Origin of the sequence: Streptomyces sp. NPDC056128 (assembly GCF_042263835.1) — a bacterium.
In the GTDB taxonomy this organism is placed as follows: Bacteria; Actinomycetota; Actinomycetes; order Streptomycetales; family Streptomycetaceae; genus Streptomyces.
Genome location: NZ_JBHJVQ010000005.1, coordinates 281,054 through 336,048, shown reverse-complemented (window position 1 = coordinate 336,048; position 54,995 = coordinate 281,054). Strand labels below are relative to the sequence as shown.

At 72.7% G+C, this 54,995-nt stretch carries 53 protein-coding genes (2 of these 53 running past the window's edge); 25 read left to right on the top strand and 28 right to left on the bottom strand.

Annotated elements, in window-relative coordinates; genetic code table 11:
• On the bottom strand, positions 1-988 hold the 5' portion of the coding sequence (locus ACFC1X_RS14595) for a cation diffusion facilitator family transporter (protein WP_376353069.1). Its footprint begins 89 nt before the window's first position; only the first 988 of its 1,077 coding nucleotides appear in the window; it begins with the start codon at positions 986-988; its stop codon lies beyond the left edge, outside the window.
• A 109-nt stretch (positions 989-1,097) separates the two neighbouring features.
• Here ACFC1X_RS14595 and ACFC1X_RS14590 point away from each other — a divergent pair, with 109 nt between their 5' ends.
• Positions 1,098-2,123: a glutathione S-transferase family protein gene (locus ACFC1X_RS14590; protein ID WP_376352958.1), complete on the top strand. Its 1,026-nt coding sequence runs from the start codon at positions 1,098-1,100 to the stop codon at positions 2,121-2,123.
• A 50-nt stretch (positions 2,124-2,173) separates the two neighbouring features.
• Positions 2,174-2,473: a DUF4235 domain-containing protein gene (locus ACFC1X_RS14585; RefSeq protein WP_122615220.1), complete on the top strand. Its 300-nt coding sequence runs from the start codon at positions 2,174-2,176 to the stop codon at positions 2,471-2,473.
• 57 nt (positions 2,474-2,530) lie between these two features.
• On the opposite strand, the gene ACFC1X_RS14580 is transcribed toward ACFC1X_RS14585, so the two are convergent.
• Positions 2,531-2,926 (bottom strand): VOC family protein, encoded by a 396-nt coding sequence (locus ACFC1X_RS14580; protein WP_376352955.1) that lies wholly within the window; start codon positions 2,924-2,926, stop codon positions 2,531-2,533.
• Between the two features lie 315 nt (positions 2,927-3,241).
• On the opposite strand from ACFC1X_RS14580, the gene ACFC1X_RS14575 reads away from it, so the two are divergent.
• Positions 3,242-4,273, top strand: a complete 1,032-nt coding sequence (locus ACFC1X_RS14575) for a 7-epi-alpha-eudesmol synthase (protein WP_376352952.1) — start codon at positions 3,242-3,244, stop codon at positions 4,271-4,273.
• A gap of 62 nt (positions 4,274-4,335) precedes the next feature.
• Here the strand turns inward: ACFC1X_RS14575 and ACFC1X_RS14570 are convergent, their stop codons facing one another.
• From ACFC1X_RS14570 to ACFC1X_RS14550, 5 genes are read right to left on the bottom strand one after another with little or no spacing between them, the layout of a single operon-like run.
• Positions 4,336-5,583, bottom strand: a complete 1,248-nt coding sequence (locus ACFC1X_RS14570; RefSeq protein ID WP_376352950.1) for a cytochrome P450 — start codon at positions 5,581-5,583, stop codon at positions 4,336-4,338.
• Positions 5,580-6,185: an ATP/GTP-binding protein gene (locus ACFC1X_RS14565; RefSeq protein WP_376352948.1), complete on the bottom strand. Its 606-nt coding sequence runs from the start codon at positions 6,183-6,185 to the stop codon at positions 5,580-5,582. The genes ACFC1X_RS14570 and ACFC1X_RS14565 overlap by 4 nt, the downstream gene beginning before the upstream one ends.
• Positions 6,166-6,537, bottom strand: a complete 372-nt coding sequence (locus tag ACFC1X_RS14560; RefSeq protein ID WP_376352945.1) for a DUF742 domain-containing protein — start codon at positions 6,535-6,537, stop codon at positions 6,166-6,168. Before ACFC1X_RS14560 ends, ACFC1X_RS14565 begins: the two co-directional genes overlap by 20 nt.
• Positions 6,534-6,944: a roadblock/LC7 domain-containing protein gene (locus tag ACFC1X_RS14555; protein ID WP_064731137.1), complete on the bottom strand. Its 411-nt coding sequence runs from the start codon at positions 6,942-6,944 to the stop codon at positions 6,534-6,536. The genes ACFC1X_RS14560 and ACFC1X_RS14555 overlap by 4 nt, the downstream gene beginning before the upstream one ends.
• Before the next feature lie 5 nt (positions 6,945-6,949).
• On the bottom strand, positions 6,950-8,671 hold the full coding sequence (locus ACFC1X_RS14550; protein WP_376352942.1) for an ATP-binding protein: 1,722 nt from the start codon (positions 8,669-8,671) through the stop codon (positions 6,950-6,952).
• Positions 8,672-8,956: 285 nt separating this feature from the next.
• Here ACFC1X_RS14550 and ACFC1X_RS14545 point away from each other — a divergent pair, with 285 nt between their 5' ends.
• Positions 8,957-9,898, top strand: a complete 942-nt coding sequence (locus ACFC1X_RS14545) for an NADP-dependent oxidoreductase (RefSeq protein ID WP_376352939.1) — start codon at positions 8,957-8,959, stop codon at positions 9,896-9,898.
• Positions 9,899-10,033: 135 nt separating this feature from the next.
• Positions 10,034-10,420: an anti-sigma factor antagonist gene (locus ACFC1X_RS14540; RefSeq protein ID WP_376352936.1), complete on the top strand. Its 387-nt coding sequence runs from the start codon at positions 10,034-10,036 to the stop codon at positions 10,418-10,420.
• On the opposite strand, the gene ACFC1X_RS14535 is transcribed toward ACFC1X_RS14540, so the two are convergent.
• Complete coding sequence (locus ACFC1X_RS14535) at positions 10,386-11,339, bottom strand: ribose-phosphate diphosphokinase (protein ID WP_376352934.1); 954 nt, start codon at positions 11,337-11,339, stop codon at positions 10,386-10,388. The two genes, ACFC1X_RS14540 and ACFC1X_RS14535, sit on opposite strands and share 35 nt — an antisense overlap.
• A 209-nt stretch (positions 11,340-11,548) precedes the next feature.
• Between ACFC1X_RS14535 and otr(A) the strand changes: the two genes are divergently transcribed.
• The 4 genes from otr(A) to ACFC1X_RS14515 all read left to right on the top strand — a co-directional run bounded on the left by otr(A) (position 11,549) and on the right by ACFC1X_RS14515 (position 16,259).
• Positions 11,549-13,429, top strand: coding sequence for a tetracycline resistance ribosomal protection protein Otr(A) (gene otr(A) / locus ACFC1X_RS14530; protein ID WP_376352931.1), 1,881 nt, complete (start codon positions 11,549-11,551; stop codon positions 13,427-13,429).
• A gap of 109 nt (positions 13,430-13,538) precedes the next feature.
• The gene (locus ACFC1X_RS14525; RefSeq protein WP_376352928.1) at positions 13,539-14,222 is read left to right on the top strand and encodes a DUF4230 domain-containing protein; all 684 of its coding nucleotides are present in this window, start codon (positions 13,539-13,541) and stop codon (positions 14,220-14,222) included.
• Between the two features lie 86 nt (positions 14,223-14,308).
• Positions 14,309-14,869 carry a VanZ family protein gene (locus tag ACFC1X_RS14520; protein ID WP_376352925.1) on the top strand — a complete coding sequence of 187 codons (561 nt, stop codon included), beginning with the start codon at positions 14,309-14,311 and terminating at the stop codon, positions 14,867-14,869.
• 145 nt (positions 14,870-15,014) lie between these two features.
• The gene (locus tag ACFC1X_RS14515; RefSeq protein ID WP_376352922.1) at positions 15,015-16,259 is read left to right on the top strand and encodes a ricin-type beta-trefoil lectin domain protein; all 1,245 of its coding nucleotides are present in this window, start codon (positions 15,015-15,017) and stop codon (positions 16,257-16,259) included.
• Between the two features lie 31 nt (positions 16,260-16,290).
• Here the strand turns inward: ACFC1X_RS14515 and ACFC1X_RS14510 are convergent, their stop codons facing one another.
• The gene (locus tag ACFC1X_RS14510) at positions 16,291-16,527 is read right to left on the bottom strand and encodes a hypothetical protein (protein ID WP_114529664.1); all 237 of its coding nucleotides are present in this window, start codon (positions 16,525-16,527) and stop codon (positions 16,291-16,293) included.
• Between the two features lie 115 nt (positions 16,528-16,642).
• Between ACFC1X_RS14510 and ACFC1X_RS14505 the strand changes: the two genes are divergently transcribed.
• Positions 16,643-17,674 carry a PHP domain-containing protein gene (locus ACFC1X_RS14505; protein ID WP_376352919.1) on the top strand — a complete coding sequence of 344 codons (1,032 nt, stop codon included), beginning with the start codon at positions 16,643-16,645 and terminating at the stop codon, positions 17,672-17,674.
• 61 nt (positions 17,675-17,735) lie between these two features.
• Complete coding sequence (locus ACFC1X_RS14500) at positions 17,736-18,926, top strand: aromatic acid exporter family protein (RefSeq protein ID WP_376352916.1); 1,191 nt, start codon at positions 17,736-17,738, stop codon at positions 18,924-18,926.
• A 270-nt stretch (positions 18,927-19,196) separates the two neighbouring features.
• On the opposite strand, the gene ACFC1X_RS14495 is transcribed toward ACFC1X_RS14500, so the two are convergent.
• Positions 19,197-19,469 (bottom strand): hypothetical protein, encoded by a 273-nt coding sequence (locus ACFC1X_RS14495; RefSeq protein WP_376352913.1) that lies wholly within the window; start codon positions 19,467-19,469, stop codon positions 19,197-19,199.
• 88 nt (positions 19,470-19,557) lie between these two features.
• Entirely contained in the window at positions 19,558-20,847 is a 1,290-nt protein-coding gene (locus tag ACFC1X_RS14490) for an ROK family transcriptional regulator (protein ID WP_361359537.1), read from the bottom strand.
• Positions 20,848-21,045: 198 nt separating this feature from the next.
• Here ACFC1X_RS14490 and ACFC1X_RS14485 point away from each other — a divergent pair, with 198 nt between their 5' ends.
• The 4 genes from ACFC1X_RS14485 (at position 21,046) to ACFC1X_RS14470 (ending at position 25,238) form a co-directional block, all read left to right on the top strand.
• Positions 21,046-21,540 (top strand): FBP domain-containing protein, encoded by a 495-nt coding sequence (locus tag ACFC1X_RS14485; protein WP_376352910.1) that lies wholly within the window; start codon positions 21,046-21,048, stop codon positions 21,538-21,540.
• Between the two features lie 95 nt (positions 21,541-21,635).
• Entirely contained in the window at positions 21,636-22,892 is a 1,257-nt protein-coding gene (locus ACFC1X_RS14480; RefSeq protein ID WP_376352907.1) for an aromatic acid exporter family protein, read from the top strand.
• Positions 22,893-22,924: 32 nt separating this feature from the next.
• Positions 22,925-23,971 (top strand): hypothetical protein, encoded by a 1,047-nt coding sequence (locus tag ACFC1X_RS14475; RefSeq protein ID WP_376352904.1) that lies wholly within the window; start codon positions 22,925-22,927, stop codon positions 23,969-23,971.
• A gap of 52 nt (positions 23,972-24,023) precedes the next feature.
• Positions 24,024-25,238, top strand: coding sequence for a lactonase family protein (locus tag ACFC1X_RS14470; RefSeq protein ID WP_376352901.1), 1,215 nt, complete (start codon positions 24,024-24,026; stop codon positions 25,236-25,238).
• Here the strand turns inward: ACFC1X_RS14470 and ACFC1X_RS14465 are convergent.
• Positions 25,206-25,931 (bottom strand): DUF2470 domain-containing protein, encoded by a 726-nt coding sequence (locus ACFC1X_RS14465; protein ID WP_376352899.1) that lies wholly within the window; start codon positions 25,929-25,931, stop codon positions 25,206-25,208. The two genes, ACFC1X_RS14470 and ACFC1X_RS14465, sit on opposite strands and share 33 nt — an antisense overlap.
• 161 nt (positions 25,932-26,092) lie before the next feature.
• Positions 26,093-26,701, bottom strand: a complete 609-nt coding sequence (locus ACFC1X_RS14460; RefSeq protein WP_122615239.1) for a TetR/AcrR family transcriptional regulator — start codon at positions 26,699-26,701, stop codon at positions 26,093-26,095.
• A gap of 120 nt (positions 26,702-26,821) precedes the next feature.
• Between ACFC1X_RS14460 and ACFC1X_RS14455 the strand changes: the two genes are divergently transcribed.
• A complete protein-coding gene (locus ACFC1X_RS14455) occupies positions 26,822-28,381 on the top strand; it encodes a cytochrome P450 (RefSeq protein ID WP_376352896.1) in 1,560 nt (519 codons plus the stop codon).
• Here the strand turns inward: ACFC1X_RS14455 and ACFC1X_RS14450 are convergent.
• From ACFC1X_RS14450 to ACFC1X_RS14405, 10 genes are all read right to left on the bottom strand, one after another.
• A complete protein-coding gene (locus ACFC1X_RS14450) occupies positions 28,343-29,173 on the bottom strand; it encodes a pentapeptide repeat-containing protein (protein ID WP_376352893.1) in 831 nt (276 codons plus the stop codon). The two genes, ACFC1X_RS14455 and ACFC1X_RS14450, sit on opposite strands and share 39 nt — an antisense overlap.
• 56 nt (positions 29,174-29,229) lie before the next feature.
• Positions 29,230-30,150 carry an RNA polymerase sigma factor SigJ gene (gene sigJ / locus ACFC1X_RS14445; RefSeq protein ID WP_376352890.1) on the bottom strand — a complete coding sequence of 307 codons (921 nt, stop codon included), beginning with the start codon at positions 30,148-30,150 and terminating at the stop codon, positions 29,230-29,232.
• A 4-nt stretch (positions 30,151-30,154) separates the two neighbouring features.
• Complete coding sequence (locus ACFC1X_RS14440) at positions 30,155-30,898, bottom strand: PIG-L deacetylase family protein (RefSeq protein WP_376352887.1); 744 nt, start codon at positions 30,896-30,898, stop codon at positions 30,155-30,157.
• Positions 30,899-30,955: 57 nt separating this feature from the next.
• Complete coding sequence (locus ACFC1X_RS14435; RefSeq protein WP_376352884.1) at positions 30,956-32,257, bottom strand: alpha/beta fold hydrolase; 1,302 nt, start codon at positions 32,255-32,257, stop codon at positions 30,956-30,958.
• A gap of 115 nt (positions 32,258-32,372) precedes the next feature.
• Positions 32,373-33,398, bottom strand: a complete 1,026-nt coding sequence (locus ACFC1X_RS14430; RefSeq protein WP_376352882.1) for a LacI family DNA-binding transcriptional regulator — start codon at positions 33,396-33,398, stop codon at positions 32,373-32,375.
• Between the two features lie 87 nt (positions 33,399-33,485).
• Positions 33,486-33,806, bottom strand: a complete 321-nt coding sequence (locus ACFC1X_RS14425; protein WP_376352879.1) for an L-rhamnose mutarotase — start codon at positions 33,804-33,806, stop codon at positions 33,486-33,488.
• 30 nt (positions 33,807-33,836) lie between these two features.
• Positions 33,837-34,919, bottom strand: a complete 1,083-nt coding sequence (gene rhaS, locus ACFC1X_RS14420) for a rhamnose ABC transporter substrate-binding protein (RefSeq protein ID WP_376352876.1) — start codon at positions 34,917-34,919, stop codon at positions 33,837-33,839.
• Positions 34,920-35,020: 101 nt separating this feature from the next.
• Positions 35,021-36,016 (bottom strand): ABC transporter permease, encoded by a 996-nt coding sequence (locus tag ACFC1X_RS14415; protein ID WP_376352873.1) that lies wholly within the window; start codon positions 36,014-36,016, stop codon positions 35,021-35,023.
• Entirely contained in the window at positions 36,009-37,049 is a 1,041-nt protein-coding gene (locus tag ACFC1X_RS14410) for an ABC transporter permease (protein WP_376352870.1), read from the bottom strand. The genes ACFC1X_RS14415 and ACFC1X_RS14410 overlap by 8 nt, the downstream gene beginning before the upstream one ends.
• On the bottom strand, positions 37,046-38,563 hold the full coding sequence (locus tag ACFC1X_RS14405; protein WP_376352867.1) for a sugar ABC transporter ATP-binding protein: 1,518 nt from the start codon (positions 38,561-38,563) through the stop codon (positions 37,046-37,048). Before ACFC1X_RS14405 ends, ACFC1X_RS14410 begins: the two co-directional genes overlap by 4 nt.
• A 277-nt stretch (positions 38,564-38,840) precedes the next feature.
• Between ACFC1X_RS14405 and rhaI the strand changes: the two genes are divergently transcribed.
• From rhaI to ACFC1X_RS14375, 6 genes are all read left to right on the top strand, one after another.
• Positions 38,841-40,001 carry an L-rhamnose isomerase gene (gene rhaI, locus ACFC1X_RS14400; protein WP_376352864.1) on the top strand — a complete coding sequence of 387 codons (1,161 nt, stop codon included), beginning with the start codon at positions 38,841-38,843 and terminating at the stop codon, positions 39,999-40,001.
• Positions 40,002-40,119: 118 nt separating this feature from the next.
• The gene (locus ACFC1X_RS14395) at positions 40,120-42,159 is read left to right on the top strand and encodes a bifunctional aldolase/short-chain dehydrogenase (protein WP_376352862.1); all 2,040 of its coding nucleotides are present in this window, start codon (positions 40,120-40,122) and stop codon (positions 42,157-42,159) included.
• A complete protein-coding gene (locus ACFC1X_RS14390) occupies positions 42,156-43,622 on the top strand; it encodes a rhamnulokinase family protein (protein ID WP_376352859.1) in 1,467 nt (488 codons plus the stop codon). The genes ACFC1X_RS14395 and ACFC1X_RS14390 overlap by 4 nt, the downstream gene beginning before the upstream one ends.
• Positions 43,623-43,700: 78 nt before the next feature.
• Positions 43,701-44,456, top strand: coding sequence for a (Fe-S)-binding protein (locus ACFC1X_RS14385; RefSeq protein WP_376352856.1), 756 nt, complete (start codon positions 43,701-43,703; stop codon positions 44,454-44,456).
• Positions 44,453-45,946 carry a lactate utilization protein B gene (locus ACFC1X_RS14380; protein ID WP_376352854.1) on the top strand — a complete coding sequence of 498 codons (1,494 nt, stop codon included), beginning with the start codon at positions 44,453-44,455 and terminating at the stop codon, positions 45,944-45,946. Before ACFC1X_RS14385 ends, ACFC1X_RS14380 begins: the two co-directional genes overlap by 4 nt.
• Positions 45,943-46,599 carry a lactate utilization protein C gene (locus ACFC1X_RS14375; RefSeq protein WP_376352851.1) on the top strand — a complete coding sequence of 219 codons (657 nt, stop codon included), beginning with the start codon at positions 45,943-45,945 and terminating at the stop codon, positions 46,597-46,599. The genes ACFC1X_RS14380 and ACFC1X_RS14375 overlap by 4 nt, the downstream gene beginning before the upstream one ends.
• Here the strand turns inward: ACFC1X_RS14375 and ACFC1X_RS14370 are convergent.
• Together ACFC1X_RS14370 and ACFC1X_RS14365 are read right to left on the bottom strand one after the other, a co-directional pair.
• A complete protein-coding gene (locus ACFC1X_RS14370) occupies positions 46,572-49,529 on the bottom strand; it encodes a family 78 glycoside hydrolase catalytic domain (protein ID WP_376352848.1) in 2,958 nt (985 codons plus the stop codon). The two genes, ACFC1X_RS14375 and ACFC1X_RS14370, sit on opposite strands and share 28 nt — an antisense overlap.
• Entirely contained in the window at positions 49,526-49,699 is a 174-nt protein-coding gene (locus ACFC1X_RS14365; protein ID WP_376352845.1) for a hypothetical protein, read from the bottom strand. Before ACFC1X_RS14365 ends, ACFC1X_RS14370 begins: the two co-directional genes overlap by 4 nt.
• A gap of 229 nt (positions 49,700-49,928) precedes the next feature.
• On the opposite strand from ACFC1X_RS14365, the gene ACFC1X_RS14360 reads away from it, so the two are divergent.
• A complete protein-coding gene (locus tag ACFC1X_RS14360) occupies positions 49,929-51,083 on the top strand; it encodes an ABC transporter ATP-binding protein (RefSeq protein ID WP_376352842.1) in 1,155 nt (384 codons plus the stop codon).
• A 20-nt stretch (positions 51,084-51,103) separates the two neighbouring features.
• Here the strand turns inward: ACFC1X_RS14360 and ACFC1X_RS14355 are convergent, their stop codons facing one another.
• From ACFC1X_RS14355 to ACFC1X_RS14345, 3 genes are read right to left on the bottom strand one after another with little or no spacing between them, the layout of a single operon-like run.
• Entirely contained in the window at positions 51,104-52,096 is a 993-nt protein-coding gene (locus tag ACFC1X_RS14355; protein WP_376352839.1) for an ABC transporter substrate-binding protein, read from the bottom strand.
• Positions 52,093-52,764 (bottom strand): ABC transporter permease, encoded by a 672-nt coding sequence (locus tag ACFC1X_RS14350; RefSeq protein ID WP_376352836.1) that lies wholly within the window; start codon positions 52,762-52,764, stop codon positions 52,093-52,095. Before ACFC1X_RS14350 ends, ACFC1X_RS14355 begins: the two co-directional genes overlap by 4 nt.
• On the bottom strand, positions 52,761-53,441 hold the full coding sequence (locus ACFC1X_RS14345; protein ID WP_376352833.1) for an ABC transporter permease: 681 nt from the start codon (positions 53,439-53,441) through the stop codon (positions 52,761-52,763). The genes ACFC1X_RS14350 and ACFC1X_RS14345 overlap by 4 nt, the downstream gene beginning before the upstream one ends.
• A gap of 198 nt (positions 53,442-53,639) precedes the next feature.
• Here ACFC1X_RS14345 and ACFC1X_RS14340 point away from each other — a divergent pair, with 198 nt between their 5' ends.
• Positions 53,640-54,431 carry an ABC transporter ATP-binding protein gene (locus tag ACFC1X_RS14340; RefSeq protein ID WP_376352831.1) on the top strand — a complete coding sequence of 264 codons (792 nt, stop codon included), beginning with the start codon at positions 53,640-53,642 and terminating at the stop codon, positions 54,429-54,431.
• Between the two features lie 3 nt (positions 54,432-54,434).
• A protein-coding gene (locus tag ACFC1X_RS14335; protein WP_376352828.1) for an FtsX-like permease family protein crosses the window boundary here: on the top strand, positions 54,435-54,995 show its start. The gene runs 750 nt beyond the window's last position; the window shows 561 of its 1,311 coding nt (coding positions 1-561); it begins with the start codon at positions 54,435-54,437; the stop codon falls past the right edge of the window.

Here is a 54,995-nt window from a genome sequence, read left to right as displayed (position 1 = left end):
CCTCGGGAACGGTGTGGGCGATCGAGCGCTTGATGCGCACGGCGACCTCCTCCACCCGTTCGCTGTCCATGCCCGGCATCAGGTCGACGCGCGCGGCCACCAGGGTGGAATCGAGGCCGGTCTTCATGGTGAACAGGGCCTCGACGGTGTCGATCTCCGGCTGGGCCTCCAGCAGGGCGCAGATCCGGCCGCTGGCCTCGGGGTCGGCGGCCTCGCCGATCAGCTGGTCGCGGGCCTCGCGGCCCAGCCGGTAGGCCACGTACACGAGCAGCCCGCCGATCGCGAGCGAGGCGCAGGCCTCCCAGACCACCTGTCCGGTGACCATGTGCAGGACCATGCCGGTCATGGCGAGGGTCACGCCGAGCACCGCGGTGCCGTCCTCGGCGACGACCGTGCGCAGGGCCGGGTCGCGCAGCCCGGTGGCGATGCCGCCCTGGCCCCGGACCTGGTGCAGGGCCCGCAGCAGGGAGCCGCCCTCGGCGAGCAGGGCGAGGCCGAGCACGACCAGTCCGGCCACGTAGCCGCCCAGGTCCTCGTCGGCGCCGGTGCGCAGGGCTTCGATGCCCTGGAAGAAGGAGAAGCAGCCGCCCATCACGAAGATGCCGACGGCGGCGAGGAGCGACCAGAAGAAGCGTTCCTTGCCGTAGCCGAAGGGGTGCTTGCGGTCGGCGGGGCGGCGGCTGCGGCGCAGGGCGGCGAGGAGGAAGACCTCGTTCATGCTGTCCGCCACCGAGTGCGCGGCCTCCGACAGCAGCGCGGGCGATCCCGCGAGGAACCCGCCGATGGCCTTGGCGACGGCGATCACCAGGTTGGCCGCGAGGGCGACCAGCACGGTCACCCGTGTTTTGCGGTCGGCCTTGGTCTCGGCGCTCACGTTCCTCCCGTCACGGCTCTCGTCACCGCTTCCGTCACCCTTCTCGCGGTCCGCCCCGTCGTCCGTCCGGCCTGCCTGCTCTTGCGCGGCTGTCCCAGTCACGAAGGGCCGCATGCCCGTGGCGGCAGGACTCACACCCCGCCTTGTGGGTGGCCGACCAGTGCCGACGGCCGAAAACGGGGAACGCGTCCACCAGGGCACCCGAAAGACTGGAGGCAGGCCGATGAGCGGTGACGGCGGGACGCCGGGCAACAGCGGGTACGGCAGGAAGCCGTTCAAGCGGTCCAAGAGCCACTTCGCGGACCGGATCACCGCGGACGGCCGCGACGGCTGGCCGGTGGAGTCCGGCCGGTACCGCCTGGTGGTCAGCCGAGCCTGTCCGTGGGCGAGCCGGGCCCTGGTCTCCCGGCGGCTGCTCGGCCTGGAGGACGCCCTGTCGCTGGCCGTCGCCGATCCGATCCAGGACGACCGCAGCTGGCGGTTCACGCTGGACCCGGACGGCCGTGACCCGGTCCTCGGCATCCGCTACCTGGGCGAGGCCTACGACCGGCGGGAGACCGGCTATCCGGGCGGGGTGAGCGTGCCCGCGATCGTGGACGTGCCCACCGGGGCGCTGGTCACCAACGACTACCAGCGGATCACCCTGGACCTCGCCACCGAGTGGGCCTCGCTGCACCGGCCGGGCGCGCCCGACCTGTATCCCGAGTCACGGCGCGACGAGATCGACGAGGTGATGGCCGGCGTCTACGAGGACGTCAACAACGGCGTGTACCGGGCGGGCTTCGCGACCGGCCAGGAGGAGTACGAGGCCGCGTGCGCGGGCGTGTTCCGGCGGCTGGAGCAGGTGGCGGCCCGACTGGAGCGGCAGCGCTACCTGGTCGGTGACACCCTCACCGAGGCCGACATCCGGCTGTTCACGACGCTGGTCCGGTTCGACGCCGTCTACCACGGCCACTTCAAGTGCAACCGCTGGAAGCTGGCGGAGCACCCGGTGCTCTGGGGCTACGTCCGCGACCTGTTCCAGACGCCCGGGTTCGGGGACACCGTCGACTTCGACCACATCAAGCGCCACTACTACCAGGTGCACACCGGCGTCAATCCGACGGCGATCGTGCCCCTGGGCCCCGACCTCGCCGGCTGGCTCACGCCCCACCACCGGGAGGAGCTGGGCGGGCGGCCGTTCGGTGACGGCACTCCGCCGGGGCCCGTCCGGGCCGACGAGGAGGTGCCGGTACCGGGCCGGCCCTGACCCTTCCGCACACGGCACACACCACGCATCCGACGCAAGGAGAGATACGCATGGCGAAGCCCAAGAAGAAGAAGCTCCCGCTCGCCTACAAGCCCGTCGGGTTCGCGCTCGGCTGGGTGGGCGGCACGCTGGCCGGGATGGCGTTCCAGAAGACCTGGAAGCTGATCCGGCACGAGGACGACGCGCCCGACGCCCTGGACCCGGACCGCGGCTGGGGCGAGATCCTGCTGGCCGCCGCGATCCAGGGCGCCATCTTCGCGGCGGTGCGCAGCGCCGTGGACCGTACGGGCGCCAAGGCCATCGAGCGCTCGACCGGTGTGTGGCCGGTCGACAAGGGCGGACGGGACTGACCGCGTCGCAGTCCCCTCCTCCCCCGCTCCCCCGCGACGGCACCCGGCAGGCTGTGGTCAGCCTTGCTTGGGTGCCGTCGGCGCGGCGGACAGGCGCACGGTGAAGGAGTGCCCCGCCGGGTCGGAGAAGCCGCGCTCCTCGTGCGGACCGGCCGGGTCCTTCGCCTCCAGGGGGCGTCCGCCGAGCCCCACGATCGCGCGTTCGGCCTCGTCCAGTTCCGAGACCACGAAGTCCAGGTGGACCTGGAGGGAGTTCTCGGGACGGGGCCAGCTCGGCGGGGTCGCGTTGACGTCCCGCCGGAAGGCCATGCGGAAGCCGCGCGGGCCCTCGATCTCGACCCGGTTGGCGGTCGCCTCGGTCTCTTCCGCCCCCAGCAGGCCCTTGTAGAACTCGGCGAGCTTCTCGGGCTCGGCGCAGTCGAGTACCACGACGCCCGCGTTGACCGTTGCCATGTCTCCTCCGAAGGATTCCGGGCGCGGGGCTGACATGCTCCGTGCCCTCTACCTAGCTGATATCCCGGCGGGGCCGATTCAGTCGGCGGCGACGGTCTCCTGACGCTCCGTCACGACGAGCCACTCCGCCTTATGACGGGAGTAACGAAGATCACCAGCGGGCGTCGTGTAGATCATTTAGGGTCGGGGCAGCCTCGTAGCGCTTCTCGGTTCAACTATCGCTCCGTGAAGTCGAGTTCGAGTGCGCGGGCGGTCCGGCGACCGTCCGCCCGCAGGGCGGGGGGACTCTGCGTTCCGTCTCCCGAAAGGAAGCACATGCCTCAGGACGTCCGCTTCGACCTCCCCTTCGACACCCCCGTCAGCCCGCATCTGGCCCACGCCCGTGAGCGGCATCTGCGCTGGGTGCGGGAACGGGGACTGGTGCGCAGCCGGGCGGGGTTCGAGGAGTACCGGTCCTGGGATCTCGCCGACGCCGCCGCCCGCACGTACCCGCACGCGTCGGCGGACGACATGGTCGTGCTGATGAACTGGTTCTCCCTGGCCTTCCTCTTCGACGACCAGTTCGACGCCGGGCGGCCGGACCGCGCGGAGCGCATAGCGGAGGTGGCGCGGGAACTCATCGCCACGCCGCTCCGCCCGGCGGGGACGCCACCACGGGTGGAGTGCCCCATCACCCTGGCCTGGGCGGAGGTCTGGGATCGTATTTCGGATGGCATGTCCCTGACGTGGCGGTCGCGGTTCGCCGCCTCCTGGGGCCGGTTCCTGGTGGCGCACTGCGAGGAGGTCGACCTGGCGGCCCACGGCCGGGACGGCACGCTGGCGCTGGACGACTACGCCGCCTTCCGGCGCCGGACCGTCGGCATCCACCACAGCATCGACGCGGGCGAGCGCAGCCGCGGCTTCGAGGTGCCCGCCGCCGCGATGGCCCACCCGCTGATGGAGCGGATGCGGGACCTGGCCGCGGACACCATCGGGTTCATGAACGACATCCACTCCTTCGAGCGCGAACGCCGCCGCGGCGACGGCCACAACCTGATCGCGGTCCTGCGCCGGCAACGGGACTGCTCGTGGCAGGAGGCCGCCGCCGAGGCGTACCGCATGACGACCGCGTGCCTCGACGAGTACGTCGCCCTCCAGGCGCGGGTGCCGGGGATGTGCGACGAACTGGGTCTCGGCCCCGACGAGCGGACCCGGGTGGGCCTGGGGGTGGAGGCCATCCAGCACTGGATCAACGGCAACTACCAGTGGGCGCTGACCACGGGCCGCTACGCGGCGGTCAAGGAGGGGCCGGTGGCCGACGCCGAACTGGCCGGGCGGGGATCGGTGGACGACCTGCTGTCGGTGTGAGACGCGCGCGCCGCCCGGCCGGGACCCCGGGCCGGGCGGCGGTGCGTACGGCGGGCGGGCGGCTACCGGGCGAACTCCACCGGCAGGCCGTCCAGCCGCGACTCCCAGGTGGAGGCCGTGGAGGTGAGGTCGTCCGGCGGCACGGCCAGGCGCAGACCGGGCAGGCGGTGCAGCAGGACGTCGACGGCGGTCTCGATGATGGCCTGGCCGATGTTCTGCCCGGGGCATTCGTGCGGGCCCGCGCTGAAGGCGAGGTGCGAGGCGTTGCCCTGGACCGAGACGCCGGTGTCCGGGCGGATCTCGGGGTCGTGGTTGCCGGCGGCGAGGCCCAGCACGAGCAGGTCGCCCTCCTTGACCGGGCAGCCGCCCAGCTCCAGGTCGGCGGTGGCGAAGCGGCCCGGCAGCACCGCGAGCGGCGGGCTGTTCCACATCACCTCCTCGACCACCGCGGACATGTTCAGCTGCCCGCTGACCAGGCCGGACAGCCAGGCGGTCTCGGTGAGGACGAGCTGGAGCGCGCGGGCCAGCAGGTTGCTGGTGGTGGTGTGCGCCGTGATCAGCACCAGGCGCAGGTGGTTGACGATCTCGTCCTCGTCGAGGCCGGAGTGGTGCCCGATGAGGCCGGAGGTGAAGTCGGACCCGGGCTCTGCCCGCTTGCGGGCGGCGAGTTCGCCGAGGATGCCCATGATGCGCTCGTTGTGGGTGAGGGCGTCCGCGCCGCCCTTGATCACCTGGTTGCAGGACTCGGCGAGGCTGCGCCCCTCGCGTTCGGCCAGTCCGAAGACCCGGGTGAGGACCAGCATCGGCAGGTACTCGGCGAAGTCCGCGACCAGGTCGGCGCGGCCCGCGTCGGCGAAGGCGTCGATCTGCTTGTTGGCGAAGTGCGTGACGTGGCGCCGGATGCCGCGGCCGGCCACGGCGTACAGGTTGTCGGTGACCGCCCCGCGCAGCCTGCGGTGCGGTTCGCCGTCCTGCGAGACGCAGTCGGGACGCCAGCCCACCATCTGCATCAGCGGCGATGTCGCCTCGACGCGGCCGTCGCGGAAGTCCCGCCAGCTCCGCGAGTCGCGGCTGAACTGGAGGGGGTTGTCCAGTACCCGCCGGTTCTCCCGGTACCCGAGCACCAGCCAGGCGGGCACGTCGCCCTCCAGCAGTACCGGTGCCACCGCGCCGTGCTCCCGCCGCAGCCGCGCGTAGATGGCGTGCGGGTCGGTCGCCGCCCCGGGTCCGTAGAGCCGGGTGGCGCCCTCGCCGTGGGCGACGGGGCAGCCGCCGCCCGTGGGGGCGGACGGCGTGTGGTCGTCGGTCATCGGGGCTCCAGGGCGGCGGCCGAGCGGTCCTTCAGGTGCCGGATCAGCGTGACCAGCACGTCGCGGCTGGCGGCGCGGTCCCGGGCGTCGAAGGCGACCACCGGCGTGTGCGGCGGGATGTCGAGGGCGTCCCGGATCTCCTCGACGGGGTGGTCACGGGAGTCGGGGAAGACGTTGAGCGCGATGACGAAGGGGACCCGCTGCCGCTCCATCTCCTCGATCGCCCGGAAGCTGGAGGCCAGGCGCCGGGTGTCCACCAGGACCACCGCGCCGAGCGCGCCCTTGAACAGGCCGTTCCACAGGAACCAGAAGCGCTCCTGGCCCGGCGTGCCGAACAGGTACAGCATCAGCGTGTCGTTGAGGCTGATCTTGCCGAAGTCCAGGCTGACCGTGGTCTGCGTCTTGTCGGCCACGCCGATCAGGTGGTCGACGTCGGCGCTGGCCTGGGTGAGGGTCTCCTCGGTAGTCAGCGGTTTGATGTCGCTGACGGAGCGGACCATGGTGGTCTTGCCGGTGCCGAAGCCCCCGGCGATCATCACCTTCACCGAGCGGGTGTCCCCGGCCGCCGGAGACCCTGGTCGGTCAAAGCCTTTGAAGTCCACTGAGTACCTCCTCAAGGAGCGCGAGGTCGGCCCCGCGGCCGGCGTCGTGGGCCGGGATGGGATCGCGGGCTTCGACGCGCCCTGCCTGGAGCAGGTCGGACAGCAGCACCGCGAGGATGTTGAAGGGCAGGTTCAGGTGGGCGCCGAGTTCGGCCACCGACAGCGGTTCGCGGCAGCGCCGGAGAATCTCCTCGTGCTCGTGCTGCATGCCCGGTAAGGGCACGGCGCGGGAGACGACGAGGGTCGCCACGTCGAGGGTCGACGCCGAACCGCCCGGCCCGCTGCGCCCTCCGGTGAGGACGTAGTAGCGCTCGAGACCGGACGGATCGGTGGGCCGGCGGGGAGCACTCATCCAGAGTGCTCCTCCTGGCGCACAGTGGTGCCGAGGAGTTCACCCATCCGGCGGGCCAGGTCGCGCATCTGATGGCCGAGCAGTCCCTGGTCGAGGCCCTCGCGGGCCAGGACGCCCAGGTACGTCTCCAGGCCCGCGCGGACGACGAACAGGTGCCCGCCGTCCACCTCGATCATCGCCAGCCGCAGCTGCCCCGCGTGCTGCGGGAACTGCTCGGCGACCGGCTGGGCCAGTGCCTGGAGCCCGGCCACCACGGCGGCGAAGCGGTCCACGTCGTCGGGGTCTTCGGCGCCGTAGGAGGTGATGGCCTTGCCGTCGCTGGAGGCCACGAGGGCGAAGCGGATCTCCTGGATGCTCTCCACAAGGTCGCGGAGCGCCCAGCTCACGTCGGTTCCCTGGTGCGTCATACGGACTAGTCGCTCTCTTCAGTACGGTGCGCGGTGGACGTGCCACCGGTGGTCGTGTCGCGGGGGCCGGCGCCGGGGTCGCGCCCGGCGGTGGCGAAGGCGGCGAGGCCGGCGAAGGACTCGTCCGGCGGCACGGCGGAGACCGGGGCCCGTTCGGCGGATCCGGCCCGGTCGGCGTGCGCGGCGGGACCATCTGCGGCCTGCCCGGTCGGCGATTCGGCGCGCCTGCTCCTGCGCCGGGGCAGACCCCCCGGCGTGGTCTCCACGGTGTCGTCCGCCGCGGGGGTGGGGGCGGTCGACGGTCCGGGTGCCCGGTCCGCCGCGGCGACGGGGGGTGGGGTGGCCGCGGGTGAGGGCTCCGGCGGCGCGGCGGGGGTGGTGGCCGCGACCGGCAGCGGGCTGAAGTACTTGTGCGGTACGACGACCACGACCGAGGTGCCCAGCCACGGCGAGTCGGCGAAGGTGACGCGGATGCCGTAGCGGCGGGCGAGGGCGCCGACCACGCGGAGGCCGATGTTGGCGTCCTCCGAGATGCCGCCGAGTCCCGCACCGGGCGAGGTGCCCGCCAGCGCCTGCTCGGCCTCGCGCTTCTTCTCCTCGCTCAGCCCCTTGCCGGAGTCCTGGATCTCGATGCCGACGCCGTTGGGCACCTCCTTGCCGGAGACGATCACCGGCTCGGTGGGCGGCGAGTAGCGCGCGGCGTTGTCCAGCAGGTGGGCGAGGATCAGCGTGAGGTGGTCCACCAGGCCGCCGTCGACGCCCAGTTCGGGCAGGTGGTGCGGTTGGACGCGGTGGAAGTCCTTGATCCGGCCGATGCCGCCGCGCACCACGCTCAGCAGCCGCTGCGGTTCCTGCCACTGCCGGCCGGGGCGGTCGGAGCCGCCGAGGACACCGATGCTGGCGGCGAGGCAGTCGGCGGGGCCGATGGCCTGGTCGAGTTCCATCAGGCCCCGCGCCACGGCGGGCAGCCGTCCGTGCTCGCCCTGCATCTCGTGCAGACGGCCGCGGAGCTTGCTGGTCAGGACGTGGATGCGGTTGCCGACGCCGATGACGGCCTGTTCGGCGGAGGTCGAGCGGTCGAACTCCGCCTCGACCCCGATCAGCGCGGTCCTGAGGACCTTGCGCAGCTCGGCCTGGAGGTCGGCGCCGACCTTCGCGCACTGTTCGACGCTCGGCAGGATGTCGTCGATGGCCTCGCCGGCGCGCAGCCCGCGCATCGCGTCGGGCAGCTGTTCCTCGGCGAGCCGGGCCACCGCGGCCAGCTGGTGGCCCAGCCGCTCCTGCCAGGCCCCGGTGTGCTCGGCGATCCGGGTCTCGTACGTCGTGGCCTGCTCGGCGAGCCGGTCCTCGTAGGCCCGGGAGAGTTCCGCCAGCCGGTCCTCGTACGTCTGGGTCTGCTCGGTGAGCTGTGCCTCCAGTCCGGCACGTTCGGCCGAGTACGTGCGTTCCAGGCCGGCCACATGCTGCTGCCACTGCTGGGAGTCCTCGGACCGCGCGGCGCGGGAGGCGTTCTCGGAGCGGCTCAGCCACGCCCGGGTGCGCAGGAGGAGGCGTACGCACACGGTGCCGGCGGCCGTCGCCGCCGCACCCGCGACGGCGACGGTTATTCGCTCCGAGCTCATGAACGTGGCGGCCACCGTCCCGCCGCCCAGGCCCAGTGGCATCAGCCACCAGCTGTACCAGACGACAGGGGCCCGCGCCGCCGGCGGCGGAGTGGCGAGTTCCATCTGCATCCTTCGAAGCAAAACGATCGAACATGGGGGGTGTACGAACAGGGGGTGCGCGTCAACTCGCAGCGCCGTTCGGGAGCTTAGCGGCTGGGACGCCTAAAAGATCAATTTCACGCCCCGGCGGAAGTGAGGATTCCGTCACGGCCCGCCGGGCGCTCCGAGGTCGACAAATCACCCTGCCGACCAGGGCATCCGGATGCCGTGCCGCCCCGGGAATGACACGATCTCGTCGGAGGTTGCAGACCGTGCCCCTGGAACCGCTCCCTATTTGCGAGGTTCTCGATGAACACCATGCGCGCCATCAGCCAGGACGTCCTCGGCGGACCCGAGGTCCTGAAGGAAGTACGGCCCCCGCGCCCCGAGCCGCGCCCGAACGAGGTGCTGGTGCGGGTGCGCGCCGCCGGAGTGAACCCGACCGACTGGAAGCACCGGGCGAACGGCGGCTTCCTCGGTGAGCCGCCCTTCGTGCTGGGCTGGGACGTCTCGGGCACGGTGGAGGCGGTGGGGATCGGCGTGGCCGCCTTCGCGCCCGGCGACGAGGTATTCGGCATGCTCTCGTACCCCTTCGGCCACGGCTCCCACGCGGAGTACGTCAGCGCTCCCGCTCGCGCCTTCACGCACAAGCCGGCCGGGATCGACCACGTCCAGGCGGGTGCGCTCCCCCTGGTCTCGCTGACGGCCTGGCAGGCGCTGGTGGAGCGGGCCGACGTCCGGCCGGGGCAGCGGGTGCTGATCCACGCGGCGGCCGGCGGTGTGGGCCATGTGGCGGTACAGATCGCCAAGGCCCGGGGCGCCCATGTGATCGGCACCGCCAGCGCGGGCAAGCACGAGTTCCTGCGCTCCCTGGGGGCGGACGAGACCGTGGACTACCGGGAGACGGACTTCACCGAGGCGGTGAAGGACGTGGACGTCGTGCTGGACACGATCGGCGGCGACACGTCCCTGCGGTCGCTGCGCGTGCTGCGCCCCGGCGGGGTGGTGGTGTCGATCCTGCCGGTCGGGTCGGACGAGTTCTTCGAGGAGGCCGGGCGGCTCGGCGTGCGCGCGGTGCGGATGCTGGTGGACGCCGACCGGGCCGACATGAAGGCGATCGCGGCCCTGGTCGAGGCCGGGAAGCTGAAGGCGACGATCGAGAAGACGTTCCCGCTGGCCGAGGCGGCCGAGGCGCACGCGCTCGGCGAGACCGGCCGCACCACCGGCAAGATCGTTCTCGTGGTCGACTGATCGACCCGGCTGTGAGATTTCGATGACATATGTCAATCGAACATGCTCAGATTCGCTCGATCGGGGTAACTTTTCGTGCGGGCTGGCTGGTTGAGCCCTCCGGAAGCAGGCCGGAACAAGCTGGAGGCAAGTCTCGTGCGGCAGGAATCGGCGTCGCCCACCCGGCATCTGCGCGTGCGCCGCGACCGGGGGCACACGGTGCTGGAGTTCCATGGCGAGATCGACATCGCGTCGGCCGCGGAGATCACACCCCACCTGGACCGGGAGACCCGGCGCCCCGGCGCCCGGGTCGTCCTCGACCTCGGCGGGATCGAGTTCTTCGACTGCTCCGGACTGCGGCTGCTCCACCGGGCCCGCGGCCAGGTGCTCGACGGGGGCGGGCAGGTGCACCTGGTGTGCGCCCACCCGCTGACCCTGCGGATGCTGCGGATCACCGGCCTGACCCGGCTGCTGCCGCCCCGGCCGACGCTGGACGAGGTGCTGGGCGTCAGCCTGCCGGCCGCGCGTCGAACAGGGCGCTGACCGACTCGCCGTTGTGGATGCGGCGCACGGCCTCGGCGAGCGCCGGGGCGATGGACAGGATCCGCAGCTTGTCCGTGTGGTCGTCGGCGGGCACCGGCACGGTGTTGGTGCACACGATCTCCAGCACGTCCGGCTGCTCGCTGAGCCGCCCCAGCGCACCGGCCGCGAACAGCCCGTGCGTACAGGCGAGGCGGATGGTGCGCGGACCCGACTCCCGGAGCCGGTCGAGGAGTTCCAGCACCGTGCTGCCCTTGGCGATCTCGTCGTCGAGCACGATGACGTCGCGCCCGGCGACGTCCCCGATCACGGCGCTGATGCTGACCCGGTCGTCGGCGTACCGCTGCTTGGCGCCGGCCGCCACCTGGGCGCTGAGCATCCGGGCGAACGCGGCGGCCTCCTTGGCGTTGCCCAGGTCCGGCGAGACGACGGTGGTGCGGGACAGGTCGTACTGCCGGAAGTGCGCGGCCAGTTCCCGCAGCGCGTGCAGGTGGTCGACCGGGACCGTGAAGAAGCCGTGCACCTGGGGCGAGTGCAGGGTCATCGCGAGGACCCGGCCCGCGCCGGCCGCCACCAGCAGGTCGGCGACCAGGCGGCCCCCCAGGGAGATGCGCGGGGCGTCCTTCTTGTCGGAGCGGGCGTAGGAGTAGTGCGGCATGACGACGGTGATGCGGCCGGCCGACGCCCCGCGGGCCGCGTCGCACATCAGCAGCAGCTCGACCAGATGCTCCTGGACCGGCTTGACCAGCGGCTGGACCAGGAAGACGTCCCGCTCCCGGCAGTTGGCCAGGAGCTGCACCTCCAGGCAGTCGTTGGCGAACCGGCTGACCCGGGTGGGGCTGAGCGGCACCCCCAGCTGTGCGCAGACCTCCTCGGCCAGCTCGGGATGGGCACTACCGCTGAACACGGCGATGTCTCGCACGGACCGCTCCTCGCGTGATCCTGTCCGGCCGGGATCCTCAGCTTACGGAAAACCGGTTGCGGCGGCCCGGGCGGCCGACGGCATGATGGCGCCGTACGTGTTCTCCCAGGTCTCTCGGACCTCTCAGGTCAGGATCCCCCGCATGCGCCGACTCCTCGGAATCCCCCAGTGCCCCTTCCGGCCCACGGTTCCCGAGGACGCGACCACGCATGCACCCCACGCACACCCTGAACATCGGCATTCTGGCCCACGTCGACGCCGGTAAGACCAGCCTCACCGAACGGCTGCTCTTCGACCACGGCGCGGTCGACCGGCTCGGCAGCGTCGACGCCGGTGACACCCGCACGGACGACGGCGGCATCGAGCGCCGCCGCGGCATCACCATCCGCTCCGCCGTCGCGGCCTTCACCGTCGGCGACACGCAGGTCAACCTGATCGACACCCCGGGACACTCCGACTTCGTCGCCGAGGTCGAGCGGGCCCTGGAGGTGCTCGACGGCGCGGTGCTGCTGCTCTCCGCCGTGGAGGGCGTGCAGGCGCGGACCCGCGTGCTGCTGCGCACCCTGCGGCGGCTGCGGCTGCCCACGCTCGTGTTCGTCAACAAGGTCGACCGGGCGGGGGCGCGGCCCGAGGGCCTGCTCGACGACGTGCGGCGCCTGCTGACTCCGCACGTCGCACCGATGACGGCGGTGACCGGCGCGGGCACCGTCGGCGCCCGGGTCGTGGCCCGCCCGCCGGACGAGCGGACCGCCGAGGCGCTCGCCGAGGTCGATCCGGACATCCTGGCGGCCCTGGTCGACGGTCCCGAGCCGACAGCGCACGATCTCGCCACGGCTCTCGCCGCCCGCACCGCCGACGGCTCCTTCCACCCGCTGTACCACGGCTCCGCGCTCGGCGGTCAGGGCGTCGCCGAGCTGGTCGAGGGCCTGGTCTCGCTGGTCCCGGCGGCCGCCGCACCGGCACCGGACGCCTCCGTGGCGCCGCGCGGCACGGTCTTCGCGGTGCGCCCGGAACCGGGCGGCGGGCGGACGGCGTACCTGCGGCTGTACGACGGTGAGGTGCGCCCGCGCGGGCGGCTGACCTTCCTGCGGCGCGAGGCCGACGGCCGGACCACCGAGGTCTCCGGCCGGGTGACCCGCCTCGACGTCGTCGGCGGGGGCGCCACGCTCACCGCCGGGAACATCGCCGCGCTCACCGTGCCGGGCGGCCTGCGCGTCGGCGACCGGCTCGGCGACCTCACCGACCGTGCGCCGCAGTTCGCGGCGCCGACGCTGCAGACCCTGGTCCGGGCGCGGCACCCGGAGCAGGCGGCGCCGCTGCGCTCCGCGCTGCTCGCGCTGGCCGACCAGGACCCGCTGCTGCACGCCCGCCCGGCGGCGTCCGGCGCGACGGCCCTGTTGCTGTACGGCGAGGTCCAGATGGAGGTGCTGGCGGCGACGCTGGCCGAGGACTTCGGTGTCGAGGCGGAGTTCACGCCCGGCCGGGTGCGGTTCCTGGAGCGCCCGGCCGGGACGGGTGAGGCGGCGGAGGAGATGCCGTGGCTCGACCACACCCGGTACTGGGCGACGGTCGGGCTGCGGGTCGAGCCGGGTCCGCGCGGCTCGGGCGTGGTGTTCGCCCACGAGACGGAGCTGGGCGCGCTCCCCCGCGCCTTCCACCAGGCGGTGGAGGAGACCGTCCACGCCACGCTGCTGACCGGACCGGCCGGGGCGGCGGTCACCGACTGCCGGGTGACGCTGATCCGCTCCGGTTTCAGCTCGCCGCTCAGCACCGCCGCCGACTTCCGCGGGCTGACGCCGATCGTGCTGCGCCGCGCCCTGCGCCGGGCGGGAACCGTGCTGTACGAGCCGTACCACGCCTTCGAGGCGGAGATCCCGCCGGACGCGCTGGCCGCGGTGACGGCCCGGCTCGCCGCGCTGGGCGCCGACTTCACCGGGACGACGGGCGGCGACCCCGCCTGGCTCCTCACCGGCGAGCTGCCGGCCCGGCGGGTCCGGGAGGCCGAACTGCGACTGCCGGGACTCACCCACGGGGAGGCGGTGTGGTCGTCCCGCCCCTGCACGGACCGCCCGCTGAAGCGGCAGCACTGAGCCGTCGTACGCCCCGCCGTGCTCCCGTCCCCTGTCCGCGTCCCCCAACTGTTCTGTCTGGCAGAGGAGATGGGGGGCATCAGGGTCAGTAGGAAGGAGGGCCGTCGCCATGACGACTCCCGTCAAGAATCCCACGCGTCCCGTCGAGAGGCCCGCGAGGCGCATGCCCGGCTGGGCGAAGGTGCTGACCGCGGTCGTGGTGGTCCTCGCCGTGCTGTTCGCGGGGCTCCGGCTGAGCGTCATACCGGGCCTGAACGACCTGTTCGGCACCGAGACCAAGGACCGCTCGGGGCCCGCGCTGCTCAAGTCCATCCAGGACATCAGCCATTACGAGGCAGCCTCCGGCAACTTCCAGGTCGTCGTGGACCTGGAGAAGGACACCAAGTTCCTGCCCGACGCCGTCCGCGGCTCCCGCACCCTGTACATCGGGGCGGGCACCGTCGACGCCTACGTCGACCTCGGGAAGGTGGGCGAGGACGACGTGACGGTCAACGACGACCGGACGTCCGCCACGCTGCGGCTGCCGCACGCCGCGCTCGGCGAGCCGGCCCTGGACCCCGACCGCTCGTACGCGGTCTCCAAGCAGCGCGGACTCCTCGACCGTCTCGGCGACCTGTTCTCGGACAACCCGAACAGCGAGCAGGCCGTGCAGAAGCTCGCGGCCCGGCACATCGGCGACGCCGCCAAGGACAGCGAGCTGAAGGCCCGCGCCGAGAGCAACACCACGGCGATGCTCCAGGGTCTGCTGCGCTCCCTCGGCTTCAAGGAGGTGCGGGTGGCCTACGGGACCTGAGCGGTTCCCCGGACCGCCGGGCATCCTCGGCGGTTCGGGGGGTAATAGCTCCGCGACGCGGGGATGTTGACTACTGGAGGAATCAAATGGCTCGTGCCGCCTCAGGGCTGCGTTTCCTGCCACGCCCCCGCGCCGACAAGGCGCAGGCCAAGGACGCCGACCAGCACGAACGGCGCCCGCTCCCGCTGCCGCTGCGCCTGCTGGCGACACTGTGCGCGTTCGTCTTCATGGTCGCGTTCGCCGTGGTACTGGCCCGGCTGACCCTGAACCCCTCCCCCGCGTCCGAGGCGCTGACGCACACCAACCTGCATCCCGGGCGCTCACTGAAGGCCTATCTGGACCAGCCGGCGCTGCGGGACGCCGTCAAGCAGGTCGGCGGGAACATCCTGCTGGGCGTGCCGTTCGGCGTGCTGGTCCCGGTCGTCGCCCCGCGCACGCGCGGGCTGCTGAAGGTGCTGCTGCTGACCGCGGTGGTGATGCTGCTGGTGGAGTTCGCGCAGGGCGCCCTGGTCACGGGGCGGGCCTTCGACATCGACGACGTCATCCTCAACACCAGCGGTGCGCTGATCGGTTACCTGCTGCTGGGCCGGCGGATGAGCCGCGCGGTGCACGCGCGCAAGGTCCGCAGGACGAAGACCCGTACCTGAGAGCCGCGTTCGGCACTCCGCACCATCTGGTCCGTACCAAGGTATTGACCACCCCTTATCTCACTACTTGAATCAAGAGGCGACACCTCAACCCCCCACCTCGGTCGGCGCCCCCTCCCCGGGGCGCCGTACGGAAGGGAGAGCCGTGGTCCGTCCACGCCTGCTCCGCAGATGTCTCCTCGCCGCCGCCCTGTCCGCGGGGCTCGCCGCGTCCCTCGTATCGGGCCCCGCACAGGCGGAACCCGATTCCCGTGCCGCCGACGCCGCGGCCGCCGCCGTGACGTTCTCCGACACCTTCGACGGCCCGGCCGGTTCGGCCGTCGACTCCTCGAAGTGGCAGATCGAGACCGGCGACAACGTCAACAACCACGAACGGCAGTACTACACCGCGGGCAACCGGAACGCCTCGCTGAACGGCCAGGGCCAGCTGGTCATCACGGCCCGCAAGGAGAACCCCGCCAACTACCAGTGCTGGTACGGCACCTGCCAGTACACCTCGGCCCGCCTCAACACCTCCGGCAAGTTCACGGCGCAGTACGGGCACGTCGAGGCCCGGATGAAGGTGCCGCGCGGGCAGGGCATGTGGCCGGCGTTCTGGATGCTCGGCACCCCGGTGAACTGGCCGGACTCCGGCGAGATCGACATCATGGAGAACGTCGGCTTCGAACCCTCCACCGTGCACGGCACGATCCACGGCCCCGGCTACTCGGGCGCGGGCGGCATCGGCGCCGGCTACACCCTGCCGGGCGGCCAGGCCTTCGCGGACGGCTTCCACACCTTCGCGGTCGACTGGGCGCCCGACTCGATCACCTGGTCGGTGGACGGCAACGTCTACCAGCGGCGCACCCCGGCCGACCTGGGCGGGAAGCAGTGGGTGTTCAACAGGCCGTACTTCCTGATCCTCAACCTGGCGGTCGGCGGCTACTGGCCCGGCGACCCGGACGCCTCCACGGTCTTCCCGCAGTCGCTGGTGGTGGACCACGTGTCGGTGACGACGAGCGACTCAGGCACCGGCGGCGCGATCCGGGGCCTGGCCGACAAGTGCGTGGACATCGCCGCGGCGGGCACCGCCAACGGCACCCCCGTACAGCTCTACGACTGCAACGGCACCGCCGCCCAGCGGTGGACGGTGGGCTCCGACGGCACGATCCGGGCGCTGGGCAAGTGCCTGGACGTCAACGCGGGCGGCACGGCGGACGGCACGGTGGTCCAGTTGTGGGACTGCAACGGCAGCGCCGCCCAGCGATGGGTGGTCACCGCCGCCCGGGACATCGTCAATCCGCAGGCCGACAAGTGCCTCGACGTCACCGGCAACAACTCGGCCAACGGCACCCGGCTGCAGATCTGGACCTGCTCGGGCGGCGCCAACCAGAAGTGGACGGTCGGCTGAGTCGCCCCCGAAGGGCCCGGGCCCGTCCTACCTAGTGCACCGTCCAGGTGAACTTGTCCCCGCCCACCCAGCGGACCACGTCCGGGTCGTCCAGGTCGTGGACCGTGATGCCGAAGGCCGCCGCGGCCTCCAGTACGTCGGTGACGGCCCTGGCCTCACCGACGACCTGGCCGTCGATCTCCACGATCCGGAACGGAGGCGTGCCCGGCTGCACCCGGAGCACGAGGATCCGCGGAGTGCCGATGTGCGGGCTGTCGATTTCGGTCATGCCTAGAGGGTAGGCCGCAACGCGCTGGAGCGAGGAGCGGACCGGCCCGGGGTGCGGGTCCCGGGGCGCTGGGGAACCCTGGACGTGCCGGAGGAGGTCGCGGGAGGAGGTGCCGATGGAGCCCGTCGAGGCACTGGAGCGGATCGCGTTCCTCCTGGAGCGGTCCCAGGCGCCCACCTACCGGGTCCGCGCCTTCCGCACCGCCGCCCGGGTGCTCGGCGACCTGAGCGCCGACGAGCTGCGCGAGCGGGCCGGGTCGCTGGAGTCGATGAAGGGCATCGGCCCCAAGACGGCGCAGGTGGCACGCGAGGCGCTGGCCGGGCGGACGCCCGGCTACCTGGAGAAGCTGGAGAGCGAGCCGGAGGCCCCGCGCGCGGAGGGCGGCGAGGCGCTGCGGGAGCTGCTGCGCGGCGACTGCCATCTGCACTCCGACTGGTCCGACGGCGGCAGCCCGATCGAGGAGATGGGCCGCACCGCCGCCGCGCTCGGCCACGCGTGGGCGGCGCTGACCGACCACTCGCCGCGGCTGACGGTGGCGCGCGGGCTCTCCCCCGAGCGGCTGCGCGAACAGCTGGACGTGGTGGCCGGGCTGAACGAGACCTGGGCGCCGTTCCGGCTGCTGACCGGCATCGAGTGCGACATCCTCGAGGACGGTTCGCTGGACCAGGAGCCGGAGCTGCTGGAGCGGCTCGACGTGGTGGTCGTGTCGGTGCACTCCAAGCTGCGGATGGACGCCCGCGCCATGACCCGCCGCATGGTGAAGGCCGTGCGCGACCCGCACGCGGACGTCCTCGGGCACTGCACCGGGCGGCTGCTGAACGGGCGGGGCCGGCCCGAGTCGGAGTTCGACGCGGACGAGGTGTTCGCCGCCTGCGCGGAGTCCGGCACCGCCGTGGAGATCAACAGCCGGCCCGAGCGCCTCGATCCCCCGCGGCGGCTGCTGCGCCGGGCGGTGGCGGCGGGCGTGCTGTTCTCGGTCGACACCGACGCGCACGCGCCCGGCCAGCTGGACTGGCAGATCAACGGGTGCGCGCGGGCGGAGGAGTGCGGGGTGCCGCCCGAACGGGTGGTCACCACCTGGTCCCTGGACGAACTGCTGGCCTGGACGCGGGAGGGCCGTACACCGGCCGGCGTGACCGGCGCGTGAGGCGCCGTGTCGTGGCTCACTCGGTGGCGTGGCGGCAGATCGTGCGGACACCCGGCGCCGTATGACAGGGGTGACACGTAAGGTCCGGGAGCTGTTCCGGGGGCGGCGGCCCGTGGCCGCGGTGTGGTGGGAGGCGTGTGCCGTCGGACGGGCCTGCCGGGCCGCCTGGCGGGGACCGGGACGCGAACGCGACCTGGTCGTCCAGTCCCTCAAGGCGGCGGTCGCCGCCCTGCTCGCCTGGACCGTGGCGGGCGTCTGGCTGGACGATCCGATGGCCCTCATCGCGCCGTGGGTGGCGCTCGTCCTCGTCCAGGCCACCGTCTACAGCTCGGTGCGGCAGGCCGGTCAGCAGTTCGCGGCGATCTGCGCGGGCGCCCTCATGGCGTCCGCCGCGCAGGCGATCACGGACGACACCACGGGGGCGCTGGTGCTGTCCCTGCCGGTGCTGATGCTGATCGCGAACTGGTCACGGTTCGGGCAGCAGGGCGTGTACGCGGCCACCACCGCGGTGTTCGTCCTGGCGTCCGGTACGGCGGTCTCGGCGGCGGCGGTCGGCCACCGGGTGGGGCAGGCCGCGCTCGGCGCGGTCATCGGCGTGGCGGTCAACGCCTTCGTGCTGCCGCCCATCCACCTGCGGGACGTACGGGAGAACCTGGCGGCGCTGGCCCGGGAGTCGGGCGACATCCTGCACACCCTCGCCGACGGTCTGCGCGAGGGCGAGTGGGACGGGCAGAGCGCCGCCGCCTGGTCGAGCGACGCCGCGCGGCTCCAGCGGCGGCTGGAGGCGCTGTACTCGGCGCGGTCCTGGAGCAGGGAGAGCCTGCGGCTGACCCCTGGCCGGCTGCGCGGGCCGCGCCGCGTGCCGCGCATCGTCCCGCCGGAGGACGAGGACCAGCGCTGGAGCCGCGTCACCGGGAACATCACGGCGCTGACCCGGACGCTGGCGGTCGCCTGCGACGAGCACCGCACCCCCGCCCCGCCCGAGGGGCCGACGCTGGACCTGTACGCACGGCTGCTGCGGCAGATCGGCGACGCCTGCCACACCGAGGCCGCACGGCTGCTGGGCGAGGCCGCCGAGCCCCGGCCGCGGGACGAGACGGAGATGACCATGGAGGAACTGCACCGGCGGTTGCAGGAGGGGCTGCGGGAGCACGCCGGTCAGGGGGCGGCCAGGACCGCGGTCCTCGGCACGCTGCTGCTCCAGGCGGAGAACCTGTGGGCCGAGATCGTGCCCGAGCGCCCGGAGCAGTGACACACATCACCCCAAATGGCGACAGAGGGTGGAACACCGGCCGCCTGCGCCCCGTTGAAGAGACCGTGGGTGCGGATGGGACAGTGTCCCCGGGCCTCACCTTTTGCCCACAGGGACGATCGTTCGGCTGAAGCCCTGTGGAGCCTTTCGCCGAGAGGCGACCGCCATCCGCACCCACGCCTCGAAGCCGCCCCGGCCGTGATTCCCCCGTCGCGGTCGGGGCTTCCTCATGTGTGCCTTCGGCCCCCGCGTGCCTCTCGCGCGCTCGCGTCAGCCGGAGGGCTCGTCGGGCACCGGGTGCTCGGGGTGTACGGCGCCCGAGTGCGGCGCGCCCTGCCGGCCGGTTCCGGCCTCGTCCGTGTCGGGGACGTCGTCGGCGTCCTCGTCGCGGTCCGCCCGGTCGCTCTGGAGGTGCTCGCGCTGCTCACGCGTGGGCGCGGCGGCCTCCCACGGGTCGTCGCCTTCACCGGCCTGCTGGTCCGGCAGGTCCCGCGGAACGGGGGCGTCGTTCTCCCCCGGGGCCTCCTGGCGGTGGTTGGTCACTGCGCGCTCCTTCCGGCGGTGCTCCTGAACGTCCGGTGCTCCCGAACGTCCGACCGCACCGGGTACCTCCGCGCCACCGGGCGAAACCTCAGTGCGGCGCCCGCTCCTCCAACGCCGTACGCCAGGCCGGGACCGGGTATTCGGGTGCCGGCTCGGGGCGTCGGCCGCCGCGCGCGAAGAAGTCGGCCAGGGGCAGGATCGCGGCGCCCACGGTGACGGCGTCCGGGCCGAGCCGCCCCAGGTCGACCGTCACCTTCTGGGCCGGGTGGCGCAGCGCGTACGACACGGCGTGGCGGCGGACGGCGGGCAGGAAGCGGGTGCCGAGCTGGAGGCCGGCCCAGCCGCCGATGAGGATGCGCTCGGGCTGGAAGAGGTTGATCAGGTCGGACAGGCCGGCGCCCAGGTACTCGGCGGTCTCCTCCAGGACGGCGAGCGCGACCGGGTCGGCCGCCTCGCCCTCCGGCGGATAGGCGGCGGCGAGCATGGTGGTCAGGGCGGTCTCCTCGTCGGCGCCCCCGGGCACCGATCCGCCCTCCTCCCGCCAGCGGGCCAGCAGCGACTCGGCGCCCGCGTACGCCTCCAGGCAGCCGAGCGCGCCGCAGCGGCAGCGGCGACCCCTGACCCGAACCGTCAGGTGCCCCCATTCGACCGCCCGGCCCTGCTCGACCTCGGGCGTGACGAGGCTGGCGCCGACGCCGGACCCGAAGAGGACGACGACCGCGTTGCGGGCACCGCGTCCGGCGCCGAACCACATCTCGGCCTGGCCGAGGGTCTTGGCGCCGTTGTCGATGAAATGGGGAACGGTGTCGGGGAGCGGGGAACCGGCGCGCAGCAGGGCCTCCAGCGGAACGGCGTCCCAGCCGATGGTCTGACCATGCACCACGGCGCCGCGGTCCTGGGTGTGCTCGACGATGCCGGGGACACCGATCCCGGCGCCGAGCAGCCGCTCGGGCGGCAGACCGGCCGCGGCCAGCACCTCGGCGATGCCGTCGCGGATGTGGCCGACGATGACCTCGACGTCGTAGCCCTGCTGCGTCAGCGGCCGTTCGGCGCGGGCGAGTTCGGTGAGCGTCAGGTCGAACAGTTCGACGCGCACCCGGGTCTCGCCGACGTCCACGCCGATCATGTGGCCGCTGGCGGGGGCCACCCGCAGCAGGGTGCGGGGCCTGCCGCCGTCGGAGTCGACACTGCCGGCCTCCTCCACCAGGCCGTCGGCGACGAGGTCGGCGACGACGTTGCTGACGGAGCCGGAGCTGAGTCCGGTCGCCGGGCCCAGCTCGAAGCGGCTGAGCGGTCCGTCGAAGTAGAGCCGCTGGAGTACGGCCGTACGGTTGGCCCTTCTCAGGTCGCGCACCGTGCGCCCGTTCCGCCCCGCCATGTGGCTCCCTCCGTACCGTGCCCGGTGTGCAAGATACCTCTGCCGCGCGGCAGCACGCGACTTCCCTCTGTCCTTAATTCATGCTATGAACTCCCGCTCGCCGAAATGCGGTGGCCCTCCCCTCAATGGCTATCTAAGCTAGGCGAAAACCTAGGGCATCTAGGTTTCCACTCCGGCACCCAAAGGGGGAGGCTCCCCATGAGAGCACTCGTCGAGCAGGACATCCGCACCTCTTTCATCAACTGCTCCAAGGGAGAGGCCAAGCGCCTGCCCCTCCCGCGCGATCTCGGCGAACGCCCCTGGGAGGATCTCGACTTCCTCGGCTGGCGGGATCCCGGGGCACCCGACCGCAGCTATCTGGTCGCGGACCTGGACGGACGCCTGACCGGCTTGTCGCTGCGGTTCCAGCAGGCCCGGTCCGGATACTTCCAGCGCAGCCTGTGCGCGCTGTGCCTGACCCCCCACCCCCGGGGCGGCGTGTCGCTGATGACGGCGCGCAGGGCAGGGGCGGCCGGACGCGAGGGCAACTCGGTCGGCCTGTACATGTGCACCGACCTCGCCTGCTCGCTGTACCTGCGGGGCAGGAAGGTGTCGCAGAGCGGTGCCCGCTTCGAGGAGAGCCTCACCCTGGAGGAACAGGTCGACCGGACCCTGGGCAATCTGTCCGCCTTCCTCGCCAAGGTGACCGCCTGACGCACGGCGCGTGGGAACCACTCCCATCCCCTCTGGCCGGTTACCGTCCTGTCCGGAACACGTTCGAGGCGCCCGGGGAAGGGAACAGCCCGAGGATGCGTGATGTACGGGAGGCCGCGAAGTCGGCTCTGCGGCGGGTGAAGTGGCTCAGGGACCCCATGGTCGTGCAGGCCCTGCGCTCGGCCGCGGCGGCCTCGATCGCCTATGTCATCGCGGTGCGGCTGAGCCCGGACAAGTCGGCGGCACCGCTCACCGCGCCCCTGACCGCGCTGCTGGTCGTCCAGGTCACGCTGTACGCCACGCTCAAGATGAGCATCCGCAGGGTGAACGCCGTGGTGGCCGGTGTGCTGGTGGCCATCGCCTTCAGCCAGTTGGTCGGGCTGAGCTGGTGGAGCCTTGCCCTGCTGATCGTGGCGGCGCTGGGCGTCGGGCATCTGGTGCGGGCGCACGAGTTCGTCGCCGAGGTGGCCATCAGCGCGATGCTGGTCCTCGGCGTGACCTCGCACGGCAGCCTCGCGTGGGCCCGGGTGGTGGAGACGCTGATCGGGGCGATCGTCGGACTGGCCTTCAACCTGGTCCTCGCCCCTCCGGTGTGGGTGGAGCAGGCGGGCGAGTCCATCGAGGAACTGGCCCGGCGGGTGCGCCAGCTGATGCTGCGTATGGGCGAGGAGGCCGCGGACAGCACGCCGTTCCACGAGGCGGCGGCCCGGCTGCACGAGGCGCGCCGGCTGGACCACGACATCGGGGAGGTGGACGAGGACCTGCGGCAGGCCGAGGACAGTCTGCGGTTCAACCCCCGGGTGCGGGAGGGGCTGCTGCACCGGGTGGTGCTGCGCACCGGTCTGGACACGCTGGAGATCTGCACGGTCGTCATGCGCGTCCTCGCGCGCAGCTTCACCGACCTCGCGAAGGAACGTGAGCCGGAGCCCCTGTTCCCGCCGGAGACGGGCGCCACCATCCAGCAGTTGCTGTCCGAGATCGCCGACGCCGTGGTGAGCTTCGCGGTGCTGGTCACCACCAGCGCCAGCGAGAACGCCGAGTCCGCGGAGGAACGCCTCTCCAGCGAGCTGCGCCAGGCGGCGGCCACCCGGGACCGGCTGGCCGACCTGCTCCTGGAGGAGGTCAGGCGCGATTCCCGGCAGTGGCAGCTGCGGGGCGCGGTGCTGGCCGAGGTCGACCGGATCATCGACGAGATGGACACCGAGCACCGCTCGCGACGGCTCCTGGAGGAACTGGACCGGCACACGCGCGAGCTGCGCGAACGCATGCCGCGGCTGACCCGGCTGCGGGACCGGGGACGGGCGGTGCTGCGGAAGCGGAACCGCGGCGGCGCCGCGCGACGTTCCCCTTGAGGAAGAGCGGACGACGACGAGGGGGCGTACGGATGACCGGCACCAGCGTGCGGATCGACGGGAACCGGCTGCTGCTGCCGGGCGGCGCGGTGGTGCGGTTCATCCGCACCCTGCGGCTGCCCGAGCAGGGCACCCACCCGCTGCCGCCCGGGCTCGGCGAGTTCCCGGTCCGCCGCGTCGCCGACTACGCCGACACGGTCCCCGAGTCCTGGCGGGCCCGCGGCGGCGTGATGCTGCCGGTGTACCTGCGGGAGGCCATGTGGCTGAGTTTCGCGGGCACGAGGGAGCCCACCGCGCTCCAGGTCGGGGTGGGCAAGGTGTGCGCGGTCTCGGGCAGGCCCTGGAGCGGCCGGCTCTCCCGCGATCCGCAGAACTACGTGGTCCTTCCGCGCCAGCCCTGGCTGGACGGCATCAACTCCGGGAAGGGCACGGTCCGGCAGTTCGTGGCGGTGCCGCTCGGCATGGGGGCGACCGTCGAGGGCCAGGTCACCGGCGAGGAGGTCTGGGGCGGAGTCCAGTTGCAGGACTTCCGTCTCAACGACCGGGAACTGGAGCGGTGGCGGGAGGCGGAGCGGCGGCGCGCCGAGTTCGCGCGCCGGGCGGCCCCTCCCGGCGGGGCCTTCGGGGCGGCGATGCCGGCTCCGGCCGCCCCCGGCGCGGCCGCCGCCTACGGGGGCGCGGCCCGGTCCCGGTCCGCCCCGGCGATGGGGCTGGGCGTCGGCGGGTCCATGCGCCAGGAGGTGTACCGGGACGAACGGCCCCTGGAGCACTGGGCCGACAGCCCGGCGGGCCGGGTCTTCGTGCACCTGGTGACGCCGCCGGAGTGGCGGCGCGTCACGGGCGAGGAGCCGCCGCCGTCCCCGGTGGACCGGGCCGCGTACACACAGGCGGGCCTGCCCTGGTACGACTACTACGACCAGGACGCCCACGACCTCGCCCCCACCGAGCCGCTGCGGGACGTCAAGCCGGTCGGCGAGTGGCTCGGGGACGACCACGAGCCGTGGCAGGCACCGGGGCAGCAGCAGGTCCGGCCACTGAAGGACGCGCAGGGCAAGCCGGTGGAGGACGGGGACTGGTAGGAGGCGGCAGGACGGTGGGAGAGCCACGGGGAGCGATACGAGGAGTACGTGCGTGAGTGGTGACGGCTGGAGCAGGCGGCGGTTCGTCGGGCTGCTCGCGCGGACGGCCGGCGCGGCGGCGGCGCTGCCCGTGGCGGCGGGGTGCGGCGGCGCGCCGGACCCGTCGTCACCGGCGTCCTCGCCGACACCCACGGCGCCGGGAGCGAGCGCGGGCGCCTCGGGCAGGCAGGGCGGCTCCACCGGCCCGCGCCCGCTGTACATCGGCACGTACACGTCGGCCGAGGGCGGCGGCAAGGGCGTCGGACTCGCCGAGTACGACCCCCGCACCGGGCGGATCACCGGCCGCGGCGTCCTCACCGGCGTCGGCGATCCCTCGTATCTCGCGGCGCATCCCGAGGGGCGCACCCTGTACGCGGTGAGCGAGCGCGAGGAGGGGGCGGTGACCGCCGTCCGGCTGTCCGACCGGAAGGTCCTGGGCAGCAGGAGCACCGGAGGCGCCGCGCCCTGTCATCTGTCCGTGCATCCGGGCGGGCGCTGGCTGCTCAGTGCCAACTACGGTTCGGGCAGCGTCGCCGTGCACCCGATCGACGCCTCGGGCGCGCTAGGGGAGCGCACCGACCTGGTGACCCACTCCGCTCCCCCGCCCGGCCCCGGACAGCAGGGGCCGCACGCGCACCAGATCGTCACCGCTCCCGACGGTGGCCACGTCCTCGCCGTGGACCTCGGCACGGACACCGTGTACACCTACCGGCTGGACGAGGCGTCGGGCACGCTCACCGAGGTCGCGCGGGTCCGGACCCGGCCGGGAGCAGGGCCCCGCCATCTCACCTTCCACCCCGGCGGCCGCCACGCCTACCTCGCCAACGAGGTCGACGACACGGTCGCGGTCTGCGCCTACGACCCCGGGACCGGCCGCCTGACCATCGGCGAGGCGCAGTCCACGGGCACGGGGTCCGGCACCAATCACCCCGCCCAGATCCTGGTGACGGCCGACGGCTCGCACGCCTTCCTCGCCAACCGGGGGCACAACAGCCTCACGCGCTACGCGGTGGAGGCGGACGGCGCCCGGCTGCGGCTGCTCGGCACGGTGCCGGTGGGCGGCGACTTCCCGCGGCAGATCGCCTTCTCCCCGGACGGCGGGCTGCTCTTCGCGGCGAACCAGAGGTCCGGCACCGTCAGCGTGTTCCGCGTGTCCGGCGGTGGAGAACTGCAGGCCGCCGGGGAGCCGTTCGCCTCACCCGTCGCCGTCTGTGCGCTGCCGCTGTAGGGCCCGGGGGCAGGAGGCGGCGCTCGCCTGCGACAGCAGCACGTGCACCCGCTCCGTGAGCTGCCCGATGTCGTCGGCCGGCGCGTGGAAGGGCAGGCGTACGTCGCCGTGGGCGCGGGCGCGCTCGATGCGCAGGGTCAGCCCGTGCCGGTCGACGGCGAGCGGCCGCACCCGGACCGCGCCGTGCAGGCTGTCGGCCTCGACGAGCCGGGTCAGCCGCTCCACCGCGTCGCCGTGGCAGTCGGCGAGGTGGGTCAGCAGCCGGGCCTCGGCCAGCGCCAGCGGGTCGGGCTCGGCGGCGGCGAACTCGTCGAGGTCGACCACCACCGCACCGGACGGCCGCCGCAGCACCACACGCGTGGGCCGGAACGCCAAGTGCCCGTCCGCCACGGCGAACCAGCCGGCGAGCCAGAGCCGGGCCCTGATCCGGCCCCGCACCGGGACGGGCGCCACGTCGGCGAACTCCAGCACGGCGGACGGCTCTCCGCGGGGTGCGCAGATCGCCGCCGCGAGCAGGGCGCTGTCCTCGGGCACGTGCAGGAACACCTGGCCGTCGTCGCCGACCGTGTGCGCGCCGACGAACTCCTCGCGGCCGCCTTCCGCAGTCACCGCGCAGGACCAGGCGGCGGCGAGTACGGAGCGGGCCTGCTCCGCCGCGGCAGGCGCGGCCGTCCAGGCGTGGCTGTCACCCATCCTCAACCTCCGTCATCAATTCATTAGGTAAGGCTCACCTAACCTATCGGAGTTCGGGGCGTGCGCCAACCAGGACGCGTGATCTTTGCGAGACCTTTTCAGCGTGCCGGACGGCGCACTTCAGCGGCCCGGGGGCGCGTTCCGAAGTGCAACGCGGGCGCTCAGGGGGCGATGGCGCCGAGCAGCGCCCGCGCACACAGGTCGCGCACCTGCTCCCGGGCGGGCTCCGGATCCCGCAGCCACTCCAGGCAGACCGCGGTGGTGAACGCCAGCCAGCCGCGCACCGCGAGCCGCACGTCGCCGCGCTCCTCGAAGGCCGGGCCGAACTCCGGGTCGGCGGCCAGGGCCGCGAGGATCTGCCGCTCCTGCGCGGCGAGCGCCTGCCGGTAGACCCGGCGCACCGCCTGGTCGCCGGTCGCGTCGGCGCGATGGAAGGCGCGGTAGCCGTGCGCGTGGGCGCGGACGTACTCCAGGTACGCGTCGAGCCCCGCGGTGAGCTGCTCGCGGACCGGAACCCCCGGCACGGCCGCCGTCATCCGCAGCATGCGCTCGCTCTCGCGCTCGACGACCGCCGCGAAGAAATCCCGCTTGTTCGGGAAGTAGTGGTACAGCAGCCCCCGGGAGACCCCGGCGATCTCGGCGACCTGCTCGATCCAGACCTCGTCGTACGGGCTCTCCGAGAACAGCCGCGCCCCCACCGACAGCAACTGCTCCCGGCGCTCGCCGGTGCTGAGCCGGCGGCGTGTGCGCTCGCCCTGTTTCGCGGCCATGCCCGCACCTTACTTGACGCCGGTTCAACAACGGGACGAGACTGGGAGCCGCTATTGAATCCATGTACAACACGCTTGCCCCGCGTGGGCAACACGCCGCCGCGTCAAGGGAGATCGCGCATGGCCCGGACGACGAACGAGACGGCCCGGGACGGCCTGCCGAAGGGCTTCCGCAGCGCCGAGCTGGGCTGGCCCGAACTGCGCCGCATACCCCGCCCGCCGTACCGCGTCCCCCTGCTGGGGGACGTGATCGGGGCGAGCCGGCGCACGCCGATGCAGGACTCGCTGCGGTACGCGCGGCAGCTGGGGCCGATCTTCCGGCGGCGGGCCTTCGGCAAGGAGTTCGTGTTCGTGTGGGGCGCCGCGCTCGCCGCCGACCTGGCGGACGAGACGCGCTTCGCCAAGCACGTGGGGCTCGGCGTGGCCAACCTGCGGCCGGTGGCCGGGGACGGCCTGTTCACGGCGTACAACCACGAGCCCAACTGGCAGCTCGCGCACGACGTGCTGGCGCCCGGCTTCAGCCGCGAGGCCATGGCCGGGTACCACGTGATGATGCTGGACGTGGCCGGGCGGCTCACCGACCACTGGGACCGGGCCCGGGCGGCGGGACGGGCGGTGGACGTGCCCGGCGACATGACCAAGCTGACGCTGGAGACCATCGCGCGCACCGGGTTCGGGCACGACTTCGGGTCCTTCGAGCGCTCCCGCCCGCACCCCTTCGTCTCCGCGATGGTGGGCACGCTCACCTACGCCCAGCGCCTCAACACGGTGCCCGCGCCGCTCGCCCCCTGGCTGCTGCGCGACGCGAGCCGCCGCAACGCCGCGGACATCGCCCACCTCAACCGCACCGTGGACGATCTGGTGAGCGAACGCCGGGCGGCCGGCGGCGCGGGCGGCACGGGCGACCTGCTCGACCGGATGCTGGAGACGACCCACCCCGTCACCGGTGAGCGGCTGTCGCCGGAGAACGTCCGCAGGCAGGTCATCACCTTCCTGGTCGCCGGGCACGAGACCACCTCGGGCGCGCTCTCCTTCGCCCTGCACTACCTCGCCCAGCACCCGGAGATCGCCGCCCGGGTCCGGGACGAGGTGGACCGCGTCTGGGGCGACACCGAGGCGCCCGGCTACGAGCAGGTGGCCAGGCTGCGCTACACGCGCCGGGTGCTGGACGAGTCGCTGCGGCTGTGGCCGACCGCCCCCGCCTTCGCGCGGGAGGCCCGCGAGGACACGGTGCTGGGCGGCGCGTACCCGATGCGGCGCGGGGCCTGGGCGCTGGTGCTCACCGGGATGCTGCACCGCGACCCCGACGTGTGGGGCGCGGACGCCGAGAGTTTCGACCCGGACCGCTTCGACGCGAAGGCCGTACGGTCGCGCGCCCCGCACACCTTCAAGCCGTTCGGGACGGGGGCGCGGGCCTGCATCGGGCGGCAGTTCGCGCTGCACGAGGCGACGCTGGTCCTGGGTCTGCTGCTGCGCCGCTACGAGCTGCGGCCCGAGCCCGGTTACCGGCTGCGGGTGACCGAGCGGCTGACGCTGATGCCGGAGGGGCTGCGGCTGCGGCTGGAGCGGCGGACCGGGCCGGGCGCGCCCGGCCCGGCTCCGGAAGGCGCCGTACGCACCGCGGACGCCGGGGACGCCGCGTCAGCGGCCCGCTGTCCAGTGCACCGGGCGGGTGACTGAGTCCGGCAGCCTGGTGCCGGCGCCGCCCCGGGCCGCGGTGAGCTGCGGCTGGGTCAGGAAGAAGGCTCCCGTCAGGTCCGCGTCCGTCAGGTCGGCGTCGCGCAGGTCCGCGCCGATCAGGTCGGCGCCCCGCAGGTCGGCTCCGGTGAGGTCGGCGGCGATGAGGTAGGCGCCGCGCAGATCGGCGCCGGCCAGGTCGGCGCCCTTGAGGCGGGCGCCCATCAGGTCGGCGTTGCGGCGGTTCTTCTTCCGGCCGCGGGTGCCGGCCCGTACCAGCTCGCTGGTGCGCAGCAGGAGTACGTTGACCCGCTGCCGGTGCGCGGCCACGTCCAGGGCGGCCAGCTCCTCGGGGGTCCGGCCGGTGAGGTCCTCGGTGTCGGCCAGGGCGCGCCGCAGGTCGGCGTGGACCGGGCGGGCCGCGGGCAGGGTCAGTGCCTCGGTCAGGTACCAGAGCAGTTCGCGCAGCTGACGGACGACCGGGAAGACGTCGAAGACGAGGCGGGCGCGCTCCGGCGGGCCGGTGCGCCAGTCCTGTCCGCCGAAGGTGACCTGCGAGACCTGCTGCCCGGCGCCGAAGCAGTCGTAGACCGTGCAGCCGGTGAAGCCGCGGTCCCGCAGCTCGGCATGGATGCCGCAGCGGTGGTCGGTGCCGAGGTTCGGGCAGGGCTTCCCCGCGTCCTTGTCGATGGCGAAGTCCGCCGAGCGGGCGAACGGGAGTGCCACGCAGCACAGACCGAAGCACTGTCCGCAGTCGGCGCGCAGCGCGGCCCGGTCCACCGTGTGTTCTCGCATGTCACCGAGGATACGGGCCGTCGGCACACCCCCGCGCCGACGGCCCCCGGCCCCGGTCAGGTCTCCAGCGCGGACAGGTCCAGGCGGGCCAGCCGCTCGGGGTCGGACAGGATGTACAGGCCGGTGATGAGCCCGTCGACGACGGTGACGTACGTGACCGACCGCGGACGTCCCTCGGAGACGGCGACGGTGCCCACCGCGCCGTTGACCAGGACGACGCGTGCCGCCCCCGCGAGGTGGCGGAAGTGGAAGGCACCGGTGGCGACGGTCCGGGCGCCGGTGGCGACCTTCGACGCGGCCGGGCCCCTGGCCAGCGCACCGGCGTCGGCGCGCAGCACCACGTCCGGGTGGAGCACGGACACCAGCGCCTCGAAGTCCCCGGCACGGCTCGCGGCGAGGAACGCCTCGACCGCCCGGCGCTGCCGGCCGAGGTCCGGGTCGGCGGCGGGGGTGGCGTCCCGCACCCGGCGCCGGGCCCGGCTGGCCAGCTGCCGGGTGGCGGCCGGGCTCTTCTCGACGATCCGCGCGATGTCGTCGAAGGGCACGGCGAACATGTCGTGCAGCACGAAGGCCAGCCGCTCGGCCGGTTCCAGGGTCTCCAGCACCACCAGCAGGGCGATGCCCACCGAGTCGGTGTGCAGGGCCTCCTGCTCCGGGTCGGCCTGCGGCAGCGCCCGCACCACCGGGTCCGGCACGAAGGTGTCGAAGCCCTCGGCCATCGGCTCCTCGCGGCGCGCGGTCCGCGAGCGCAGCAGGTCCAGGCAGACCCGGCCGGTCACCGTGGTCAGCCAGGCGCCCAGGTTCTCGATGCCGCCCGCGCCGGTGCGGTCGAGGCGCAGCCACGCCTCCTGCACGGCGTCCTCCGCCTCGGCCGCCGAACCGAGCATGCGGTAGGCGACCGCCTTCAACTGCCCCCGGTGCTCCTCGAACCGCTCGGCGAGACGCCCCTGCCCCGGCTCGCCCCACTCCCCCGCCATGCCGCTACCGCCCGAAGACTTCGAAGGTCACCGCCGGCTTTCCGCCGAACCGCTCCCCCGCGGACTGGGCGAAGCCGGTGAGGAAGCCGCGCACGTACGTCTCCGGGTCCTCCTCGGTCAGCACCTCGATGTACGTCCGGTGTTCGAGCAGCGAGCGCACCGCGCGCTCCAGTCCCGGCGTGGCGTCCACGGCGTGCGTGGGCGAGGCGGAACCGGCGACCGCGACCCAGCGCACGCCGTCCCAGGGTTCGAGGCCCTGCTCGGTCAGCTCGGGGAAGATCCACCGGTTGCCCGCGTCGGACGCCGCGTCCAGCGTGGCGCGGCCGACGGCGACGTGGTCCGGGGTGTTCCAGGCGACGCCGCCCCAGGTGTCCCGGTGGTTGAGGGTGATGACCAGCTCGGGCCGGTAGCGGCGGATCGCGGCGGCGATGTCGCGGCGCAGCAGAATGCCGTACTCGATGACACCGTCCCGGTGGTCGAGGAACTCCACCTCGCTCACCCCGACGACCGCGGCGCTCGCCCGCTGCTCCCGCTCGCGCAGCGGGGCGCACTCGGCGGGCGCCATGGTGTCGATGCCCGCCTCGCCCCGGGTGGCGAGCAGGTAGGCGACCTCGCGGCCCTCGTCGGTCCAGCCGGCGATCGCCGCCGAGCAGCCGTACTCCAGGTCGTCCGGGTGGGCGACGACGGCGAGGGCGCGGCTCCAGTCGCCGGGCATGGGCTCCAGTTGCGTGATCGTCGGCTCCGTCATGCCCGCACACTAACCCGCGCCACCGGCCCCCCACCCGGATATTCGGCCGGGCTCCGCTCAGGTCTCGTCGCGGGCCAGCGCGAGCAGCCGGTCCAGGACGCGGGGGCCGCCGGCCCGTACGCCGTCGTGCTCGAACTCGTCGGTCACCCAGGTGCGCAGGCCGCGGACCGCGCGGGCGGTGGACAGGGCGTGGGCGGTGTCGACGTACATGTCGTCGTGGTAGACGGCCGCGGCGGCCGGTACCTCGTTGGCGGCGAGGCGGGCGGGGTCGTACAGGGGCGTCCAGTCGGTGCGGGCGGCGAGCAGTCCGGCGGTCTCGCGCAGCGGGCGCAGCGCCGGGTCGCAGTCGAACATCCAGGGGTGGACCGACTCGCCGGTGAACATCAGCGGTTCGTCGCCGGCGAGTGCCTTGGCGGCGTCGAAGCGGGGGAACTCGGCGCGGACCCGCTCGGCCGACCAGTCGGTGGGGCGGGCGTCCCGGCCGTAGATGGCCTCGTGGACGAGGGCGTACAGCGGGTGGCCGGCGTACGACAGCAGGCCCTGCGCCTGTTCCTGGAAGTCGTCGGACAGTTCGTGTCCGCCCGGGGTGCGGACGAAGGCGTCCTCCAGGAGGAAGTGCAGGCGGTGGCTGCCCTCGCTGCCGCCGAGCAGGATGCCGAGGGACTGGAAGGCCTCGACGGTCAGCCGGTAGCCGCCTGGCAGGACCACGTCGTGGCCGAGCAGGTGGTCGGCGATGCGGCGGGCGCGTTCGACGTCCTGCGGGTAGCGGGCGTAGTGCGCGGCGACCTTGCGTTCGATACGGGGGTAGGCGGCCCGGTAGATGTCGTCGGCGTGGGCGTCCAGGGAGGGCAGGCCGCCGGTGATCAGGGCGGTGCTCAGGCCCTCGGGGGCGAGCGACAGGTAGGCGACGGTGCAGAAGCCGCCGAAGCTCTGGCCGAGGACGGTCCAGGGGGCGCCGCCGGTGACCTGGGGGCGGATGGCCTCGCAGTCGCGGACGATGGCGTCGGCGCGGAAGTGGGTGAGGTAGTCGGCCTGCTCGGCCGGGCCGCCGCGCAGCGGGAGGGTCTGGCGGTTGGCGGGCGTGGAGGCGCCGGTGCCGCGCTGGTCGAGGAGCAGGACGCGGAACTCCTTGAGGGCCCGGCCGAGCCAGGCGGGACGGCCGATGAAACGGTTCGCCCCGAAGCCGGGACCGCCCTGGAGGTAGACCAGCCACGGGAGGTCCTGGTGCGCCATGTCACTCGCGACGGCCTCGCGCGCGTACAGCTCGATCGTCTCCCCGGCGGGGTGGCGGTGGTCGAGGGGCACGGTGAAACGGCGGTCGGTGAGGACGACACCTGGCTGGCGGTAGCTGACGCTCAACGGGGCTCCCGGGACGGACGGATGTGACGGTCGGATTTCTCGGCCGTGTCCCAGTTCAGCACACGGTCTTGCGGCGGCCGACCCCCGGGATCATGAAATCGTGCCGGACGGCCGGTCAGCGGGCGGCGAGGCTGGAGCGCCGCACCACCAGTTCGGGCTGGAGCACGACCCTGCGGTGCGGGTGGGTCCGGTCGGTGCCGTCCAGCTCCGTCTCCTCCAGGAGCAGCTCGGCCGCCATCGCGCCCATGGTGACGGCGGGCTGGCGCACGGAGGTGAGCGGGACGGCCGCCGCGGCGGCGAACTCGATGTCGTCGTAGCCGACGATGGCGAGGTCGTCGGGGACGCTCACCCCCGCCGCGTACAGGGCCTGGAGGACGCCCAGGGCGAGCAGGTCGTTGGCGCAGAAGACGGCGGTCGGCCGGTCGGCGAGCCCGAGCAGGCGGGCGCCGGCGTCGCGCCCGGCGGAGACGTCGAGGCGTTCGGTGGGCAGCTCGCGCAGCGCGTCGGGGCCGAGGCCGGCTTCGGCGAGCGCGGCGAGGGCGCCGGTACGGCGGTCGCGCACCTGGTTGAGTCCCGGCGGGCCGCTGACGTAGGCGATGGAGCGGTGTCCGGCGTCCACCAGGTGGCCCACGGCCAGCGCGCCGCCGGCGACGTCGTCGACGGAGACCGAGCACTCGGTGGTGCCCTCGGCGACCCGGTCGACGAGCACGAAGGGGATGTTGTGGCGCCGGAAGCCCTCGATGTTGCGGCCGGTGGCGTCGGCGGGGGTGAGCAGGACGCCCCGGACCCGCTGCTCGGCGAAGAGCGACAGGTACTCGGCCTCCTCGCCGGGGTTCTGGGCGCTGTTGCAGACCATCACGCCGAGCCCGGCGTCCCGCGCGGCCCGCTCGGCGCCGCGCGCGACGTCGACGAAGAAGGGGTTGCCCATGTCGAGGACGAGCAGCCCCATGATCCGGCTGCGGCCCGCGCGCAGCTGGCGCGCGGACTCGCTGCGGACGTAGCCGAGCCGGTCGATCGCGGACAGCACCCGCGCGCGGGTCTCGGTCGCGACGGTGTCGGGCCGGTTGATGACGTTGGAGACCGTGCCCACGGAAACTCCGGCGGCGCGGGCGACGTCCTTGATACCCACGGAATGGGCCATCGGGCAGGGACCTCCGAGGTCGGGCCGGGTACGGGTGGGCGGCCGCAGGGCCTTCACACTACCTGCGCCGCCCCGGGAAGAGTCTCCTCAGGCGAGGTGGAACACCTCGGTGAGGGGCTTCATCGCCTCGTCGGGACGCGTCCCGTCCGGGGACTCGAAGAGCGGCCCCATCTCCGCCTGCCACCGGGCGTTCACCTCGGTGGCCTCCATGCCGGCCCGGGCGGCGGCGAAGTCCTCGGTCTCCAGGTAGCCGACGAGCAGGCCGTCGTCGCGCAGGAAGAGCGAGTAGTTGTGCCAGCCGGTGGCGGAGAGCGCCTCGCACATCTCCGGCCACACGGCGGCGTGGCGTTCGCGGTACTCCGCGATGCGGTCCTGGCGGACCTTGAGCAGGAAACAGACGCGTCGCATGAAGTACCGCTCCCGTACGCGAGGTGGAGGCTAGAAGTTGTACTGGTCGACGTTCTCGGCGGTGAAGACGGTCGGCTTGCCGAGGTTGATCACGCCGTCCTTGCCGATGGTGTACTCGCCCATGGCGCCGGCCTTGAAGGTCTCGCCCTCCTTGCCGGTGATCTGCCCGGAGGACAGGGCGACGGCGGTGCGCGCGGCCAGTTCACCGAGCTTGGCCGGGTCCCACAGTTCGAACGCCTCGACGGTGCCGTTCTTGACGTACTTGCGCATGTCGTTGGGCGTGCCGAGGCCGGTCAGCTTGACCTTGCCCTTGTACTTGGAGCCGGACAGGTACTGGGCGGCGGCCTTGATGCCGACGGTGGTCGGGGAGATGATCCCCTTCAGGTTCGGGTGCTCCTGGAGCAGGCCCTGGGTCTGCTGGAAGGACTTCTGCGCGTCGTCGTCACCGTAGGCGACCGTGACCAGCTTGATGTCCTTGTACTTCGGGTCCTTCAGCTCGTCCTTCATGATCTCGATCCAGGCGTTCTGGTTCGTCGCGGTCTGCGCGGCGGAGAGGATCGCGATCTCGCCCTTGTTGCCGATCTGCTCGGCGAGCAGCTGCACCTGGGTGCGGCCGAGGTCGTCGGCGGACGCCTGGGAGATGAAGGCGTTGCGGCACTCGGGGTTGGTGTCCGAGTCGTAGGTGACGACCTTGATGTCGTTCTTCATGGCCTGCTTGAGCGCGGTGCACAGGGCGCCCGGGTCCTGCGCGGAGACGGCCATGGCGTCGACCTGCTGCTGGGTGAGCGTGTTGACGTAGGAGACCTGGCCGGCGGTGTCGGTGCCGCTGGAGGTGCCGACCTCCTTGTAGCTGGAGCCGAGTTCCTTCAGCGCCTTCTCGCCGCCCTTGTCGGCGACGGTGAAGTAGGGGTTGTTGACCTGCTTGGGCAGGAAGCCGACGGTCAGCCCCTTCTTCGTCTCGGCGTTCGGATCGGCCTTCCCCGCGGTGGCGGCCTTGCCACCCTCGTCCTTGACGTCCTCCTTGGTGGTGCCACCGCAGGCGGTGACGGCGAGGGCGAGGGAGGTGACGGCGGCGAGGGTGACGCAGGTACGGCGGAGGGAGGACTTGCGCATGGTGGGTTCCTTCTGAGGGAGGGTGAGCGGAGCGCGCCCCGTCAGGGGCGCGGGGAACTGCGCGACCAGCCACAGACGGCCCGCAGCCTCAGTACATGGCGCTAGGACGTCAGCCTCTGCGCCCTCGCAATCGAGACCTGCCGCGCGACCCGAGGCCCCAACACGGACAGCACGAGCAGCACACCGGTCACGACGATCTGCGACTGCGCGGAAACGTCCTGAAGACTCATCACGTTCTGCAACGCCCCGAGCAGAAACACCCCGGCGATCGCGCCGCCCAACGTGCCCTTCCCACCGTCGAAGTCGATCCCGCCCAGCAACACGGCCGCGACGACGGACAGTTCGAGCCCCATGGCGTTGTCGTACCGCGCACTCGCGTAGTGCAGCGCCCAGAAGACCCCGGTCAGCGCGGACATCAGCCCGGTCAGCGTGAAAAGGATCAGCTTCTGCCGCCGGACCCGGATCCCGGCGAACCGCGCGGCCTCCTCGCTGGCGCCGACCGCGAACAGCGACCGGCCGAACGGCATGGCGTGCAGGGCGATCACGGCGATGGCCAGCAGCACGAGGAACGGCAGGAACGCGTACGGGATGAACGTGTCGCCGATCCGGCCGGCCGCGAAGTCCAGGTACTGCGAGGGGAAGTCGGTGACCGCGTCGGAGCCGAGCACGATCTGCGCGATGCCCCGGTAGGCCGCCAGGGTGCCGATCGTCACGGCGAGGGAGGGCAGGCCGAGCCGGGTGACCAGCAGCCCGTTGACCAGGCCGCAGACGACGCCGAGCAGCAGGCAGATCGGGATGATCGCCTCGATGGTCATGCCCTGGTTCCACAGGGCGCCCATCACCGCGCCGGACAGACCCGCGGTCGAGGCGACCGACAGGTCGATCTCGCCGGAGACGACCAGCAGGGTCATCGGCAGGGCGATGAGCGCGATCGGCAGGGTGTTGCCGATCAGGAAGGACAGGTTGAGGGCGTTGCCGAAGCCGTCGACGAAGCCGAAGGAGAACAGCAGCACCACGATGAGAAGGGCACCCACGGCCCCGTCCCACCTCAAGGAGGCGGACCGGCGGATCGCTCGCGCGATTGAGCTGTCAGCCATGGCGGGCGTTCCTCTTCTTCAGGGCGTTGGCCACGCGCAGCGCGACGATCCGGTCGACGGCGATGGCGAGGATGAGCAGGATGCCGTTGATGGCCAGCACCCACACGGAGCTGACCCCGAGCGCGGGCAGCACGCTGTTGATCGAGGTCAGCAGCAGCGCGCCGAGGGCCGCGCCGTAGACGCTGCCGGAGCCGCCGGTGAAGACGACGCCGCCGACCACCACCGCGCTGACGACGGTCAGTTCGTAGCCGTTGCCGGTGCCGGAGTCGACGTTGCCGAACCGGGCCAGGTAGAGGGCGCCGGCGAGTCCGGCGAGGGCACCGCAGAAGGTGTACGCGGCGAGGATCCGCTTGCGCACCGGGATGCCGGCCAGTCGGGCGGCCTCCGGGTTGGAGCCGAGCGCGTACAGCTCGCGTCCGCCGCCGAAGTGCTTGAGGTAGTACGCCGTGGCGACCAGCACCGCGACCGCGATCAGCGCCAGCCACGGCACGGCCCAGATGCCGCCGGAGCCGAAGTCGACGAAGCCGCCGGGCAGGTCGGCCGCGGTGATCTGGCGGGAGCCGACCCAGATGGAGTCGATGCCGCGGATGATGTAGAGGGTGCCGAGGGTGACGACCAGCGCCGGGACCTGGCCGAGGCTGACGAGCAGGCCGTTGAGGAGGCCGAAGCCGACGCCCATCAGGACCGCCAGGACCACGGCGACGAAGGGGTTGCCGCCGCCCTGGAGGTACGTGCCGGCGGTGAAGGCGCTGATGCCGAGGGTGGAGCCGACCGACAGGTCGACGTTGCGGGTGATGACGACCAGGGACTGGCCGGTGGCGACCAGCACCAGGATGGTCGCGTTGAGCAGCAGGTCCTTGATGCCCTGCTCGGACAGGAACTCGCTGTTGCCGGCCTGGGTGACGCCGATCATCACCAGGAAGACCAGCAGGATGGCCAGTTCGCGCATCTTGAAGATGCGGTCGACCAGCCGGGTGGCTCCGGCCTGGGGGATGTCGGCCACGGGGCTCTGGTCGGGTGCGGTCACCGTCATGCGGCGGCCCTCCCCGTGGCTGCGGCCATCACGGACTCCTCGGTGGCGTCGGTGCGGGGTATCTCGGCGGCCAGCCGGCCCTCGTGCATCACGAGGACGCGGTCGGCCATGCCGAGGACCTCGGGCAGGTCGGAGGAGATCATCAGTACGGCCACGCCGTCGGCGGCCAGTTCGCTCAGCAGCCGGTGCACCTCGGCCTTGGTGCCGACGTCGATGCCGCGGGTCGGCTCGTCGACGATCAGCACCTTGGGTCCGGTGGCCAGCCACTTGGCCAGGACGACCTTCTGCTGGTTGCCGCCGGACAGGGTCGAGACGGTGTCGGCGATGCGGGCGTACTTGACCTGGAGCCTGACGGCCCAGTCGAGGGAGCGGCTGCGTTCGGCGCCGCGGTCCATGAACCCGGCCCGCACGGTCGTGCGGAGCCCGGTGAGGCCGATGTTGCGCTCGATGGACATGCCCATCACCAGGCCCTGGGCGCGCCGGTCCTCCGGGACGAGGGCGAGGCCGGCGGCCATCGCGGTGGACGGGGCGCCGTTGACCAGCGGCCTGCCGTCGACCTCCACCGTGCCGGCGTCCCAGCGGTCGACGCCGAAGACGGCGCGGGCGACCTCGGTGCGCCCGGCGCCGACCAGTCCGGCGAGAGCGACGATCTCACCGCGGCGCACCTCGAAGGAGACGTCGGTGAACACGCCCTCGCGGGTCAGCCGGCGCACGCTGAGGGCGACTTCGCCGGCCCGGACCTCCTGCTTCGGGTACAGCTCGTCGAGGTCGCGGCCGACCATGCGGCGCACCAGGTCGTCCTCGGTCATGCCGTCCAGCGGCTCGCTGGAGATCCGGGCGCCGTCCCGCAGGGTGGTGACGCGGGCGCAGATGCGGAAGATCTCCTCCAGGCGGTGGGAGATGAACAGTACGGCGGCGCCCTGCTCGCGCAGGCTGCGTACGACGCCGAAGAGGCGGGCCACCTCGCTGCCGGTGAGGGCGGCGGTCGGCTCGTCCATGATCAGGACGCGGGCGTCGAACGAGAGGGCCTTGGCGATCTCCACGATCTGCTGGTCCGCGATGGACAGGCCGCGCGCGGGACGGTCGGGGTCCAGCTCGACGCCCAGGCGCCGCATCAGGTCCGCGGTGGCGTTGTGGGTCGCCCGGTGGTCGATGCGGCCGAGGGCGCGCCGGGGCCGGCGGCCCATGAAGATGTTCTCGGCGATCGACAGGTCAGGGAAGAGGGTGGGCTCCTGGTAGATCACGGCGATGCCGGCGTCGCGGGCGTCGCCGGGACCGTGGAAGACGACCGGCGCGCCGTCGAGCAGCACCTGGCCGGCGTCCGGCCGGTGCACTCCGGCGAGCGTCTTGATGAGGGTCGACTTTCCGGCGCCGTTCTCGCCGGCGAGGGCGTGCACCTCGCCGGGGAACAGTTCCAGGGAGACGTCCCGCAGCGCACGGACCGCGCCGAAGGACTTGGAGACGTCCCTGAGCGCCAGAACCGGGGCCGTACCCGTGTCGGACGGGTGGGTCATTGGGGGCTCCTCGACGACGCCGGGCGGGACGGCCCTCACGGCGTCGTGAAAGGTTTCAACTCGGTTGCCGGGGACGTTAGGCAGCGAGGCCATGTCACGTCAATGGTTCCGGGTCGAAAAACTTGCGATAGCTGAAGGTCACGACCGAGTCACGGACAGCGGGGTCGGCCGGAAGGGTTGACACCCCTTCGGGCGGCTCATAACTTCGCGTTCTGAATCGTTTCACAGTTGGTCGTGCGCACAGCGGGCCACGACCCGACGTCACAGGAGCCCCGAAGTGACCGAGCTCGCCGCGGTGAAGGCCGCGCTCAGGACCCAGGCCGTCGAGACGCCGTCGTGGGCGTACGGGAACTCGGGCACCCGGTTCAAGGTGTTCGCCCAGGCCGGTGTCCCGCGCGACCCGTTCGAGAAACTGGACGACGCGGCCAAGGTGCACGAGTTCACCGGTGTCGCCCCGACCGTGGCCCTGCACATCCCGTGGGACCGGGTCGAGAACTACGCCGCGCTGGCCAAGCACGCCGAGGACCGCGGCGTACGGGTCGGCGCCATCAACTCGAACACCTTCCAGGACGACGACTACAGGCTGGGCAGCATCTGCCACCCCGACGCGGCGGTGCGCAGGAAGGCAGTCGACCACCTGCTGGAGTGCGTCGACATCATGGACGCCACCGGGTCGCGGGACCTGAAGCTGTGGTTCGCCGACGGCACGAACTATCCGGGCCAGGACGACATCCGTTCCCGGCAGGACCGGCTCGCCGAGGGACTGGCCGAGGTGTACGAGCGGCTCGGCGAGGGGCAGCGGATGCTGCTGGAGTACAAGCTCTTCGAGCCGGCCTTCTACACGACGGACGTGCCGGACTGGGGCACGGCGTACGCGCACTGCCTGAAGCTGGGCGAGAAGGCGCAGGTCGTGGTCGACACGGGACACCACGCGCCGGGCACGAACATCGAGTTCATCGTGGCGACGCTGCTGCGGGAGGGGAAGCTCGGCGGGTTCGACTTCAACTCGCGCTTCTACGCGGACGACGACCTGATGGTCGGTGCGGCCGATCCGTTCCAGTTGTTCCGGATCATGTACGAGGTGGTGCGTGGGGGCGGGTTCTCGTCGGACGTGGCGTTCATGCTCGACCAGTGCCACAACATCGAGGCGAAGATTCCGGCGATCGTGCGGTCGGTGATGAATGTGCAGGAGGCTACGGCGAAGGCGCTGCTGGTCGATGCGGGGGCGCTGGCCGCTGCGCAGGCCGGCGGGGATGTTCTTGAGGCGAACGCCGTGCTGATGGATGCGTACAACACGGACGTGCGTCCGTTGCTTCGTGAGGTGCGGGGGGAGATGGGTCTTGACCCCGAGCCCATGAAGGCGTACCGCGCCTGCGGGTGGGCCGAGAAGGTCGTCGCCGAGCGGGTGGGTGGACAGCAGGCCGGGTGGGGGGCGTAGGCGTCTGCCGGGTTTGTGTTGTTCGCGGACTGCGGGCCGGTTGTGGCTGGTCGCGCAGTTCCCCGCGCCCCTGACGGGGCGCGCTTGCCCCTCCCTCGTTTGAAAAGGACTGGAAGACATGGCTGTCCACGCCGAAGCATCCTCACTCCTCGCCCGTTCGCATCGGCTCGGTGCTGATCCGCGTAACACCAACTACGCCGGTGGGAACGCGTCCGCGAAAGGCACCGAGGTCGATCCCGTCACGGGGGGTGATGTGGAGTTGATGTGGGTCAAGGGGTCCGGTGGGGATCTCGGGACGCTCACCGAGGGTGGGCTCGCGGTGTTGCGGCTGGACCGGATGCGGGCGCTCAAGGACGTCTACCCGGGCGTCGGGCGTGAGGACGAGATGGTCGCCGCCTTCGATTACTGCCTGCACGGCAAGGGCGGTGCGGCGCCCTCCATCGACACGGCGATGCACGGGCTCGTCGAGGCCGCGCACGTGGACCACCTCCACCCCGACTCCGGGATCGCGCTGGCCTGCGCGGCGGACGGCGAGAAGCTGACCGCGGAGTGCTTCGGCGACACCGTGGTGTGGGTGCCGTGGCGGCGGCCCGGATTCCAGCTGGGGCTGGACATCGCGGCGGTCAAGGAGGCCAACCCTGGGGCGATCGGGTGTGTGCTCGGCGGGCACGGCATCACCGCCTGGGGCGACACCTCCGAGGAGTGCGAGCGCAATTCGCTGCACATCATCCGCACCGCGGAGCGGTTCCTGGAGGAGCGCGGGAAGGCCGAGCCGTTCGGGCCGGTGATCGAGGGGTACGAGGCGTTGGCCGAGGGCGCGCGGCGGGAGCGGGCGGCGGCGCTGGCGCCGTACGTGCGCTCTCTCGCCTCCCGGGACCGGCCGCAGGTCGGGCACTTCACCGACGCGGACGTGGTGCTGGACTTCCTCGCGCGTGCCGAGCACCCGCGGCTCGCCGCCCTCGGCACCTCCTGCCCCGACCACTTCCTGCGCACCAAGGTCCGGCCGCTGGTCCTGGACCTGCCCCCGAGCGCCCCGCTGGACGAGACGGTGGCGCGGCTGAAGGAACTGCACGCCGCCTACCGCGAGGAGTACGCCGCCTACTACCACCGGCATGCCGAGCCCGGTTCGCCCGCGATGCGCGGCGCCGACCCGGCGATCGTGCTGGTGCCGGGCGTCGGCATGTTCAGCTTCGGCAAGGACAAGCAGACCGCCCGGGTGGCCGGCGAGTTCTACGTCAACGCGATCAACGTGATGCGCGGCGCGGAGGCGGTGTCGGCGTACGCGCCGATCGAGGAGTCGGAGAAGTTCCGCATCGAGTACTGGGCACTGGAGGAGGCCAAGCTCCAGCGGATGCCGAGGCCCAAGCCGCTGGCGACGCGGGTCGCGCTGGTCACCGGCGCGGGCAGCGGGATCGGGAAGGCCATCGCCCGGCGGCTGGCCGACGAGGGCGCCTGCGTGGTCGTGGCCGACCTGAACGCCGGGAACGCGGCGCAGGTGGCCGAGGAGCTGGGCGGGGCCGACCGGGCCGTCGCCGTGACCGTGGACGTCACCTCGGAGGAGCAGATCGCCGACGCCTTCAGGGCGGCGGTGCTCGCCTTCGGCGGCGTCGACCTGGTGGTCAACAACGCGGGGATCTCCATCTCCAAGCCGCTGCTGGAGACCTCCGCGAAGGACTGGGACCTCCAGCACGACATCATGGCCCGCGGCTCCTTCCTGGTCTCCCGCGAGGCGGCCCGGGTGATGACCGCGCAGGAACTCGGCGGCGACATCGTCTACATCGCCTCGAAGAACGCGGTGTTCGCCGGGCCGAACAACATCGCCTACTCCGCCACCAAGGCCGACCAGGCCCACCAGGTGCGGCTGCTCGCCGCCGAGCTGGGCGAGCACGGCATCCGCGTCAACGGGGTCAACCCGGACGGTGTGGTGCGCGGTTCGGGAATCTTCGCGGGCGGCTGGGGCGCCAAGCGCGCCGCCGTGTACGGGGTGCCCGAGGAGAAGCTCGGCGAGTTCTACGCGCAGCGCACGCTGCTCAAGCGCGAGGTGCTGCCCGAGCACGTCGCGAACGCCGTCTTCGCGCTGACCGCCGGCGACCTGACCCACACGACCGGCCTGCACGTCCCGGTGGACGCCGGCGTGGCCGCCGCGTTCCTGCGATGAGCGGTGCGGCGGGGAGGAGCGGCACCGTGCACTCGTACGCCGCGGTCGACCTCGGCGCGTCCAGCGGGCGGGTCATGGTCGGCCGCGTCGGCCCCGACAGCCTGGAGCTGGCCGAGGCGCACCGCTTCCCCAACCGTCCGGTCCGTACGCCCGAGGGGCTGCACTGGGACATCCTGGCGCTGTACGCCGGTGTCCTGGACGGGCTGCGGGCGGGCGGCCCGGTGGACTCGGTCGGCGTCGACAGCTGGGCCGTCGACTTCGGCCTGCTGGACGGTGACGGGGCCCTGCTCGGCAACCCCGTGCACTACCGCGACGCCCGCACCGAGGGCATCGCGGAGCAGGTGTGGGCCACGCTGCCCGCCGGGGAGCTGTACGCGGCGACCGGGTTGCAGTACGCCCCCTTCAACACCCTGTACCAGCTCGTCGCCGCCCGTGGCACGGACCGGTTCGCGGCCGCCCGGCGGCTGTTGCTGGTGCCGGACCTGCTGACGTACTGGCTGACCGGGGAGCAGGGCACGGAGCTGACCAACGCCTCCACCACCCAGCTGATCGACCCCCGCACCCGGGACTGGTCGCGGGAGGTGGCGGACCGGGCGGGGATCGACCTCGGCCTGTTCCCGCCGCTGCGGCGGCCGGGGGACGCGGCGGGGCTGCTGCGCCCCGAGGTGCTGGAGGAGACGGGACTCCCTGGGCCCGTGCCGGTGACCGCGGTCGGCTCGCACGACACCGCGTCCGCCGTGGCCGCCGTACCGGCCTCGGACGAGCGGTTCGCCTACATCTGCACCGGCACCTGGTCGCTGGCCGGTCTTGAGCTGACCGCTCCGGTGCTGACCGAGGAGAGCCGCGCCGCCAACTTCACCAATGAGCTGGGGCTGGACGGCACGGTCCGCTACCTGCGCAACATCATGGGGCTGTGGCTGCTCCAGGAGTGCGTACGGGCCTGGGGCGAGCCCGATCTGGGCGGGCTTCTGCGCGCGGCGGCACGAGTGCCCGCGCTGCGGTCGGTGGTGGACGCGGGCGACCCGGCGTTCCTGGCGCCGGGGCGGATGCCCGAGCGGATCGCCGAGGCGTGCCGCGTCTCCGGGCAGCCGGTGCCCGCGTCGCCCGCCGAGGTGACCCGCTGCATCCTCGACTCGCTGGCCCTGGCCCACCGCAGGGCCGTCGAGGACGCCCAGCGGCTCGCCGGGCACCCGGTCGACGTCGTGCACGTCGTCGGCGGAGGCACCCGCAACGCGCTGCTGTGCCAACTGACGGCCGACGCCTGCGGGCTGCCCGTGGTGGCGGGGCCGACGGAGGCCGCCGCCCTCGGCAACGTCCTCGTGCAGGCGCGCGCCCACGGCCTCGTGGACGATCTCGCCGGAACGCGGCGGCTGCTGGTGCGCACGCAGTCGCTGACCCGGTACGAGCCGCGCGGTGGCACGGCACGCTGGCGGGCGGCCGAGGCCCGACTCGCCGACCGGTGAACCGGGGCTCCCCCGGCGCCGCCGTGCGGACTAACCTGCACCCATCATTCATCCGATGATCGAACACGAGGAGTCGCGATGCGTGTCGCCCTGTTCCTGACCTGCGTCAACGACACGCTCTATCCGGACACCGGCCGTGCCGTGCTGAGGCTGCTCACCAGGCTGGGCGTCGACGTCGACTTCCCGATGGCGCAGACCTGTTGCGGACAGGCGCACTACAACACCGGTTACCGGCACGAGGCCGAGCCGCTGGCCCGGCGCTTCGCCGACGTCTTCGCGGAGTACGACGCGGTGGTGACGCCGTCGGGTTCGTGCGGCGCGATGGTGCGGGAGCTGTATCCGCGCATGGGTGAGCGGGCACGGGCGGAGGGGCGCGGGGACACGCTCGCGGCGACCCTGGCGCCGGTGGTGCCGAAGACGTACGAGCTGACGGAGTTCCTCGTGGACGTGCTCGGGGTGACGGACGTCGGGGCGTACTACCCGCACACGGTGACCTACCACCCGACCTGCCACGGGCTGCGGAGCCTGGGCCTGGGCGACCGGCCCCGGCGGCTCCTGGAGGCGGTGAAGGGCCTGGAACTGCTGGAGTTGCCGGGGGCCGAGGAGTGCTGCGGCTTCGGCGGCACCTTCGCCGTGAAGAACGCCGACGTGTCGGCGGCGATGGGCGCGGACAAGGTGCGCAACGCCGAGTCGACGGGCGCCGACGTGCTGTGCGCGGCGGACAACTCCTGTCTGATGCACATCGGCGGGACGATGGCGCGGCTGCGCACGGGCATGCGCCCGGTGCACATCGCGGAGATCCTGGCGAGCACGGAGGAGGCGGCGGCCGTATGAGCGGGACGTATCTGGGGATGCCGGCCTTTCCCGAGGCGGCGCGGGAGGCCGTGGGCAACACCACGCTGCGCGGCAATCTGCGCCACGCCACGCACACCATCCGGGACAAGCGGGCCCGCGCGGTCGCGGAACTGGACGACTGGGCGGAGCTGCGCGAGGCCGGGAAGCGCATCAAGGACCACACCCTGCGCCATCTCGACCGGTATCTGGTGCAGGTGGAGGAGGCGGTCACGGCCGCGGGCGGGACGGTGCACTGGGCCGCCGACGCGGACGAGGCCAACGAGATCGTCGCCCGGCTGGTCGAGGAGACCGGCGGCAGTGACACTGAGAAGCGTGAAGTCGTCAAGGTCAAGTCGATGGCGACGCAGGAGATCGGTCTCAACGAGGCGCTGGAGGCCCGGGGCATCCACGCCTACGAGACCGATCTGGCCGAGCTGATCGTGCAGTTGGGCAAGGACCGGCCCTCGCACATCCTGGTGCCGGCCATCCATCGCAACCGGGGCGAGATCCGGGACATCTTCCGCTCCGAGATGAGCGAGTGGGGCCGCCCGGCGCCCGAGGGCCTGACCGACACACCGGCCGAACTCGCGGAGGCGGCACGGCTGCACCTGCGGGAGAAGTTCCTGCGGGCCAAGGTCGGCATCTCGGGCGCCAACTTCATGGTCGCCGAGACCGGCACGCTGGTGGTCGTGGAGTCCGAGGGCAACGGGCGGATGTGCCTGACCCTGCCCGAGACGCTGATCTCGGTCGTCGGCATCGAGAAGATCGTGCCGAGCTGGCGGGACCTGGAGGTCTTCCTCCAGACCCTCCCCCGCTCCTCGACCGCCGAGCGCATGAACCCGTACACCTCCATGTGGACCGGGACCAGCGACGAGGACGGCCCGCGCACCTTCCACCTGGTCCTGCTGGACAACGGCCGCACCGACACCCTCGCCGACGAGGTGGGCCGCCAGGCGCTGCGCTGCATCCGCTGCTCGGCCTGCCTGAACGTCTGCCCGGTGTACGAGCGGGCGGGCGGTCACGCCTACGGCTCGGTCTACCCGGGCCCGATCGGCGCCATCCTCAGCCCCCAACTGCGGGGCACGGGCAGCGAGATCGACGCCTCCCTGCCGTACGCGTCCTCGCTGTGCGGTGCCTGCTACGAGGTGTGCCCGGTCGCCATCGACATCCCCGAGGTGCTGGTGCATCTGCGGGAGCGGGTGGTGCAGGGCGGGCCCGCGGTGCGGGAGGGCAACCGGGTCGTGCTGAAACCGGCGAAGGGGCACGCCGCCGAACGGGCGGCGATGCGGGCGGCGCGGTGGGCCTTCACCCGTCCGGGGGCGCTGCGGACCGGGCAGCGGCTGGCGTCGCGCAGCCGCCGTCTCCATCCGCGCACCCTGCCGGGCCCCGGACGGGCGTGGAGCGGCAGCCGGGATCTGCCGCCGGTGCCCCCGGAGCCGTTCCGGGACTGGTGGCAGCGCACGCACGGCGGAAGGGACGAGGCGAAGTGAGCAGCAGGGAACGCATCCTGGGCCGGGTGCGGCGCGCCCTCGCGGACGTGCCGGCCGACGAGGTGCCCGTCGCGCGGGACTACCTGCGCGAGCACGGGCGGCTGACCACCGCGCAGACGGTGGAGCTGCTCGCCGAGAACCTCGCGGACTACCGGGCGATCGTGCACCGGTGTGCGGACGGTGAGTTGCCGGCGCTGCTGGCCGGCCTGCTGTCGGCGCGCGGCTCGCGGAGCGTGGTGGTGCCGCCGGGCCTGCCGGCGGGCTGGCTGGCGGAGGCGGAGGCGAGCCCGGTCCCGGACGAGGCGGCGAGTACGGCGCCGGAGCTGGACCGGGTGGACAGCGTGGTCACCGGCTGCGCGGTCGCGGTCGCCGAGACCGGCACGATCGTGCTGGACGGCTCGCCCGACCAGGGGCGCCGGCGCATCACCCTCGTCCCCGACCACCACATCTGCGTCGTGCGCGTGCCCGACCAGGTGGTCTCCTCCGTCCCGCAGGCCCTCGAACGCCTCGACCCGGCCCGTCCGCTGACGTGGATCTCCGGTCCGTCGGCGACCAGCGACATCGAGCTGGACCGGGTCGAGGGGGTGCACGGTCCGCGCACCCTGGAGGTGGTGCTGGTGGTCGGTCAGCCGAGCGGGAACGTCACCTCGTAGCGCCCGGAGGGCAGCCGGTAGGAGACGGTGCCGTCCTCGGTGCCCAGGTACTCCACCCCGTCGACCCGGGCCAGCGGGGTCCGGCCCGCGCGGACGCCGTCCGGGTCGGCCGTCGGAAGGCGCAGGGTGGCGGTGGAGTTGGCGGGGACGGCGGCCCGGTGGTGGACCGTGCGTCCCCGTACGGTCCACTCGCTGCGGATCTCGCCGTACGGCGACCGGTGCGAGCCGGTGACGTGCTTGATGCGGCCGGTGGGGTCGAGGTGCGGGCGCAGCAGGAAGTGCCGGAAGCCCGGGTGGTCGGGGTCGCGGGCGATGCCGGCCATGGACTCGTACATCCACTCCATGACGGCGCCGTAGGAGTAGTGGTTGAAGGAGTTCATCTCGACCGGTCCGAAGCCGTCCTCCTTCGAGTACGAGTTCCAGCGCTCCCAGATGGTGGTGGCGCCGTTGTCGACGGAGTACAGCCAGGACGGCATGGCGTTCTGGTGGAGCAGCGCGTACGCCAGGTCGGCGCGGCCCTCGTCGGTGAGGACCGGGGCGAGGACGTTCACGCCGAGGAAGCCGACGGAGAGGGTGTCCTCGGCGTACTGGACGCGGGTGCTGCCGGGGTGGGCCTCCTTGTAGGCGGCGTCGTTGCCGATGTTCTCCGCGAGCAGGCCGACGAGGGCCCGGCGCTGTGCCTCGGTGTCGTAGAAGCCGAGTTTGAGGACCCAGAGCAGGGCGGTCTGGCTGTCGTCCTCGGGGTCGGGGCCGTTGATCGGTTTGCCGCCGCGGCTGGAGCGGACGGTGACCTTGCCGTCCGCCGTGTCCAGGTAGGCGGCCATGAAGGCGCGGCGGATGCCGGCGAAGAGCCGGTCGTAGGTGTCGGCCTCGCCGGCGCGGCCGGTGGCGCGGGCCATGTGGGCCATCAGGCGCACGCTGTAGCCGTAGTAGACGTCGCTCATGAGCTGGGTGCCGGTGCTCTGCGGGGCCAGCCAGTCGGCGAACAGGGCGCCCTGGCCGGTGTGGCCGTCGGCGCTGCGGCCGCGGATCCAGTCGACGTAGCGGGTCATCGCCTCCCAGCTGCGGTCGACGACGGTCCGGTCGCCGGTCATCTGCCACACCGTCCACGGGACGATCACTCCGCAGTCGGCCCAGCCGCTGACCGGTTCCGCGGCGTTGTAGCGGTTGCCCGGTGAGACGGCGGTGAACTGGGCGCCGTCCACGCCGTAGATCCGCTGGGAGTCGATCAGGTTGTCCTGGAAGTGGCTCAGGAAGGCAACCGCGTCGGCGTTGTAGAGGCCGGTGGCGGCGAAGACCTGGGTGTCGCCGGTCCAGCCGAGGCGTTCGTCGCGCTGCGGGCAGTCGGTGGGCACCCAGAAGTAGTTGCCGCGCTGTCCCCACCGGACGTTGCTGATCAGCTGGTTGACCTTGGCGTCGTCGGTGGTGACCGTGCCGGTGTCGTGGACGGCGGAGGTGGCGACCCGGCCGGTCAGCGCGGTGAGCGTGACCTCGGCCGTGGTGGTGACGGAGACGTACCGGAACCCGTAGAAGGTGAGGGAGTCCTGGTGCGTCTCGCCCTTCGGGTCGCCCTTGAGGACGTAGGTGCTGGTGGCCTTGGCGGAGCGCAGGTTGGCCCGGTAGACGGAGCCCTCGGGGCCGTCGGCGCCCGCGCTGGAGTCGTTGAGCATCTCGCCGAAGGTGAGGACGACCTGGGCGCCGGAGGGGCCGCGCAGGCTGTAGCGGGGGACGCCGACCATGTTCTGGCCGAGGTCGAGGACCGCGGTCTCGCCGGGTCGCAGGACGACCTTCGCGCGGGCGGCGCGGTCGGGGTCGGTGACGGTGCGCGCGGGGTCGGCGACGACGCGGCCCCTGCCGTTCGGGCTGCCCTCCTGACCGGTGACGCCCGTGTGGACGGAGACGGAGCGGGGGCGCAGGTCCCACTCGGGCACGATGCGGGCCGATTCGCCGGGGTGGGCGACGACTTGGGCGTCCGGGAAGCGGGCGGCGAGGTCGTGTTCGGTGACCTCGGCCCAGCCGGAGGTGTCGTAGCCGTTCGCCGCCCAGCCGGGCAGCTCCTGGCGGGCGTCGTAGGTCTGGCCGTCGTAGATGTCGTCGGCGCGCCAGGGGCCGGTGTCGGTGGCCCGCCAGCCGTCGTCCGGGGCGGTGACGACGCTCTGCGTGGTGCCGTCGGTGTACCGGATGAGCAGTTTCGCCTTCAGGGCGAGCGGGTTGCCGTCCGCCGAGTAGTACGTGCTGCCCTCGGAGATGCGGCTGTTGTACCAGCCGTTGCCGAGTACGGCGCCGAGGGTGACCTGCGACCGGTCGGCCGTGACCAGGTCGGTGACGTCGTAGGTGAGGTAGTCGACCCGGGCGTCGTAGTTGGTCCAGCCCGGGGTCAGCAGTTCGGCGGTGCGGGCGTCGCCGTGCGGCACCTCGACGCGTCGTCCGTTGACGTAGGCGTCGTACACGCCGAGCGCCGAGACGTACAGCCGGGCCTCACTGACCCGGGCCCGGCGCAGTGGCTCCTGGCGGCGCAGGAGTGGGGCGCCGGCGCTGTTCGGCTCCTTGCCGGCCATGCCGATCCAGCGGGCGCCGTCCCAGTGGGTGACGCCGTCGGTGCCGAGCAGGCCGGTCTCGAAGCGGGCGGCGGGGGCGGTGCGGGCGCGGCCGTGCTCGTCCCAGACCGTCACCGTCCAGTGGTAGCGGGTGGCGGCGCGCAGTCCGGGCCCCGCGTAGGGCACGGCCACCGAGTCGGGCGAGGTGACCCGGCCGCTGTCCCACACGTCCGTGCGTCCGGCGGCGAGGCGGCGTGGGTCCGTGGCCACCAGGATCCGGTACGCGGTCTGCCGGCGGCCCCGGGCGGTGGAGTGCGTGCGCCAGCCGAAGCGCGGGCGGGGCGCGTCGGTGCCGAGCGGGTTCGTGCGGTGTTCCGTGGTGAGGCCGGTCACCGAGGTGCCGCCCCGGCCGCGGGGGCCTCGGCCGGTGCGGCCGTGGCGGGGAGCGCGGCGCCCGTCTGGTAGGCCATGACCGCCGGCAGTGCGCCGAGCGTGGTGGCCAGGACCGTTCTGCGCCGCACCGTGGTGCGCTCCTCGTGCTCTCCGTGCACTCCGTCCTCCATGCCGTCATCCCTTTCGGCCGTCGGTCTTCTCGGGGAGTTGTATCGATTCACAACGAACGACGGCGAACCTAGTGACACTTCTGACAAGTGTCCACGGGTCGAACCGAAATATTTCGACTGCTGCGCTTCAGACGACTTTTGAAACTTTTCAAAACCGGATTGAACCGTTCATCCTCCGACGGGACGTCACCGGTGAGCGGAGGGCCGGGCCCGCGTCTAGCGTGAGGTCATGATCCGGTTCGAGGACGTCACCAAGCGCTACCCGGACGGGACGACGGCCGTAGACGGCCTGAGTCTGGAGGTGGCCGAGGGCGAGCTGGTCACGCTCGTCGGCCCGTCCGGCTGCGGCAAGACGACCACGATGATGATGGTCAACCGGCTGATCGAGCCGACCTCGGGGCGCATCCTCGTGGACGGCGAGGACGTGGCCGGTGTCGATCCGGTGCGCCTGCGGCGGCGGATCGGGTACGTCATCCAGCAGGTGGGGCTCTTCCCGCACCGGACGGTGCTCGACAACACGGCGACGGTGCCGGCGCTGGTCGGCTGGAAACGGGCGAAGGCGCGGGAGCGGGCCGCCGAACTGCTGGACCTGGTGGGCCTGGACCCGGCCCAGTTCGGGCCGCGCTATCCGGACCAGCTCTCCGGCGGGCAGCGGCAGCGGGTCGGCGTGGCGCGGGCGCTGGCCGCCGATCCGCCGGTGCTGCTGATGGACGAACCGTTCGGGGCGGTCGACCCGGTGGTGCGGGCGCAGTTGCAGGACGAGTTCCTGCGGATGCAGGCCGCGGTGCGCAAGACGGTGCTGCTGGTCACGCACGACATCGAGGAGGCGGTGCGGCTGGGCGACCGGATCGCCGTGTACGGGGAGGGACGCATCGAGCAGTACGACACACCCGGCGCGGTACTCGGCAGCCCCGCGACCCCGTACGTCGCCTCCTTCGTGGGCGCGGACCGCGGCCTGAAGCGGCTGTCCGTGACCGAGATCGAGCCGGGCGACCTGGAACAGCCGCCGGTGGCGCGGCTGGACGAGCCGGCCGGGCGGGCCGCCGCGGAGCTGCGGGCGCAGGGCGCGCGGTGGGCCGTCGTCCTGGACGACGAGGGCGAACTGCACGGCTGGGTCGGCGTCGACGACCTCGGCGCGGACGGGCCGGTCGGCGCGCACGCGCGCCGGATGAAGGCGTGGGTGCCGGTGGGCGCGCCGCTGAAGCAGGCGTTCGGGGTGATGCTCCAGCACGACGCGGGCTGGGTCGCGGTCCTGGACGGGGCGCGCTTCCTGGGCGTCCTGACGCCCGCCAAGCTGCACGAGGCGCTGCGCAGGTCGGTGGACGCGGACGCGCTGGGGGTGCCGCGGGACGAGGTGCCGTTCGACTCGGTGGCGGACGCCTGAGGGGTGGGTGCCGCGGGCCGTCAGCGCTTCAGCAGGCCCTTGTCCCGGAGGTAGTCGCGGGCCACGTCCTCCGGCAGCCGGCGCCAGCTGTCCACCTGCTGGTTCAGGTCGGCGAGGTCGGCCGTGGTCAGCACCGCGTTGAGCTGGTCGAGCGCCTTGGTGACGCCCTTGCCGCCCGCCCGGGCCCGGTTGACGACCGGGACGATGTAGTCGGCGTTCTGGAGCTTCTTGTCGTCGGCGAGCAGCACCAGCCCGAAGGCGTCCAGGGTGGCGTCCGTGGTGGTGGTCAGCACGAGCTGGTCCTCGCCGTTCTGCACCGCCCGTTTCGCCTGCGTCGTGCCGACGCCCTTGGGGTCGACGGCCGTGATGTCGATGCCGTACGTCTCGCGCAGTCCCGGCGCGCAGTACGGCCGCTCCACGCACTCGTCGCCCGCCGCGAGCCGCACCTTGAGCCCCGAGTCCCCGAGGTCGCTGAGAGTCTTCAGACCATGTCGGCGGGCGTAGGACCCGCTCACCGCGAAGGCGTTCTGGTCCACCGCCCGGCCGGGGTCCAGGACGGTGAGTCCGCGCGGTGCGGCCAGCCTGCGCAGCGCCCGCATCGTGGTGTCCAGGTCGGGCGAGCCGACCGGGGGCGCGTCGGCGCCGCGGCTCTTGGCGTTCAGCCAGTCGGCGAAGGTCGCTGCGTACTCGGGGACGACGTCGATCTGCCCCGACTCCAGGGCGGGTTCGTACAGCTCGCGGTTGGCGACCGTGATCAGCGACGCCTCGTACCCGGCGTCGCTCAGCAGCAGGGCGTACATCTGGGCCAGCAGGTCGCTCTCGGTGAATCCGGCGGAGCCGATGGTCAGCTGCCGGCTGTCGCCGGGCGGCGCGGTGACCGACCCGCGGTCCTCCAGGGACGGGCCGGTGGCGCAGCCGGTGAGGACCAGGAGGACCAGGAGGACCGTGAGGGCAGGCCCCCGTCGGGTCCCGCTCCGCCGGGGGCCATGCCGGGCACCGGTCGGCCGGGTCATACCGCGCCTCTCGCCCACCGCGGGGACAGCCGCTCGGCGAGTTCGAAGAGGCCCTCGACGACCAGCGCGAAGGCGGCGACGAGGACCGCGCCGGCCACCACCTGCGGCGTGCTGGCGAGGTTGAACCCCGCGGTGATGATCCGGCCCAGCCCTCCCCCGCCCGCGAGGGCGGCGATGGTGGCGGTCGCGACGAGCTGGACGGCGGCGATGCGGACCCCGTTCATCACCATCGGGAGCGAAATGGGCAGTTCCACGTGAAACAGCATCTGTCGCCCCGTCATCCCCATGCCGCGCGCCGCCTGCACCACGCCCCGGTCGACCTCGCGCACGCCGACGTAGGCGTTGGTGAGCAACGGCGGTACGGCGAACAGCACGAGGGCGACGACGGTCTGGCCCTCGCCCCAGCGGCCCACGGGGGTGAGGAGCAGCAGGACCAGCACGGCGAAGGTGGGGACGGCCCGGCCGACGTTGGAGATGTTGACGGCCAGGGCGCCACCCTTGCCGAGGTGGCCGAGGACCAGGGCGACCGGCAGGGCGATCAGGCAGCTGATGACCAGGCAGACGACGGTGAGGACGAGGTGCTGCACGAGGCGGTGCGTGATGCCGTTCTCGCCCGGCCAGTGCGCGGGGTCGGTGAGCCAGTCCCAGGCCGCCGTCAGTGTGGTCATCCGCGGGCCGCCCTGGTCCACGGGGTCATCAGCCGCTGGGCACCGAGCAGCAGCAGGTCGGCGGCGACGGCGATCACCACGCACAGCACGGAGGCGGTCAGCACCTGCGCCTTGAAGTAGGTGTTCATCCCCGAGTAGATGAGGTTGCCGAGACCGCCGAAGCCGACGATCGCCCCCACCGTCAGCAGCGACACCGCGGAGACGGTCGCGATCCGCAGGCCGGCCATCGCGGCGGGCAGGGCGAGCGGCAGTTCGACGGCCAGCAGCAGCCGGACCGGGCCGTAGCCCATGCCGCGCGCCGCCTGCCGGATCTCCTCGGGCACCGCCCGCAGCCCGGCCAGGATGTTGCGGACCAGCAGCGTCAGCGAGTACAGCACCAGCCCGGCGACGACGAGGCTCGCAGACAGCCCGTACACCGGCAGGAGGAGGGAGAACATGGCCAGGGACGGAATGGTGTAGAGGATCGTGGTCACGGCGAGCACGGGCCCGGCCGCCCAGCGGCGGCGGCGCGCCAGCACCGCGAGCGGCAGGGCGACGACGAGCGCGACGAGCACCGAGGCGGCGGTCAGCTCCAGGTGCTGGAGCACGGCGTCGAGGAGGATCTCACGGCGGGTGCTCAGATACTCCCCGCAGATCCACTCGTTGCGCGCGAGACAGTCGTCCGGAGGTGCGGTCACCTTCCCATTGCATCGGTCCCGGACGGGGGCGGGCGCGTTGTGGTGGCCCGTACGGGGGCGCCGGCGGGCGGACGCAGAGGTCGCCGGGGTGTCGCTGAGTACACCCCCCGATACGGGTTCTGCGCCCAGTGTGGCCGGGCCCGCCGCTCCGTAGCGTCTTCGACGAGGCACCGCACAGGGCGTGCCGCTCGGAAGGTGATGACGATGTTCCGTTCCCGCACACGCGGCGGCCACGACCAGGGCCCCGCCCCCGAGGCCCTCCGGCTCGTCAAGGTGACCCGGACCTACGGCCCCGCGGAGAACGCCGTGACCGCCCTGGACGGGGTCACCCTGAGCCTGGGCCGCGGCACGTTCACGGCGGTGATGGGGCCGTCGGGCTCGGGCAAGTCCACGCTGCTGCAGTGCGCGGCGGGGCTCGACCGGCCGGACAGCGGCATCGTGTGGGTGGACGGCGCGGAGCTGACCGGGGGCACCGAGGCGGAGCTGACCAAGTTCCGGCGCGGCCGGGTCGGGTTCGTGTTCCAGCAGTACAACCTGCTGGACACGCTGACGGTCGCGCAGAACACGGTGCTCCCGCTCAAGCTCGCCGGACGCCGCGTCGACCGCGGGCGGGCCCGCGAGATCCTGACCACCGTCGGCCTCGGGGACCGGCTGGGGCACCGCCCCGCCCAGCTCTCGGGCGGTCAGCGGCAGCGGGTGGCGATCGCCCGCGCCCTGGTCACCGAGCCCCGGGTGATCTTCGCCGACGAGCCGACGGGCGCGCTGGACACCCGCAGCGCCCGGCAGGTGATGCTGCTGCTCCAGGAGGCGGTACGGGTGCACGCGCGGACCGTGGTGATGGTGACGCACGACCCGGTCGCCGCCTCGTACGCGGACTCGGTGGTGTTCCTCGCCGACGGACGGCTGGCGGGGCGGATGGACGCGCCGACCCCGGACGCGGTCGCGGAGCGGCTGGCGCACCTGGGCGACAACGTGACGGCGGGGGTGTGAGCGATGCTGGCACTGGCCCTTCGGTCGATCCGGCAGCGCCCCGGACGGTTCCTCGCGACGCTGCTGTCCGCCTTCCTGGGCGCGGCGATCATCATGACGTTCAACTCGATGCACGACACGGCCGGGCAGGACGGCGTCGACGCGGTCAGCTCGGAGACGCTGGGCACGGCGGCGGGCGTCGTCGGCGGCTACGGAACCCTGCTGGTGTTCTTCGCGGTGGCGTCCACGCTGACCGTCAACGTGCGCCAGCGCACCGCCGAACTGGAGCTGCTGCGCTGCTCGGGAGCCACCCCGGCGCAGATCAAGCGGATGGTCGTGGGTGAGGCGGTGGCCGTGGCGCTGGTGGGCGCCGCGCTGGCGGTCGGCCCGGCGATGCTCGGCGGGCGGGCGCTGCTGGAGATGTTCCAGGACAGCGGGCAGGTCGCGCACTCCGTCGACTACTCCTTCGGTCCGATCGCGCTGGTGAGCGGCGTGGACATCACGCTCCTCGCCGCCGCGGGCGCCGCCTTCCTGGCGGTGCGGCGGGTGACGCGGGGCAGCAGGGAGCGGGCCGGGGCCAAGCGG

Excerpts from the sequence above, each read along its gene's own strand:
- ACFC1X_RS14570 (WP_376352950.1), bottom strand. The coding sequence starts at position 5,583 with ATGACCGACGACCACACGCCGTCCGCCCCCACGGGCGGCGGCTGCCCC.
- ACFC1X_RS14455 (WP_376352896.1), top strand. The coding sequence starts at position 26,822 with ATGGCCCGGACGACGAACGAGACGGCCCGGGACGGCCTGCCGAAGGGC.
- ACFC1X_RS14385 (WP_376352856.1), top strand. The coding sequence starts at position 43,701 with ATGCGTGTCGCCCTGTTCCTGACCTGCGTCAACGACACGCTCTATCCG.
- ACFC1X_RS14525 (WP_376352928.1), top strand. The coding sequence starts at position 13,539 with ATGACGACTCCCGTCAAGAATCCCACGCGTCCCGTCGAGAGGCCCGCG.
- ACFC1X_RS14485 (WP_376352910.1), top strand. The coding sequence starts at position 21,046 with ATGAGAGCACTCGTCGAGCAGGACATCCGCACCTCTTTCATCAACTGC.
- ACFC1X_RS14505 (WP_376352919.1), top strand. The coding sequence starts at position 16,643 with ATGGAGCCCGTCGAGGCACTGGAGCGGATCGCGTTCCTCCTGGAGCGG.
- ACFC1X_RS14355 (WP_376352839.1), bottom strand. The coding sequence starts at position 52,096 with ATGACCCGGCCGACCGGTGCCCGGCATGGCCCCCGGCGGAGCGGGACC.
- ACFC1X_RS14360 (WP_376352842.1), top strand. The coding sequence starts at position 49,929 with ATGATCCGGTTCGAGGACGTCACCAAGCGCTACCCGGACGGGACGACG.
- ACFC1X_RS14545 (WP_376352939.1), top strand. The coding sequence starts at position 8,957 with ATGAACACCATGCGCGCCATCAGCCAGGACGTCCTCGGCGGACCCGAG.
- ACFC1X_RS14405 (WP_376352867.1), bottom strand. The coding sequence starts at position 38,563 with ATGACCCACCCGTCCGACACGGGTACGGCCCCGGTTCTGGCGCTCAGG.
- ACFC1X_RS14350 (WP_376352836.1), bottom strand. The coding sequence starts at position 52,764 with ATGACCACACTGACGGCGGCCTGGGACTGGCTCACCGACCCCGCGCAC.
- ACFC1X_RS14460 (WP_122615239.1), bottom strand. The coding sequence starts at position 26,701 with ATGGCCGCGAAACAGGGCGAGCGCACACGCCGCCGGCTCAGCACCGGC.
- ACFC1X_RS14440 (WP_376352887.1), bottom strand. The coding sequence starts at position 30,898 with ATGACGGAGCCGACGATCACGCAACTGGAGCCCATGCCCGGCGACTGG.
- ACFC1X_RS14490 (WP_361359537.1), bottom strand. The coding sequence starts at position 20,847 with ATGGCGGGGCGGAACGGGCGCACGGTGCGCGACCTGAGAAGGGCCAAC.
- ACFC1X_RS14480 (WP_376352907.1), top strand. The coding sequence starts at position 21,636 with ATGCGTGATGTACGGGAGGCCGCGAAGTCGGCTCTGCGGCGGGTGAAG.
- sigJ (WP_376352890.1), bottom strand. The coding sequence starts at position 30,150 with ATGGCGGGGGAGTGGGGCGAGCCGGGGCAGGGGCGTCTCGCCGAGCGG.
- ACFC1X_RS14590 (WP_376352958.1), top strand. The coding sequence starts at position 1,098 with ATGAGCGGTGACGGCGGGACGCCGGGCAACAGCGGGTACGGCAGGAAG.
- ACFC1X_RS14425 (WP_376352879.1), bottom strand. The coding sequence starts at position 33,806 with ATGCGACGCGTCTGTTTCCTGCTCAAGGTCCGCCAGGACCGCATCGCG.
- ACFC1X_RS14580 (WP_376352955.1), bottom strand. The coding sequence starts at position 2,926 with ATGGCAACGGTCAACGCGGGCGTCGTGGTACTCGACTGCGCCGAGCCC.
- ACFC1X_RS14575 (WP_376352952.1), top strand. The coding sequence starts at position 3,242 with ATGCCTCAGGACGTCCGCTTCGACCTCCCCTTCGACACCCCCGTCAGC.
- ACFC1X_RS14365 (WP_376352845.1), bottom strand. The coding sequence starts at position 49,699 with ATGGAGGACGGAGTGCACGGAGAGCACGAGGAGCGCACCACGGTGCGG.
- ACFC1X_RS14415 (WP_376352873.1), bottom strand. The coding sequence starts at position 36,016 with ATGGCTGACAGCTCAATCGCGCGAGCGATCCGCCGGTCCGCCTCCTTG.
- ACFC1X_RS14550 (WP_376352942.1), bottom strand. The coding sequence starts at position 8,671 with ATGGAACTCGCCACTCCGCCGCCGGCGGCGCGGGCCCCTGTCGTCTGG.
- ACFC1X_RS14395 (WP_376352862.1), top strand. The coding sequence starts at position 40,120 with ATGGCTGTCCACGCCGAAGCATCCTCACTCCTCGCCCGTTCGCATCGG.
- ACFC1X_RS14520 (WP_376352925.1), top strand. The coding sequence starts at position 14,309 with ATGGCTCGTGCCGCCTCAGGGCTGCGTTTCCTGCCACGCCCCCGCGCC.
- ACFC1X_RS14555 (WP_064731137.1), bottom strand. The coding sequence starts at position 6,944 with ATGACGCACCAGGGAACCGACGTGAGCTGGGCGCTCCGCGACCTTGTG.
- rhaS (WP_376352876.1), bottom strand. The coding sequence starts at position 34,919 with ATGCGCAAGTCCTCCCTCCGCCGTACCTGCGTCACCCTCGCCGCCGTC.
- ACFC1X_RS14340 (WP_376352831.1), top strand. The coding sequence starts at position 53,640 with ATGACGATGTTCCGTTCCCGCACACGCGGCGGCCACGACCAGGGCCCC.
- ACFC1X_RS14430 (WP_376352882.1), bottom strand. The coding sequence starts at position 33,398 with ATGGCCCATTCCGTGGGTATCAAGGACGTCGCCCGCGCCGCCGGAGTT.
- ACFC1X_RS14410 (WP_376352870.1), bottom strand. The coding sequence starts at position 37,049 with ATGACGGTGACCGCACCCGACCAGAGCCCCGTGGCCGACATCCCCCAG.
- ACFC1X_RS14500 (WP_376352916.1), top strand. The coding sequence starts at position 17,736 with ATGACAGGGGTGACACGTAAGGTCCGGGAGCTGTTCCGGGGGCGGCGG.
- ACFC1X_RS14380 (WP_376352854.1), top strand. The coding sequence starts at position 44,453 with ATGAGCGGGACGTATCTGGGGATGCCGGCCTTTCCCGAGGCGGCGCGG.
- ACFC1X_RS14465 (WP_376352899.1), bottom strand. The coding sequence starts at position 25,931 with ATGGGTGACAGCCACGCCTGGACGGCCGCGCCTGCCGCGGCGGAGCAG.
- ACFC1X_RS14450 (WP_376352893.1), bottom strand. The coding sequence starts at position 29,173 with ATGCGAGAACACACGGTGGACCGGGCCGCGCTGCGCGCCGACTGCGGA.
- ACFC1X_RS14390 (WP_376352859.1), top strand. The coding sequence starts at position 42,156 with ATGAGCGGTGCGGCGGGGAGGAGCGGCACCGTGCACTCGTACGCCGCG.
- ACFC1X_RS14510 (WP_114529664.1), bottom strand. The coding sequence starts at position 16,527 with ATGACCGAAATCGACAGCCCGCACATCGGCACTCCGCGGATCCTCGTG.
- ACFC1X_RS14560 (WP_376352945.1), bottom strand. The coding sequence starts at position 6,537 with ATGAGTGCTCCCCGCCGGCCCACCGATCCGTCCGGTCTCGAGCGCTAC.
- ACFC1X_RS14475 (WP_376352904.1), top strand. The coding sequence starts at position 22,925 with ATGACCGGCACCAGCGTGCGGATCGACGGGAACCGGCTGCTGCTGCCG.
- ACFC1X_RS14585 (WP_122615220.1), top strand. The coding sequence starts at position 2,174 with ATGGCGAAGCCCAAGAAGAAGAAGCTCCCGCTCGCCTACAAGCCCGTC.